This is a genomic window from Nocardioides sp. CF8, assembly GCF_000389985.1.
GTDB classification, from domain to species: domain Bacteria; phylum Actinomycetota; class Actinomycetes; order Propionibacteriales; family Nocardioidaceae; genus Nocardioides; species Nocardioides allogilvus.
Map to the genome: position 1 here is coordinate 2837106 of NZ_CM001852.1, position 54434 is coordinate 2891539.

The 54434-nt window shown below is 70.8% G+C and carries 60 protein-coding genes and 2 tRNA genes (1 of these 62 only partly in view); 27 read left to right on the forward strand and 35 right to left on the reverse strand.

Annotated elements, in window-relative coordinates:
• The 3 genes from CF8_RS13855 to CF8_RS13865 all read right to left on the reverse strand — a co-directional run.
• Nucleotides 1–410: DAK2 domain-containing protein (locus CF8_RS13855; protein WP_036491055.1), on the reverse strand; the 410-nt coding region annotated here is incomplete at its 3' end.
• 135 nt (nucleotides 411–545) lie between these two features.
• On the reverse strand, nucleotides 546–731 hold the full coding sequence (gene rpmB, locus CF8_RS13860; RefSeq protein WP_036491057.1) for a 50S ribosomal protein L28: 186 nt from the start codon (nucleotides 729–731) through the stop codon (nucleotides 546–548).
• 128 nt (nucleotides 732–859) lie between these two features.
• Nucleotides 860–1810 carry a thiamine-phosphate kinase gene (locus tag CF8_RS13865; protein ID WP_036493185.1) on the reverse strand — a complete coding sequence of 317 codons (951 nt, stop codon included), beginning with the start codon at nucleotides 1808–1810 and terminating at the stop codon, nucleotides 860–862.
• A 130-nt stretch (nucleotides 1811–1940) separates the two neighbouring features.
• Between CF8_RS13865 and CF8_RS13870 the strand changes: the two genes are divergently transcribed.
• Together CF8_RS13870 and CF8_RS21090 are read left to right on the forward strand one after the other, a co-directional pair.
• Nucleotides 1941–2177, forward strand: a complete 237-nt coding sequence (locus CF8_RS13870) for an Lrp/AsnC family transcriptional regulator (RefSeq protein ID WP_010833736.1) — start codon at nucleotides 1941–1943, stop codon at nucleotides 2175–2177.
• Nucleotides 2178–2197: 20 nt separating this feature from the next.
• The gene (locus CF8_RS21090) at nucleotides 2198–2641 is read left to right on the forward strand and encodes a DUF3515 domain-containing protein (RefSeq protein WP_198016851.1); all 444 of its coding nucleotides are present in this window, start codon (nucleotides 2198–2200) and stop codon (nucleotides 2639–2641) included.
• Nucleotides 2642–2645: 4 nt separating this feature from the next.
• On the opposite strand, the gene CF8_RS13880 is transcribed toward CF8_RS21090, so the two are convergent.
• Entirely contained in the window at nucleotides 2646–3761 is a 1116-nt protein-coding gene (locus CF8_RS13880; protein WP_010833738.1) for a D-alanine--D-alanine ligase family protein, read from the reverse strand.
• 32 nt (nucleotides 3762–3793) lie between these two features.
• Between CF8_RS13880 and CF8_RS13885 the strand changes: the two genes are divergently transcribed.
• The 3 genes from CF8_RS13885 to CF8_RS21095 are packed head-to-tail and all read left to right on the forward strand — an operon-like array spanning nucleotide 3794 to nucleotide 6073.
• A complete protein-coding gene (locus CF8_RS13885) occupies nucleotides 3794–4867 on the forward strand; it encodes a trans-sulfuration enzyme family protein (protein ID WP_010833739.1) in 1074 nt (357 codons plus the stop codon).
• Nucleotides 4868–4910: 43 nt separating this feature from the next.
• A complete protein-coding gene (locus CF8_RS13890) occupies nucleotides 4911–5465 on the forward strand; it encodes an RNA polymerase sigma factor (protein ID WP_010833740.1) in 555 nt (184 codons plus the stop codon).
• Nucleotides 5462–6073, forward strand: coding sequence for a hypothetical protein (locus tag CF8_RS21095; RefSeq protein ID WP_010833741.1), 612 nt, complete (start codon nucleotides 5462–5464; stop codon nucleotides 6071–6073). The genes CF8_RS13890 and CF8_RS21095 overlap by 4 nt, the downstream gene beginning before the upstream one ends.
• An 11-nt stretch (nucleotides 6074–6084) precedes the next feature.
• Here CF8_RS21095 and CF8_RS13900 read toward each other — a convergent pair whose 3' ends face one another.
• On the reverse strand, nucleotides 6085–7086 hold the full coding sequence (locus CF8_RS13900) for an NAD(P)H-dependent glycerol-3-phosphate dehydrogenase (protein ID WP_010833742.1): 1002 nt from the start codon (nucleotides 7084–7086) through the stop codon (nucleotides 6085–6087).
• Nucleotides 7083–7847 carry a lysophospholipid acyltransferase family protein gene (locus tag CF8_RS13905; protein WP_036491062.1) on the reverse strand — a complete coding sequence of 255 codons (765 nt, stop codon included), beginning with the start codon at nucleotides 7845–7847 and terminating at the stop codon, nucleotides 7083–7085. The genes CF8_RS13900 and CF8_RS13905 overlap by 4 nt, the downstream gene beginning before the upstream one ends.
• 62 nt (nucleotides 7848–7909) lie before the next feature.
• Between CF8_RS13905 and cofC the strand changes: the two genes are divergently transcribed.
• Nucleotides 7910–8545: a 2-phospho-L-lactate guanylyltransferase gene (gene cofC / locus CF8_RS13910; RefSeq protein WP_010833744.1), complete on the forward strand. Its 636-nt coding sequence runs from the start codon at nucleotides 7910–7912 to the stop codon at nucleotides 8543–8545.
• A gap of 42 nt (nucleotides 8546–8587) precedes the next feature.
• On the opposite strand, the gene CF8_RS13915 is transcribed toward cofC, so the two are convergent.
• From CF8_RS13915 to leuC, 3 genes are all read right to left on the reverse strand, one after another.
• Nucleotides 8588–9292 (reverse strand): HU family DNA-binding protein, encoded by a 705-nt coding sequence (locus CF8_RS13915; RefSeq protein ID WP_010833745.1) that lies wholly within the window; start codon nucleotides 9290–9292, stop codon nucleotides 8588–8590.
• A gap of 144 nt (nucleotides 9293–9436) precedes the next feature.
• Nucleotides 9437–10042: a 3-isopropylmalate dehydratase small subunit gene (leuD, locus tag CF8_RS13920; protein ID WP_010833746.1), complete on the reverse strand. Its 606-nt coding sequence runs from the start codon at nucleotides 10040–10042 to the stop codon at nucleotides 9437–9439.
• Nucleotides 10043–10045: 3 nt separating this feature from the next.
• A complete protein-coding gene (leuC, locus tag CF8_RS13925) occupies nucleotides 10046–11458 on the reverse strand; it encodes a 3-isopropylmalate dehydratase large subunit (protein ID WP_010833747.1) in 1413 nt (470 codons plus the stop codon).
• Nucleotides 11459–11592: 134 nt separating this feature from the next.
• On the opposite strand from leuC, the gene CF8_RS13930 reads away from it, so the two are divergent.
• From CF8_RS13930 to CF8_RS13940, 3 genes are read left to right on the forward strand one after another with little or no spacing between them, the layout of a single operon-like run.
• Entirely contained in the window at nucleotides 11593–12315 is a 723-nt protein-coding gene (locus tag CF8_RS13930; protein ID WP_036491064.1) for an IclR family transcriptional regulator, read from the forward strand.
• A 28-nt stretch (nucleotides 12316–12343) separates the two neighbouring features.
• Nucleotides 12344–12547, forward strand: coding sequence for a hypothetical protein (locus CF8_RS13935; protein WP_036491066.1), 204 nt, complete (start codon nucleotides 12344–12346; stop codon nucleotides 12545–12547).
• A 48-nt stretch (nucleotides 12548–12595) separates the two neighbouring features.
• The gene (locus CF8_RS13940; protein WP_010833749.1) at nucleotides 12596–13009 is read left to right on the forward strand and encodes a hypothetical protein; all 414 of its coding nucleotides are present in this window, start codon (nucleotides 12596–12598) and stop codon (nucleotides 13007–13009) included.
• Nucleotide 13010: 1 nt separating this feature from the next.
• Here CF8_RS13940 and CF8_RS13945 read toward each other — a convergent pair whose 3' ends face one another.
• From CF8_RS13945 to CF8_RS13985, 9 genes are all read right to left on the reverse strand, one after another.
• Nucleotides 13011–13493 carry a methylated-DNA--[protein]-cysteine S-methyltransferase gene (locus CF8_RS13945; protein ID WP_010833750.1) on the reverse strand — a complete coding sequence of 161 codons (483 nt, stop codon included), beginning with the start codon at nucleotides 13491–13493 and terminating at the stop codon, nucleotides 13011–13013.
• A 1-nt stretch (nucleotide 13494) separates the two neighbouring features.
• A complete protein-coding gene (locus CF8_RS13950; protein WP_010833751.1) occupies nucleotides 13495–14967 on the reverse strand; it encodes a DNA-3-methyladenine glycosylase 2 in 1473 nt (490 codons plus the stop codon).
• Between the two features lie 160 nt (nucleotides 14968–15127).
• A tRNA-Glu gene (locus CF8_RS13955) sits at nucleotides 15128–15200 on the reverse strand.
• A gap of 79 nt (nucleotides 15201–15279) precedes the next feature.
• Nucleotides 15280–15351 (reverse strand) — tRNA-Gln (locus CF8_RS13960).
• Nucleotides 15352–15452: 101 nt separating this feature from the next.
• Complete coding sequence (locus CF8_RS13965) at nucleotides 15453–17243, reverse strand: acyl-CoA dehydrogenase (protein ID WP_010833752.1); 1791 nt, start codon at nucleotides 17241–17243, stop codon at nucleotides 15453–15455.
• Nucleotides 17244–17254: 11 nt separating this feature from the next.
• Nucleotides 17255–18166 carry a CPBP family intramembrane glutamic endopeptidase gene (locus CF8_RS13970; RefSeq protein WP_036491069.1) on the reverse strand — a complete coding sequence of 304 codons (912 nt, stop codon included), beginning with the start codon at nucleotides 18164–18166 and terminating at the stop codon, nucleotides 17255–17257.
• Nucleotides 18167–18182: 16 nt separating this feature from the next.
• Nucleotides 18183–19634, reverse strand: coding sequence for a glutamate--tRNA ligase (gene gltX, locus CF8_RS13975; RefSeq protein ID WP_010833754.1), 1452 nt, complete (start codon nucleotides 19632–19634; stop codon nucleotides 18183–18185).
• The gene (locus CF8_RS13980; protein ID WP_036491071.1) at nucleotides 19631–20440 is read right to left on the reverse strand and encodes a fumarylacetoacetate hydrolase family protein; all 810 of its coding nucleotides are present in this window, start codon (nucleotides 20438–20440) and stop codon (nucleotides 19631–19633) included. Before CF8_RS13980 ends, gltX begins: the two co-directional genes overlap by 4 nt.
• Before the next feature lie 53 nt (nucleotides 20441–20493).
• The gene (locus CF8_RS13985; protein WP_010833756.1) at nucleotides 20494–20898 is read right to left on the reverse strand and encodes a VOC family protein; all 405 of its coding nucleotides are present in this window, start codon (nucleotides 20896–20898) and stop codon (nucleotides 20494–20496) included.
• A gap of 20 nt (nucleotides 20899–20918) precedes the next feature.
• Here CF8_RS13985 and CF8_RS13990 point away from each other — a divergent pair, with 20 nt between their 5' ends.
• A complete protein-coding gene (locus CF8_RS13990) occupies nucleotides 20919–21767 on the forward strand; it encodes a hypothetical protein (RefSeq protein WP_010833757.1) in 849 nt (282 codons plus the stop codon).
• A 9-nt stretch (nucleotides 21768–21776) separates the two neighbouring features.
• Nucleotides 21777–22352 (forward strand): 2'-5' RNA ligase family protein, encoded by a 576-nt coding sequence (locus tag CF8_RS13995; protein ID WP_010833758.1) that lies wholly within the window; start codon nucleotides 21777–21779, stop codon nucleotides 22350–22352.
• Here CF8_RS13995 and CF8_RS14000 read toward each other — a convergent pair.
• Nucleotides 22340–22981: a sulfotransferase family 2 domain-containing protein gene (locus CF8_RS14000; RefSeq protein WP_010833759.1), complete on the reverse strand. Its 642-nt coding sequence runs from the start codon at nucleotides 22979–22981 to the stop codon at nucleotides 22340–22342. The two genes, CF8_RS13995 and CF8_RS14000, sit on opposite strands and share 13 nt — an antisense overlap.
• Nucleotides 22982–23036: 55 nt before the next feature.
• On the opposite strand from CF8_RS14000, the gene CF8_RS14005 reads away from it, so the two are divergent.
• A complete protein-coding gene (locus CF8_RS14005) occupies nucleotides 23037–23651 on the forward strand; it encodes a pentapeptide repeat-containing protein (RefSeq protein ID WP_232211514.1) in 615 nt (204 codons plus the stop codon).
• Here CF8_RS14005 and CF8_RS14010 read toward each other — a convergent pair.
• Nucleotides 23641–24213 (reverse strand): TetR/AcrR family transcriptional regulator, encoded by a 573-nt coding sequence (locus CF8_RS14010; protein WP_010833761.1) that lies wholly within the window; start codon nucleotides 24211–24213, stop codon nucleotides 23641–23643. The two genes, CF8_RS14005 and CF8_RS14010, sit on opposite strands and share 11 nt — an antisense overlap.
• A gap of 106 nt (nucleotides 24214–24319) precedes the next feature.
• Between CF8_RS14010 and CF8_RS14015 the strand changes: the two genes are divergently transcribed.
• The 8 genes from CF8_RS14015 (at nucleotide 24320) to CF8_RS14050 (ending at nucleotide 30799) form a co-directional block, all read left to right on the forward strand.
• Nucleotides 24320–24928, forward strand: a complete 609-nt coding sequence (locus tag CF8_RS14015) for a biotin transporter BioY (RefSeq protein ID WP_010833762.1) — start codon at nucleotides 24320–24322, stop codon at nucleotides 24926–24928.
• Nucleotides 24925–25614 carry an energy-coupling factor ABC transporter ATP-binding protein gene (locus CF8_RS14020; protein WP_010833763.1) on the forward strand — a complete coding sequence of 230 codons (690 nt, stop codon included), beginning with the start codon at nucleotides 24925–24927 and terminating at the stop codon, nucleotides 25612–25614. Before CF8_RS14015 ends, CF8_RS14020 begins: the two co-directional genes overlap by 4 nt.
• Nucleotides 25611–26219 (forward strand): energy-coupling factor transporter transmembrane component T family protein, encoded by a 609-nt coding sequence (locus tag CF8_RS14025; RefSeq protein ID WP_010833764.1) that lies wholly within the window; start codon nucleotides 25611–25613, stop codon nucleotides 26217–26219. The genes CF8_RS14020 and CF8_RS14025 overlap by 4 nt, the downstream gene beginning before the upstream one ends.
• Nucleotides 26220–26243: 24 nt before the next feature.
• The gene (bioB, locus tag CF8_RS14030; RefSeq protein WP_010833765.1) at nucleotides 26244–27314 is read left to right on the forward strand and encodes a biotin synthase BioB; all 1071 of its coding nucleotides are present in this window, start codon (nucleotides 26244–26246) and stop codon (nucleotides 27312–27314) included.
• On the forward strand, nucleotides 27311–28552 hold the full coding sequence (locus CF8_RS14035; RefSeq protein ID WP_084622885.1) for an adenosylmethionine--8-amino-7-oxononanoate transaminase: 1242 nt from the start codon (nucleotides 27311–27313) through the stop codon (nucleotides 28550–28552). The genes bioB and CF8_RS14035 overlap by 4 nt, the downstream gene beginning before the upstream one ends.
• Nucleotides 28552–29682 carry an 8-amino-7-oxononanoate synthase gene (locus CF8_RS14040; protein ID WP_010833767.1) on the forward strand — a complete coding sequence of 377 codons (1131 nt, stop codon included), beginning with the start codon at nucleotides 28552–28554 and terminating at the stop codon, nucleotides 29680–29682. Before CF8_RS14035 ends, CF8_RS14040 begins: the two co-directional genes overlap by 1 nt.
• On the forward strand, nucleotides 29679–30344 hold the full coding sequence (gene bioD / locus CF8_RS14045) for a dethiobiotin synthase (RefSeq protein ID WP_010833768.1): 666 nt from the start codon (nucleotides 29679–29681) through the stop codon (nucleotides 30342–30344). The genes CF8_RS14040 and bioD overlap by 4 nt, the downstream gene beginning before the upstream one ends.
• Nucleotides 30345–30418: 74 nt before the next feature.
• Complete coding sequence (locus CF8_RS14050; RefSeq protein ID WP_010833769.1) at nucleotides 30419–30799, forward strand: VOC family protein; 381 nt, start codon at nucleotides 30419–30421, stop codon at nucleotides 30797–30799.
• 6 nt (nucleotides 30800–30805) lie between these two features.
• Here CF8_RS14050 and CF8_RS14055 read toward each other — a convergent pair whose 3' ends face one another.
• On the reverse strand, nucleotides 30806–32203 hold the full coding sequence (locus CF8_RS14055) for an amidase (protein ID WP_010833770.1): 1398 nt from the start codon (nucleotides 32201–32203) through the stop codon (nucleotides 30806–30808).
• Nucleotides 32204–32242: 39 nt separating this feature from the next.
• Nucleotides 32243–32797: an NAD(P)H-dependent oxidoreductase gene (locus CF8_RS14060; RefSeq protein WP_010833771.1), complete on the reverse strand. Its 555-nt coding sequence runs from the start codon at nucleotides 32795–32797 to the stop codon at nucleotides 32243–32245.
• Between the two features lie 95 nt (nucleotides 32798–32892).
• Between CF8_RS14060 and CF8_RS14065 the strand changes: the two genes are divergently transcribed.
• Complete coding sequence (locus CF8_RS14065; RefSeq protein WP_232211515.1) at nucleotides 32893–33483, forward strand: TetR/AcrR family transcriptional regulator; 591 nt, start codon at nucleotides 32893–32895, stop codon at nucleotides 33481–33483.
• Nucleotides 33484–33486: 3 nt separating this feature from the next.
• On the opposite strand, the gene cimA is transcribed toward CF8_RS14065, so the two are convergent.
• The 5 genes from cimA to CF8_RS22060 all read right to left on the reverse strand — a co-directional run bounded on the left by cimA (nucleotide 33487) and on the right by CF8_RS22060 (nucleotide 39311).
• Nucleotides 33487–35079, reverse strand: a complete 1593-nt coding sequence (gene cimA, locus CF8_RS14070; protein ID WP_010833773.1) for a citramalate synthase — start codon at nucleotides 35077–35079, stop codon at nucleotides 33487–33489.
• Between the two features lie 204 nt (nucleotides 35080–35283).
• On the reverse strand, nucleotides 35284–36942 hold the full coding sequence (locus CF8_RS14075) for a serine/threonine-protein kinase (RefSeq protein ID WP_010833774.1): 1659 nt from the start codon (nucleotides 36940–36942) through the stop codon (nucleotides 35284–35286).
• Between the two features lie 43 nt (nucleotides 36943–36985).
• Nucleotides 36986–38065, reverse strand: coding sequence for a branched-chain amino acid aminotransferase (locus CF8_RS14080; RefSeq protein WP_010833775.1), 1080 nt, complete (start codon nucleotides 38063–38065; stop codon nucleotides 36986–36988).
• Nucleotides 38066–38081: 16 nt separating this feature from the next.
• The gene (locus CF8_RS14085) at nucleotides 38082–39164 is read right to left on the reverse strand and encodes a 3-isopropylmalate dehydrogenase (RefSeq protein ID WP_010833776.1); all 1083 of its coding nucleotides are present in this window, start codon (nucleotides 39162–39164) and stop codon (nucleotides 38082–38084) included.
• Nucleotides 39165–39173: 9 nt separating this feature from the next.
• Complete coding sequence (locus CF8_RS22060) at nucleotides 39174–39311, reverse strand: hypothetical protein (RefSeq protein WP_156887230.1); 138 nt, start codon at nucleotides 39309–39311, stop codon at nucleotides 39174–39176.
• Nucleotides 39312–39710: 399 nt separating this feature from the next.
• On the opposite strand from CF8_RS22060, the gene CF8_RS14090 reads away from it, so the two are divergent.
• The 3 genes from CF8_RS14090 to CF8_RS14100 all read left to right on the forward strand — a co-directional run bounded on the left by CF8_RS14090 (nucleotide 39711) and on the right by CF8_RS14100 (nucleotide 42497).
• Complete coding sequence (locus CF8_RS14090; RefSeq protein WP_036491076.1) at nucleotides 39711–40277, forward strand: O-methyltransferase; 567 nt, start codon at nucleotides 39711–39713, stop codon at nucleotides 40275–40277.
• 170 nt (nucleotides 40278–40447) lie between these two features.
• The gene (locus CF8_RS14095; protein ID WP_010833778.1) at nucleotides 40448–41053 is read left to right on the forward strand and encodes a hypothetical protein; all 606 of its coding nucleotides are present in this window, start codon (nucleotides 40448–40450) and stop codon (nucleotides 41051–41053) included.
• Between the two features lie 25 nt (nucleotides 41054–41078).
• Nucleotides 41079–42497, forward strand: a complete 1419-nt coding sequence (locus CF8_RS14100) for a LamG-like jellyroll fold domain-containing protein (protein WP_010833779.1) — start codon at nucleotides 41079–41081, stop codon at nucleotides 42495–42497.
• Here CF8_RS14100 and yczE read toward each other — a convergent pair.
• Nucleotides 42459–43178, reverse strand: a complete 720-nt coding sequence (yczE, locus tag CF8_RS14105) for a membrane protein YczE (protein ID WP_036491079.1) — start codon at nucleotides 43176–43178, stop codon at nucleotides 42459–42461. The two genes, CF8_RS14100 and yczE, sit on opposite strands and share 39 nt — an antisense overlap.
• Nucleotides 43179–43239: 61 nt before the next feature.
• On the opposite strand from yczE, the gene yczR reads away from it, so the two are divergent.
• On the forward strand, nucleotides 43240–44691 hold the full coding sequence (yczR, locus tag CF8_RS14110; RefSeq protein WP_084623111.1) for a MocR-like transcription factor YczR: 1452 nt from the start codon (nucleotides 43240–43242) through the stop codon (nucleotides 44689–44691).
• 24 nt (nucleotides 44692–44715) lie between these two features.
• Here the strand turns inward: yczR and serA are convergent, their stop codons facing one another.
• The 4 genes from serA to CF8_RS14130 form a co-directional block, all read right to left on the reverse strand.
• The gene (serA, locus tag CF8_RS14115; protein WP_010833782.1) at nucleotides 44716–46305 is read right to left on the reverse strand and encodes a phosphoglycerate dehydrogenase; all 1590 of its coding nucleotides are present in this window, start codon (nucleotides 46303–46305) and stop codon (nucleotides 44716–44718) included.
• Between the two features lie 76 nt (nucleotides 46306–46381).
• Nucleotides 46382–47086 (reverse strand): DsbA family oxidoreductase, encoded by a 705-nt coding sequence (locus tag CF8_RS14120; protein WP_010833783.1) that lies wholly within the window; start codon nucleotides 47084–47086, stop codon nucleotides 46382–46384.
• A gap of 17 nt (nucleotides 47087–47103) precedes the next feature.
• Complete coding sequence (locus tag CF8_RS14125) at nucleotides 47104–47766, reverse strand: SDR family oxidoreductase (RefSeq protein WP_010833784.1); 663 nt, start codon at nucleotides 47764–47766, stop codon at nucleotides 47104–47106.
• Nucleotides 47767–47791: 25 nt separating this feature from the next.
• On the reverse strand, nucleotides 47792–49279 hold the full coding sequence (locus tag CF8_RS14130) for a purine-cytosine permease family protein (RefSeq protein ID WP_010833785.1): 1488 nt from the start codon (nucleotides 49277–49279) through the stop codon (nucleotides 47792–47794).
• Nucleotides 49280–49422: 143 nt separating this feature from the next.
• On the opposite strand from CF8_RS14130, the gene CF8_RS14135 reads away from it, so the two are divergent.
• The gene (locus CF8_RS14135) at nucleotides 49423–50322 is read left to right on the forward strand and encodes an ABC transporter ATP-binding protein (protein WP_010833786.1); all 900 of its coding nucleotides are present in this window, start codon (nucleotides 49423–49425) and stop codon (nucleotides 50320–50322) included.
• Nucleotides 50319–51143, forward strand: a complete 825-nt coding sequence (locus CF8_RS14140) for an ABC transporter permease subunit (RefSeq protein ID WP_010833787.1) — start codon at nucleotides 50319–50321, stop codon at nucleotides 51141–51143. Before CF8_RS14135 ends, CF8_RS14140 begins: the two co-directional genes overlap by 4 nt.
• A 94-nt stretch (nucleotides 51144–51237) precedes the next feature.
• Here CF8_RS14140 and ilvC read toward each other — a convergent pair whose 3' ends face one another.
• The 3 genes from ilvC to CF8_RS14155 all read right to left on the reverse strand — a co-directional run.
• Nucleotides 51238–52263 carry a ketol-acid reductoisomerase gene (ilvC, locus tag CF8_RS14145; RefSeq protein ID WP_036491084.1) on the reverse strand — a complete coding sequence of 342 codons (1026 nt, stop codon included), beginning with the start codon at nucleotides 52261–52263 and terminating at the stop codon, nucleotides 51238–51240.
• Nucleotides 52264–52337: 74 nt separating this feature from the next.
• Nucleotides 52338–52880, reverse strand: a complete 543-nt coding sequence (ilvN, locus tag CF8_RS14150; RefSeq protein ID WP_010833789.1) for an acetolactate synthase small subunit — start codon at nucleotides 52878–52880, stop codon at nucleotides 52338–52340.
• On the reverse strand, nucleotides 52880–54434 hold the 3' portion of the coding sequence (locus CF8_RS14155) for an acetolactate synthase large subunit (protein WP_269634817.1). The gene runs 287 nt beyond the window's last position; only the last 1555 of its 1842 coding nucleotides appear in the window; its start codon lies off the right edge, out of view; its stop codon occupies nucleotides 52880–52882. Before CF8_RS14155 ends, ilvN begins: the two co-directional genes overlap by 1 nt.

The window sequence follows — 54434 nt, forward strand, 5'->3', positions numbered from 1 at the left end:
ACGGGCACCCCGACGGCGGCGTAGGACGCGTCGGTCGCCCGCTGCATCGCCTCGGCGGCCACCAGGGCGTTGCGCGACTCGCCGGTCTCCTCGGCCAGCCGCGAGACATAGGCCCCGAGCATCTGGCTCAGGATGACGCCGGAGTTGCCGCGGGCCCCCAGGAGCGCGCCCCGAGCCAGGATCCGCATCGCCTCGAGGCGGTCGAGCTCGGGGTCCTGGGCCACGGCCTGCACGATCGCGTCGCGGGCGGCGGAGATGGTGAGGAACATGTTGGTGCCGGTGTCGCCGTCGGGCACGGGATAGACGTTGAGCGCGTCGATCTCCTCGCGCGCACCGGAGAGGGCGTCGGTGGCGATCTCCACGAAACGGGCCAGGGCAGCCGTCGAGATGCCGCTCGGCACGGTCTCCATCAAGCACCTCTCGCGGTCGTGTTCGTCGAAGGGCACAGGCTAGCGGTGGCCCCCGACATCGAACAGCCGGAGCGGTTCCAACGCGACAGGCCCCGAGAGCAGAGCTCTCGGGGCCTGTCGGGAAAACGCGTCAGGTCAGCGGCTGACCTTGCCGGCCTTGATGCAGCCGGTGCAGACGTTCAGTCGCTTGGGTGCACCGTTGACGGTCGCACGCACGCGCTGGATGTTCGGGTCGAAGCGACGCTTCGTAATCTTGCGCGACCAGGGTCGGTTGTTGCCGAAGCCGGGCTTCTTGGCGCAGATGTCACAGACGGCAGCCACCGTGTACTCCTGAAGATTCGTTGGTGATTCGAGAACGTTCGGGCCCGCCTGGGACCGAGACCGGCCAGCGAGCAACCGAACAAGAGTATCCGAACCGCGGGGCTGGATGAAATCGAGCGAGGAATGGCTCAGAAGTGGGTCCAGCCGGTAGGGCCCTCGTAGTCCCCGCCGTCGACGGTCACACCCTCTCCGTCCTGCACCGAGCCGATGACCTGCCAGCCCTCGGGCACGGCCCCGGCGCTGGGGAAGGTCGCGAGCAGCGCGTGGTCGTCGCCGCCGCCCAGCACGAACTGCAGCGGCTCCACACCGAGCGCGGCCCCCACTGCGACGAGCGGCTCCGCGAGGTCGAACGCCGTGCGGCGTACGTCGATCGCGACACCGCTCTCGTCGGCCAGGTGGCGCGCCTCGGCGAGCAGGCCGTCGGAGATGTCGATCATGGACGTCGCGCCCGCCTCGGCGGCGATCCGGCCGGCGGCGTACGGCGGCTGCGGGCGGCGGTAGGCCTCCACCAGCACACGCGGCGAGCGGAAGCCGCGGCCGAGCACGGCCAGCCCGCCGGCCGCCCAGCCCTGCCGTCCCATGATGGCGAGGACGTCGCCGGCCGCCGCACCGGAGCGCACCACGGGCGCCTGGGTGCACGCGCCGATGACGGTCACCGCGATCACGATCTCGTCCGCGCGCGTCAGGTCTCCCCCGACGACGCTCGCGCCGACGGTGGCGCACTCGGCGGCGAACCCGCGGGCGAAGTCGAGCGCCCACTGCGCCGGCAGGTCGGGCGGCGCCGCCAGCCCGATCGTCAGCGAGTGCGCGCTGCCGCCCATGGCGTTGATGTCGGAGAGGTTCTGCGCAGCGGCGCGGTGCCCGACGTCCTCGGCGCTCGCCCAGTCGCGACGGAAGTGGCGCCCCTCCACCATCAGGTCGGTGGAGACGACGACGTGGCCGTTGCGGATCCGCAGCACGGCGGCGTCGTCGCCGGGGCCGATGAGCACGTGCTCGCCCTGCTCGAAGAGTGCGGTGAAGGCCTCGATCAGGCCGAATTCGCCGGCGTCGGCCAGGGTCGCTCCTGCGGGAAATGCCATGCGGCCCATCAGACCAGATGGGTGTGCCGGACGCCGGTGACGGGCAGCTATCGAGAAGTGGCTGCTGTCGCGGTAGGTTGGCGCTCGCACGCGAACCTGTTCCACTCAGCTCGACACCGAGGAGTCCACGATGGTCGTCCAGGCCTACATCCTGATCCAGACCGACGTCGGCAAGGCCGCCGAGGTCGCCAAGGCCATTGCCCAGGTCAAGGGCGTCACGCTCGCCGAGGACGTCACCGGTCCGTACGACGTGATCGTCCGCGCCGAGGCGCGCAACGTCGACGAGCTCGGCAAGCTGGTCGTCTCCAAGGTGCAGAACCTCGACGGCATCACGCGCACGCTGACGTGCCCCGTCGTCCACATCTGAGCCTGGCTCACCGACGCCCCGTGTCCCTCCGGACGCGGGGCGTTGCTGTGCTCGGCCTCCTGCTGCTCGCGGGCTGCTCCCCCGACCTGCCGGCGATCTCCGACGCCGAGGCCGATGCCTGCGCCGACCTGACGGCCGCGCTGCCGGACCGGGTCGCCGACGAGGACCTCTCCGACGACAGCGACCGCACCGCTGCGTGGGCCGGGATCGAGCTCACCTGCGGGGTCGGGCTGCCGGCGGCGTACAACGACTATTCCTCCTGCTCCGTCGTCGGCGGCGTGGGCTGGTTCCTGCCGCCCGCGGACCTCAAGGAGCCGTCGGTCGACATCGTCGCCACGGCCCTGACCCACTCGCCGCGCGTCAGCGTCGTGATCCCCGCCGAGCACCGTGGCAGCGACGCGGTGCTGGTCGAGATCGCGCCGGCGATCGAGGAGACGCTCGCCGAGGGCGAGCCCTGCCTCTGACCGGTCAGCGCAGGCCGGTGTCGCGCTCGAGCGCGAGCGTGATCAGCCGGTCGACGAGGTCGGGATAGCTCACGCCCGACTCGGCCCACATCTGCGGGAACATCGAGGTGGGCGTGAAGCCCGGCATCGTGTTCAGCTCGTTGATGATGAGCGACCCGTCGGGCAGGACGAAGAAGTCGACGCGCGCCAGCCCCTCGCACGACAGGGCCTCGAACGCACGCACGGCCAGTCGTCGCAGCTCCTGCTCGACCTCGGGCGGCAGGTCGGCGGGCAGGTCGATCTCGGTGTCCTGGCCGGAGAGGTACTTCGCCTCGAAGTCGTAGAACTCGTGGTCGCCGCCGGTGCGGACCTCGGCCGGGCGGGACGTCTCCGGGTCGCCGTCGGTCGTGGCGAGCACTCCGCACTCGACCTCGCGTCCGCCCACGACGGCCACCTCGACGAGCACCTTGGCGTCGTACTCCAGCGCCAGGTCGATGGCCTCGACGATCTCGCTGCGGTCGTGGATCTTGCTGATGCCGATGCTCGAGCCGCCGCGTGCGGGCTTGGCGAAGGAGGGGTAGGCCAGGGCCTCGATGCGCTCGGTCGTGGCGAGCTGGTCGGTCTGCCACTCACGACGGGTGATCGTGATGCCGGGCGTGACGGGCAGGCCCGCCGCCTCCAGCACGACCTTCATGTAGGCCTTGTCCATGCCGACGGCCGACGCGAGGACGCCGGATCCGACGTAGCGGACGCCGGCCATCTCGAGCATCCCCTGGAGGGTGCCGTCCTCGCCCCAGGGGCCGTGCAGGAGCGGGAAGACGACGTCGACCGAGCCGAGGGTCTGCGGCACCTGCGCGGCCTCTGTCACGACCAGGTCGGTCGAGCCGGCAGCGCCGAGCAGGGCGACCATCGAGCGCGTCGCGTCGACCTCGGGCAGGCTCGATCCGTCGATGGCCAGTCGGGAGGCGTCGTCGGCCTCCAGCACCCAGCGACCGTCCGTGGCGATGCCGACCGGGACGACGTCGTACTTCTCCCGGTCGATCGCGGCCAGGACGCTGCCGGCCGTGACGCAGGAGATTCCGTGTTCGCTGGACCGACCACCGAAGACGACGGCGACGCGAGGCTTTCGGGGCTCGTTCATTGCGAAGACCCTATCGGCCTAGGCTGGCGGACATGGCTCCAGACCCGTCACTCTCCCCCGCCACGCTGGCCGTCACCGCCGGGCGCCCCGACCCGCTCCCCGACGCGCCGCTCAACGCCCCGATCACGATGGCCTCGACGTACGTCGCGGGCGGGGACCTCGAGTACGGCCGCTACGCCAACCCGACGTGGACCGCGCTGGAGGACACCCTGGGCGCCCTCGAGGGCGGTCGGTGCCTGACCTTCGCCTCCGGCATGGCGGCCGTGACGACGGTGCTCGACCTCGTCGGCAACGGCGCCAAGGTGGTCGCCCCTCGTCACTCCTACAGCGGCACGATCCTGCAGCTCGCCGACCTCGAGGCACGCGGTCGCATCACCGCGGAGCTGGTGGACATCACCGACACCGACGCCGTCGTCAAGGCCTGCGAGGACGCCGCGCTGGTCTGGCTCGAGTCGCCGACCAACCCCGCCCTCGAGCTGGCCGACATCGAGACGATCACCGCCGCCGCCCACGACGCCGGGGCCTACGTCGCCGTCGACAACACCTTCGCCACTCCCCTGCTGCAGACGCCGCTCGCGATGGGCGTCGACCTCGTCGTGCACTCCGCGACGAAGTATCTCGCCGGGCACAGCGACGTCCTGCTGGGAGCGATCTGCACGAGCGACGACGAGCTCTACAGCGTGCTCAAGAACCGTCGCGACCTGATGGGCGCCATCCCGGGAGCCTTCGAGGCCTGGCTGGTCCTGCGGGGCATGCGTACCCTGCACGTGCGCGTCGAGCGCGCCCAGGCCAACGCCCAGGAGCTCGTACGCCGCCTGCCCGACCACCCGGCGATCGCCGAGGTCCGCTATCCCGGCTTCGGCGGCATCGTCTCGATCGTGCTCGCGCAGGGCGCCATGGCCGCCGACCTGCTGACCCACAAGACGAAGCTGTGGGTGCACGCCACCTCGCTCGGCGGCGTCGAGTCGACCCTCGAGCGCCGCCGTCGCTGGAAGGCCGAGGCGCCGACCATCCCCGAAGGACTGGTCCGGCTCTCCGTCGGCATCGAGGACGTCGAGGACCTCTGGAACGACCTGCGCACCGCGCTCGACGGCTGCGTGGGCTAGTCGCGCGATGTAACGCCCCACCACAGAGCGGCAATGAACAGGTATGGACCCCACACCCGTCTCCGCGATCCTGCATGATCGCGAGTCGCTCGAGGCCTTCTACCTCGAGCACCTTCCGTGGGTACGGCGATTCGTGGCCCGACGAGTGGACGACGCCGACACCGCAGCCGACCTGACCGCCGACGTCTTCATCGCCGCGATCGGAGCGGCGGATCGCTACCAGGACACCGGTGCTGCTCCCCGCGCTTGGCTGGCCGGCATCGCCCGCAACGTGGTCGCGATGCACCACCGACGCCGATCACGAGAGCACACGGCCAACGGTCGGATCGAGGGCCGGGCTCTCCTCGACGAATCCTCCACCGACCACATCGTCACCCGCATCGACGGTGAGCGAGCAGCCCGGCTGGTCCTGGCCCGGGTGGCCGAGCTCCCGGCCACCCAGCGCGCCGTGGTCGAGCTGGTCGCGGTGGACGGCCTCAGCCTGACCGAGGCCGCAGCCGCGCTCGGCATCACTGCCACGAACGCCCGGGTGCGCTACCACCGCGGCCGCACCCGACTCCGGCTCGACCTTCCCGATCCCTTTGAGGTGATGACATGAGCACGCAGCTCGACTCCTTCGAGACCCGACTGCTCGACGAGCTCGACGCCTTCCGCGAGCAGGTCGTCGGCGCGTCCGGGCGTCGCCGTACGACCCGACGTCGAATCGTGGCCGGGGCAGGTGTGGCTGCCGCGGCCGTCGCCGGGGTCCTGGTGATCCCGGGCCTCGGACCCACCGCCGCCTACTCGGTCTCCGAGGGCAACTCCGGGCAGATCACCGTGGAGGTGCGTCGGCTCGAGGACGCGGCCGGACTGGAGGAGGCACTGGCCGAGCACGGCGTCGCTGCCGACATCCGCTACCTGCCGTACGGCCAGGCGTGCGCGGCGGGACGCTACGTCGCGGTCGAGCGCCGGCTGACCGGCATGCGCGCCGCGCTCGGCTCGAGCATCCTGCAGATCGTGCTGCCGCCCGGTGCGGTCCGCGACGGGGAGACCTTCGTGATGTGGGTGTCCGGTCGCGAGATGACCGCGGACGAGATGGCCGAGCTCGAGGTCGAGGAAGGCACGACCGTCACGCAGGGCTTCCACAGCCGCGTCGACTTCGACGTCGCGGCAGGCCCCGTCAAGCCCTGTGACGTCGTGCCAGCCGCTAGGTCCGAGGCGCCGTAGCGCCGAGTCGATCAGTCCGTCTCGGCCTTGGTGTCGCGCGCGATGAAGCTGTTCATCATCTCCAGCGCGGTCATCCGTCCGTCGACGACCGCGTCGACGTGCTCGGCGATGGGCGCGTCCACGCCATAGCTCTTCGCCAGCGCCAGCAGCGACTTGCACGATTTGGCACCCTCGGCGACCTGGTTGGTCGAGGCGTAGATCTCCTCGGTGGTCATGCCCTGGCCGAGCTTCTCGCCGAACGAGCGGTTGCGCGAGAGCGGCGAGGAACAGGTGGCGACGAGGTCGCCGAGCCCGGCCAGGCCCATCAGGGTCAGCGGGTTGGCGCCCTGGGCCATCGCCATCCGGGCCGTCTCCGCCAGCCCGCGGGTGATCAGGGACGCGGTCGTGTTGTCGCCGAAGCCGAGGCCCACGGCCATGCCGACGGCCAGGCCGACGACGTTCTTGTAGGCACCGCCGATCTCGCAGCCGAGCACGTCGACCGAGGTGTAGGGCCGGAAGGCCGGCGAGTGGCACAGGCCCTGGATCCGGCGGGCGACCGCCTCGTCCTCACAGGCCACGACGGAGGCGGCCGGCTCGCGGCGCGCGATCTCGGGCGACAGGTTGGGCCCGCTGACGACGGCGATCCGCTCGGGGCCCGCACCGGTCACCTGGGCGATCACCTCGCTCATGCGGTTGAGGGTGCCGAGCTCGACGCCCTTCATCAGCGAGACCAGGACGGCGTCCTTCTCGATGTGGGGGGCCCACTCGGTGAGGTTGGCCCGCAGCGACTGCGAGGGCGTCGCCAGCACGACCACCTCGGCGCCGTGCAGCGCCTTGTCGACCTCGTGGCTGGCCGAGACCCCGGCCGGCAGGTCGATGCCCGGCTGGTAGTCGGGGTTCTGGTGGGTGGTGTTGATGGCGTCGGCGAGCTCGGGACGACGGGCCCACATCGTCACCTCGTTCCCGGCGTCGGCGAGCACGATGGAGAACGCGGTCCCCCACGATCCGGCACTGAACACGGCGATCTTGGTCATGGGCGGTCCTTCTTCTTCTTGGTCGGGTTGCCGATCTGCTGCACACCGGCCTTGCGGGGGTCGAAACGTTCCGTGGGTGCCTGCTCGCCGCGCAGGTCGGCGACGATCTCGGTGACGGCCGCCATGATGCGACCGGTGGCCTGGGCAACCACCTTGGCACTGAGCGGCTGGGCGCGCAGGTCGTCGAGCGGGACGGGGTCGCCCGCCTTCATCGTGACGTGCTTGCGCGGGAACAGGCGAGGGCGGGAGGAGTAGGGATAGAGGATCTCCTGCACTCCCCAGTGACCGACCGGGATGACGGGTGCACCCGTCGCGAGCGCGATCCGGGCCGCGCCCGACTTGCCGGTCATGGGCCACAGGTCGGGATCGCGCGTGAGCGTGCCCTCGGGATAGACCACGACGCACTCACCGTCGTCGACGGCCTGCACCGCGGCATCGAAGGCACCGACGGCGTCCTTGGTGAGGCGCTCGACCGGGATCTGCTTGGCCGACGTCAGCACCGTGCCGACGAACTTCGTGCGGAACAGCACCGACTTCGCGAGGTAGCGCGGGATCCGGCCGTGGTCGTGGACGAAGTAGGCCGTCAGCAGCGGGTCGAGGTGGGAGATGTGGTTGGGCACGACGAGGCAGCCCCCGGTGGCCGGGATCTTGTCACCGTCGATCCAGGTGTGCGACGACGTCGCCAGCATGGCCGGCTTGATCGTGACGACCGCGAAGTTCACCGCCCAGCCACTCTTGTCCCGAACTCTGCGAACTGACACGCACCATCCTCCTGATCGTCGGTGAGCAGGCTACTCGCAAGGATGCGAGGATCGGACGCGATATGACTCCACCGTCGCCTGCCGGTTCCTTCGTGGTGATCGTGCCGGCCAAGCCACCGGCGCGCGCCAAGTCGCGCCTCGACGTGCTGCCGGCCGCCCGCCGCCGCGACCTCGCCGCGGCGTTCGCCCGGGACACGGTCGCCGCCGCGCGCCGTACTCCCGGCGTCGCGGCCGTCCTCGTCGTCACCGACGACTTCCGGTTCGCGGCCGACCTGCGGACCGACGGCTGCGAGGTCATCCCCGACGGGGTCTCCGAGGACCTCAACGCGACCCTGCGCCAAGCGGCAGCCGAGGCCGCGCGGCGCTGGCCCGACGCCGTGCCGGTCGCGCTGTGTGCCGACCTGCCCTGCCTGGTGAGCGACGACCTCGCTGCCGCCCTCGCCGAGGTGGACGGGCCGAGTTTCGTGCGCGACGCCGCCGGTTCCGGCACCACGATGTACGCCGCTGCGCACACCGCCTTCGACCCGGCGTTCGGCCACGAGTCGGCCGCCCTGCACCTCACCCACGGCGCCCGCGAGATCGTCGTGGCCGCCTCGACCCTGCGCCTGGACGTCGACGAGCCCGCCGACCTGGCCCGAGCCCTCGAGCTCGGGGTCGGCGCGCACACCGCCCGGGTGTGGGAGGCCCAGACGCAGTGATGGCGGGCCACCCGAGGGTGACCCGCCATCAACGCTGATCGATCAGGACTTCTTGGCCGCCGTCTTGGCCGCCGTCTTGGTGGCGGTCTTCTTGGCCGGAGCCTTCTTGGCTGGGGCCTTCTTCGCCGTGGTGGTCTTGGCAGTCGTGGTCTTGGCCGCGGTCGACTTCGCCGGAGCGGCCTTCTTGGTCGTCGCCTTCTTGGCGGCGGGTGCCTTCGTGGCGGGTGCCTTCTTGGCGGCGGGTGCCTTCTTCGCGGGCGTCGCCTTCTTTGCGGGCGCGGCCTTCTTCGCGGGCGTTGCCTTCTTGGTCGCAGCAGCCTTGGCCGGTGCTGCCTTCTTCGCGGGCGCCGACTTCTTGGCCGGGGTCGCCTTCTTGGCCGCAGCCCTGGCCGGAGCCGAGGCCGCGGAGGCCACGCTGCGCACCGACGGCGGCTTCGGCATGTTCGCCGCCGACAGCTTCGGGAGCTTCTTGGCGCCGGCGATGATGTTCTTCAACTCTTGGCCGGCCGTGAACTTGGGCACCGACTTCTTCTTCGACTTCATCCGCTCGCCGGTCTGCGGGTTGCGCACCCACCGGGCATTGCGGACGGACTTCTCGAACGAGCCGAATCCGGTGATCGCGACCTTCTCGCCGCGAGCGACCTCACGCGTGATGGTGTCGAGCACCGACTCGAGCGCGTGGGCAGCCTGCTTGCGGTTGCCCTCGTAACGCGCAGCAAGTGCGTCGATGAGCTGTGTCTTGTTCACTAGCTTCCCTTCCAATGAACCAATGGCACCGAGCCCGTGCCCGGCGTTGTGCTTGGCACGCTAGGCACTCGTGGCATGGGTCACAATCACCACGGGGTGTTTTAGGCCGCTTTTCTTGCGGCCGAGGCTCGGCGCCTCAGGGGTTCAGGCCTTCTGGGTTGCGGGTTTCCAGCTCGGTCGCGCGTTCTCGTACGCCGCGATGACGTCGTCGTGACCCAACGTGATGCCGACGTCGTCGAGCCCCTCGAGCAGGCGCCAGCGCGTGTAGTCGTCGATGTCGAACGAGTCGACGATCGCGTCAGGACCCTCGCCGGCCGTGACGGTCCGGCTCTCCAGGTCGACGGTCACGGTCGCGCCGGGGAACTCGTCGAGGTAGTCCCAGATGCGCTGGACGACCTTCTCGTCGACCTGCGCGGCGACGAGGCCGGCCTTGCCGGAGTTGCCGCGGAAGATGTCGGCGAAGCGCGACGAGATGACAGCCTTGAAGCCGTAGTTCTGCAACGCCCACACCGCGTGCTCACGCGACGAGCCGGTGCCGAAGTCGGGCCCGGCGACGAGCACGGTCGCCCCGGAGTACTCCGGCTTGTTGAGCACGAAGTCGGGGTCGTTGCGCCAGGCGGCGAACAGGCCGTCCTCGAACCCGTCACGGGTGACGCGCTTGAGGTAGACCGCCGGGATGATCTGGTCGGTGTCGACGTTGCTGCGCTTGAGCGGCATCGCGACACCGGTGTGCGTGCTGAACTTCTCCATGACTCAGACCTCCACGCTGACGAGGTCAGCAGGTGACGAGAGCGTGCCGCGCACAGCGGTGGCGGCAGCTACGGGGATGGACACGAGGTGGGTGCGACCACCCTTGCCCTGACGACCTTCGAAGTTGCGGTTGGAGGTGGAGGCGCTGCGCTCACCGACGGCCAGCTGGTCGGGGTTCATGCCCAGGCACATCGAGCAGCCCGCACCACGCCATTCGGCGCCGGCCTCGATGAAGACCTTGTCCAGGCCCTCCTCCATCGCCTGCAGGCGCACCCGCACCGAGCCGGGCACGACGAGCAGGCGGGTGCCGTCGGCGACCTTGTGGCCCTTGATGATCTCGGCCGCGAGGCGCAGGTCCTCGATGCGGCCGTTGGTGCAGGAGCCGACGAACACCGTGTCGACGTGGACGTCGCGCATCGGCGTACCGGCCTCGAGGCCCATGTACTTCAGGGCGTTCTCGGCCGCGATCCGGTCGGACTCCTCCTCGAAGTCGGAGGGAGTCGGCACGAGGCCGCCGAGCGGCACGCCCTGGCCGGGGTTGGTGCCCCAGGTGACGAACGGGGTCATGGTCGAGGCGTCGAGGACGATCTCCGCGTCGAAGACCGCGTCGTCGTCGGTGACCAGCGTCTTCCAGTGCTCCACCGCGGCGTCCCAGTCGGCACCCTTCGGCGCCTCCGGCTTGCCCTCGATGTAGTCGAAGGTGGTCTGGTCGGGAGCGATGAGGCCGGCCTTCGCGCCCCACTCGATGCTCATGTTGCAGACCGTCATCCGGCCCTCCATCGAGAGCTCCTCGATGGCCTGGCCGCGGTACTCGACGATGTAGCCCTGGCCGCCACCGGTGCCGGTGTGGGTGATCAGGGTCAGCACCATGTCCTTGGCGGTGACGCCGGGCGGCAGCGAGCCGTTGATGGTCACGGCCATCGTCTTCGGCTTGGCCTGCATGAGGGTCTGGGTCGCGAGGACGTGCTCGACCTCGGAGGTGCCGATGCCGAAGGCGATCGCGCCGAAGGCGCCGTGGGTCGAGGTGTGGCTGTCGCCGCACACGATCGTCATGCCCGGCTGGGTCAGGCCGAGCTGCGGGCCGACGACGTGCACGATCCCCTGCTCGACGTCACCGAGCGGGTGCAGGCGCACCCCGAACTCGGCGGCGTTGCGACGCAGGGTGTCGACCTGGGTCTTGGAGACCGGGTCGGCGATCGGCTTGTCCCAGTCGATCGTCGGGACGTTGTGGTCCTCGGTCGCGAGCGTCAGGTCGGGGCGGCGGACCTGACGGCCCGCCAGGCGCAGGCCGTCGAAGGCCTGCGGCGAGGTCACCTCGTGGATGAGGTGGAGATCGATGTAGAGAAGGTCGGGCTCCCCTGGGGCACTACGGACGACGTGTTCGTCCCACACCTTCTCGGCCAGGGTCTTGCCCATTGTCTTGCTCCTTCTCGCATGAGAGTTGGTCGTACGGCGCAGCGCCGGTCACATCTGTTCGATCGCCGACGCCTTCGTGGTGGTCTCCGACACTACCGCTTGCATCCCATGATCTGAGACGGCAGTATTGCCATATGGACAACTCTAGCGGAGTCGGCGTGCTCGACAAGGCCGCCCTCGTGCTCTCTGCCCTCGAAGCCGGACCTGCCACGCTGGCCGGTCTCGTCGCCGGCACCGGGCTCGCCCGTCCGACCGCCCACCGTCTCGCCGTCGCGCTGGAGCACCACCGGCTCGTGGCCCGCGACATGCAGGGCCGCTTCGTGCTCGGGCCGCGGCTGGCCGAGCTGTCCGCCGCCGCCGGCGAGGACCGCCTGCTGGCTGCCGCCGGCCCCGTCCTGGCCCGCCTGCGCGACATCACCGGCGAGTCCGCCCAGCTGTGGCGCCGCCAGGGCGACCACCGCGTCTGCGTCGCCGCCGCAGAGCGTCCCTCCGGCCTGCGCGACACGATCCCGATCGGTTCCCAGCTGACGATGCGCGCCGGTTCGGCCGCCCAGGTGCTGCTCGCCTGGGAGGACCCGGAACGCATGCACCGCGGCCTGCTCAACGCCGCCTTCTCCGCCACCGCCCTGTCCGGCATCCGCCGTCGGGGCTGGGCCCAGTCCATCGGTGAGCGCGAGCAGGGTGTCGCCTCGGTGTCGGCCCCCGTCCGCTCCCCCGGCGGCAAGATCATCGCCGCCGTCTCGGTCTCGGGTCCGCTCGAGCGCCTCTCGCGCCAGCCCGGTCGCATGCACGCGCCCGCCGTACTCGCTGCTGCCGACCGGCTGTCCGAGTCGCTGCGCCGCGCGGCCGCCGACTAGGACGGCCCTGATCGGGTACGGCCCGGTCATGACCAACACTCCTGACGAACGTCCCGACGAGCAGGGCCAGGTGTCCGAGGTGTCGCGCCTGAGCGGCGAGCCTGAGCCCATCGACCCCTCCGACGCCACGGCCGGCGCCCCCGAGGGAGAGTCCGGCGAGCCCGACGAGGGTGAGGCCGGTCCGAACGCCCGACCCGCGGAGAACATCCGCGAGAGCCATCTCGACCACTGAGTATCCGTCCGGTGGTGCCGGCGCCCGGAGGGGCGATTCACTGGTGACATGAGCCTCGCCGTCGCAGCCCTGGCCCGCGTCGTCGCCATGGGGGCCGCCCTCGCCGCCTACTACGCGGCGATCCCCCTCCTCTTCCCCGATGACGGGGGTGGGGCGAACATCGGCGCCGGGCTGATCGTGTTCGGTGCGCTGGTGCTGATCAGCTTCGGCTGGGCCTTCGTCGATGGCGCCGCTCGGGACCTCTCCGGCGCGATCATCATCTGGGCGATCGTGGCCGCCGCCTTCTCCGTCGGCTGGCTCCTCGTGCGCGCGGTGATCGAGGCCGACGCGAGCACGAGTGCGTCGGAGCTCATCCGCCACGACCTCGGCGGCGTGCCGTTCACCCTGGGGCTGGTGCTCGTCCCGGCGGTCGTGGGAGCGGTCGTGGGCGGCGCGTTGCGACCGGCTGGGAGCAGTCACTGAGTCAGAAGAGCGCGTCCTGCTCCAGCTCGAGCAGCGTCTGCTTGCGCTCGATGCCGCCGGCATAGCCGGTCAGCGTCCCGTTGGCGCCGATCACCCGGTGGCACGCGATGACGATCGGGATCGGGTTGCGGCCGTTGGCCAGCCCGACTGCGCGGCTCGCCGCGTTGGTCATGCCGAGGCGTCCGGCGATCTCTCCGTAGGACGCGGTTTCGCCGTACGGGATGAGGCGCAGCTGTTCCCAGACGCGCTGCTGGAACGCCGTGCCGTGAGGCGCGAGCGGCAGGTCGAACTCCTTGAGGTCGCGCTCGAAGTAGGCCGTGAGCTGACGCACGGCCTCGGCCAGGAGCGGGTGGTCGTCGCTGCGGTCGCCGAGCGGGCGTCCGTCCGCGGGCTGCCGGAACGGGAAGAACTCGATGGCACTGATCATGCCGTCGCGCTCGATGATCCGCAGGTCGCCAATGGGTGAGGGCAACACGGTCCACATGTCAGTTGTCTCCTTGGGGTTGCGAGAGAGAGTGCCAGAGATAGGTCTGTGCGTAGGAGCGCCAGGGACGCCAGGCCTGGCTGTCCAGGTCGGGTGGAGCACCGAGCCGGCGGAGCGCGTCGCGGGTGCCGAGGTCGGTGGCGAGGAAGACGTCGGGGTGGCCGAGGGCGCGCATCGCGATGTAGTCGGCCGTCCATGGTCCGATCCCGGGCAGGTCGAGGAGTCCGGCGCGTACGGCGTCGCGGTCATCACCCCGGTCGAGCACCACGACCTTCTCGGCCAGCGCCCGGCACAGGCCGGTCAGGGCACGGCCCCGGGAGCGCGGCATCGGCAGGTCTTCGGGGTCGATCCCGGCGATCGACTCCATGCTCGGGAAGAGGTGGGTCAGACCGGGGACGGTGGTCTGGATCTCGGTGCCGTGCTGCTGCGTCAAGCGGGCGGCGACGGTGCGCGCGCCGGCCACGCTGACCTGCTGCCCCAGCACGGCGCGTACGGCGATCTCGTTGCCGTCGACGTGGCCCGGGACGCGCAGGCCGGGGGTCCGCCTGACCAGCCGCCCCAGGACCTTGTCGCCCGCGAAGGCGTCGGCCACGGCCACCGGGTCGCAGTCCGCGTCGAGGAGGCGGCGAGCCCGCTCGACTGCCGCGGAGGTGTCACGCAGGTCCGTGAGGGCGAGCTCGGCACGGACGAACTCGGTCGTGCCGCCGACCGGCACGTCGGGCAGCGTGAGCCGGATGGTCCCGGGGCCGTGGGGCAGCGCGAGGGTCCGGGCGTAGGTGTCGCCGTCGACGACCTCCACTCCCGGGACCGCCCGCAGCGCGAGGAAGTCGAGCAGGTCGCGACCGGCATAGGGCGTGCGCACGGGCAGCCGCATCACCACGCTGCCGTCGGCGATCGTGGGCCGGCGCCGACGCCCGCGCAGCTCGGTCGGCGACACGGCATAGACCTCGCGCACCGTCTCGTTGAACTGGCGGACGCTGCTGAAGCCGGCGGCGAAGGCGACGTCGGCGAAGCTCATGTCGGTGGTCTCGATCAGGATGCGAGCCGTCTGGGCACGTCGGGCCCGCGCGAGGGCGAGCGGGCCGGCGCCGAGCTCGTGGGTGAGGAGGCGTCCGAGGTGCCGGGGCGTGTAGCCGACGCGGGCGGCCAGGCCCTCGACTCCCTCCCGGTCGACCAGGCCGTCGGCGATCAGCCGCATCGTGCGACCGGCGACGTCGGCGGCCACGTCCCAGTCGGGGCTGCCCGGCGTCGCGTCGGGCAGGCACCGCTTGCAGGCCCGGAAGCCCGCTGCCTGACAGGCCGCCGCCGTCGGCCGGAAGGTGACGTTGGCGAAGCCGGGCGTGCGAGCAGGACAGCTCGGGCGGCAGTAGATCCCCGTCGTCGCGACGCAGGTGTAGAACACGCCGTCGAAGCGGCGGTCCCTGCTCTTCACGGCCCGGTAGCAGGACTCGGGGTCGAGGTCGGTGCGCTGCATGCTGACGAGTCTGACGCAGTCCCGGCGACGGCTCTAGCGGGAATCGGACACGACGGCCGACCGGTCACGAAGTGCCCGTCCGCGCGGGGGCGGCGCACCTTTGTGCCCGGTCGGGAAATGCAAGAAGGCCAGTCCTGACGGACTGGCCTTCTCAGTGTTGTACCCCCGACCGGATTCGAACCGGCGCTACCGCCGTGAGAGGGCGGCGTGCTAGGCCGCTACACAACGGGGGCAAGCACTGCTTTGACGCGGAGGGAACTATAGCCAAGGCCGTAGTTACGCTCCAAATCCCCGCTGTTGGGCGGAGATTCGCTGGGATACTAGGACTCGAACCTAGAATAACTGGACCAGAACCAGTCGTGTTGCCAATTACACCATATCCCACTGACTTACTGGTTTTCGGTCCTTCTGACGCGTCTTCAGGACCGAGAGGAAACCCTACACGTGACCGCGCGGCCCTTCCAAAATGGCCCGGTCCATCACCGTCAGAACCACGCGTCGCGCATGCTCAGCGCGGTGTCGTCACCGGAGGCCAGCAGGTCGAACTGCACGCGGGTGCGCGGCAGCTCCCAGCGGAAGAAGTAGGCCGCAGCCTGGCGCTTGCCGTCGTAGAAGTCGCCGGCCTTGTCAGCGCACGCGACGAGCTGCTCGAGCCAGATCCAGGCCACCACGACGTGGCCGACCGCTTCGACGAATGCCGTCGAGTTGGCCATCATCCGGTCGAGGTCACCGAGGTCGGCAAGTGCCCCGATGGTGCTCGCCAGCTGGTCCAACGACTCCTGGAGACGTCCCGCGAAGTCCGCGGTGTCTCCCCCGAGGTCGGTGGCGCGTTCGATCGTCACGGCCATCCGCGCACCCAGCACCTGCAGCCGGGCGCCACCGTCAGCCAGCACCTTGCGCCCGAGGAGATCGAGACCCTGGATGCCGTGGGTCCCTTCGTGGATCTGGTTGAGACGATTGTCGCGGTAGTGCTGCTCGACGTCGTGGTCGCGGGTGTAGCCCGCACCACCGAGCACCTGGATGGCGAGGCTGTTCGCCTCCAGGCACCAGACAGAGGGCCAGTCCTTGACGATCGGCGTGAGCACCTCGAGGACCTGGGAGGCCTCATTGCGTTCGGCCTCCGTCGGGGCGGTGAGCAGATCGTCATGGACCCTCGCGGCATAGAGCACCAGCGCGAGCGCACCTTCGACATAGGCCTTCTGCGCCAGCAGCATGCGGCGTACGTCTGCGTGCTCCACCAAGGGGACCTGGGGGTCCTCCGGGCCGGCCGCCATGGGGCGACCCTGTGGCCGAGAGCGGGCGTAGGCGAGGGACTTCAGGTAGCCGGTGTAGCCGAGTGCAGCACCGGCCAGCCCGACCCCGATCCGAGCCTCGTTCATCATCGTGAACATGCACGACAGCCCACGGTGCGGCTCTCCGACGAGGTAGCCCACTGCGCCCGGCTGGCCGCCTGGCGTGAACGCGCCGGAACCGAAGCTCGGCGCAGTGTTGACCGTGCCGCGCCAGCCCATCTTGTGGTTGATGCCGGTCAGCGTCACGTCGTTGCGCTCGCCGAGCGAGCCGTCGTCGTCCACGAGGACCTTCGGCACCAGGAACAACGAGATGCCACGCGTGCCCGACGGACCACCCGGGATCTTGGCAAGCACGAGGTGCACGATGTTGTCAGCGAGCTCGTGGTCGCCTGCGGAGATCCACATCTTCTGGCCGAAGAGCCGGTAGGTCCCGTCGTCCTGCGGGACCGCGCGCGTCGTGATGTCGGCCAGGTTCGATCCCGACTCCGGCTCCGAGAGCGCCATCGTGCCGAGGAAGCGGCCCTCGAGCAGCGCCGGCACGAACTTCTCGACCAGGTCGGGCGGCGCGTGGTGGACCAGCAGGTTGGCGTTGCCGGCCGTGAGGGACAGATAGCCCGTGGTGCCGATGTTCGCGGCGGCGAACCAGGCTCCGGATGCCACGCTCACCACGGTGGGGAGCTGCAGTCCGTCGTGCTCGGCGTCGAAGCCCAGGCGCAGCAGGTCGGAGGCGGCGTACGCCTCGACAGCCTTCTTGACCTCGGGCAGCAGGTGCACGGACTCGCCGTCCCAGGTGGGCTCTGCCAGGTCGGCTGCGCGGTTGTGCGGGGCGAACAGGTCGGTGGCGAGGCGCTCACTCAGACCGAGGACACCGTCGAAGGTCTCACGCGAGTGCTCGGCATACCTCTCCCGAGCCGTGAGGGACTCGACATCGAGCCACTCGTGCAGCAGGAACTCCAGGTCTCGCCTAGACAGGATCTCCGACATGGCGGTGCCTCTCAGGTTGGCGCGTGGGTCGTCGCGAGGCCCCAGCGCCGGGCCAGGCGCGTCGCCAGGACGAGGTAGACCAACGACTGGGTGAGTGTCCCCGGGAGGCTCCACCACGTGCCACCAGTGGGGTTCAGGGCGCTGCTCATGTCGGTGAACGCGAGCGCGAGGCCGAAGGCGAGGAAGTTGTTCAGGACGTGCATCGCGATGCCCGCCTCGAGCCCACCGGTGAGGATCACCAGGGTGCCGGCCACCAGCCCGAACGCGAAGCGGTCGACGAAGATCGGCAGGTCCTGGCCGATGCCGTGGGCCAGGGCGAAGAGCAGTGACGAGAGCAGCACCGCGACGACGCGGTTGCCGAACACGCCACCGAACGCTTGCATGAGGTAGCCGCGGAACGCGAACTCCTCCCCCGCAGCCTGCAGCGGCGTGAGCAGGAGCACCACGAGCAGGAAGTCGCGGGTGGTCGAGGTGAAGGCGTTGGGCTCGCTCGCCAGCTCGGTGCCGCCGCCCTGGGGCACCACCGTGGACACCAGCACGGTCGCGACCAGAGCCACGACGGACAGGCCCAGGCAGGCCAGGAAGAACCGCCAGCGGATCCTGCGGGCGACCGACATCAACCACCCGGGCCCGAGCCCGTGCAGGGCGAGGTTGACCAGGATCGCGACCGGGATGGCCGAGGCGAGCACGAGGTTGACGTAGGCCAGGCCGAGCGGCGTCACGTCGTCGAGGTCGAGCACGGACTCCACGCCGGCACCGACCGGCTCGCCGGTGGCCAGCAGCCAGGCGACGACCGGGAAGAGTGCTCCGATCGGCGCCAGGACGAAGACCCCGAGCACCACGAGCAGCACGCCGACGACCGGTCGCCACCTGCCCGGCCGGCCGAGGCGTTGCAGCCGGTGGTACTCCAGGCCCGCGCCCATCGTCACTCGGGCCGACTCACTCGGACATCGCGTCGCGCAGGCGCGCGATGGAGCGCTCACGACCGAGCAGCTCGAGGGACTCGAACAGCGGCGGACTGATCTTGCGGCCCGAGATCGCGATCCGGACCGGCCCGAACGCGTTGCGCGGCTTGAGCCCCAGCTCGTCGACCAGCTTGGCGCGGAGAGCCTCGTCGATGGCGGCGGTGCTCCACACGTCGATGGCCGAGAGGGCGTCGTACGCCGCCTGCACGACCTCGCGCCCGGCATCGTCGAGCTCGTCGTGGCGCACGAAGTCGGCGTCGGCGACGAACAGGAAGTCGAGCATCGGCGCGGCCTCGGTGAGCTTGTTGATGCGTTCACCGACGAGCGGCATCGCCAGCTCGAGCAGCTGCGCGTCCGCATCGGAGACAGGATCGCCCAGCACTCCGGCCGTCTTGAGGAAGGGCAGTGCCCGGTGGGTGATGTCGTCGAGCGAGAGCAGTCGCATGTGCGAGGCGTTGATCGCGTCGGCCTTCTTGATGTCGAAGCGCGCCGGGTTGGGGTTGACGTCGCCGATGTCGAACGCCTCGACCATCTCCTCCATGGAGAAGATGTCGCGGTCGCCGGAGATCGCCCAACCCAGCAGGGCCAGGTAGTTGAGCAGGCCCTCAGGCAGGAAGCCCTGGTCGCGGTAGGCCAGCGCGTGCGCCTCGGGGTCCCGCTTGGAGAGCTTCTTGTTGCCCTGCCCCATGACGTAGGGCAGGTGCCCGTAGCTCGGGGTCGCCGTCGCGATCCCGACCTCCTTCAGGGCCTCGAAGAGGGCCAGCTGCCGAGGGGTGCTCGAGAGCAGGTCCTCGCCGCGCAGCACGTGGGTGATCTCCATCAGGGCGTCGTCGACGGGGTTGACCAGCGTGTAGAGCGGGTCGCCGTTGGCGCGGCACAGCGCGAAGTCGGGGACGTTCGCGGTCTCGAACGTGATGTCGCCGCGGACCAGGTCGGTCCAGGTGATCGACCCGTCGGGCATCCGGAACCGGACGATGGGCTTGCGACCATCTGCCTCGAACGCGGCCCGCTGCTCGGCGGTGAGCTCACGGCAGAAGCCGTCGTAGCCCATCACCTTGGAGCCGCTCGCCTTGCGCCGTACGTCGACCTCGTCGTTGGTGCAGAAGCACTCATAGGTGTAGGACGAGTCGCGCAGCCGCGCGAGGGCGTCGGCGTAGATCTCGCCGCGCTCGCTCTGCTTGTACGGGCCGTGCGGGCCACCGACCTCGATGCCCTCGTCCCAGGTGAGCCCGAGCCAGCGCCACAGGTCCAGGATCCCGTCATAGGACTCCTGGGTGCTGCGCTCCTTGTCGGTGTCCTCCATCCGGAAGACGATCGTGCCGCCGTGGTGGCGCGCGAACGCCCAGTTGAACAGCGCCGTGCGGGCGAGGCCGACGTGCGGGGAGCCCGTCGGGGACGGGCAGAAACGGACGCGGACGTTGCTCATCGTGCTGCCACCTTGTTCGTGAGGGTGCCGAGACCGGCGATGGAGATCTCCACTTCGTCGCCGACCTGCATCGGGCCGACGCCCGCGGGCGTGCCGGTGAGGATGACGTCGCCGGGCAGCAGCGTCATCACGCTGGAGACGTGGGCGATCAGGGTCGGGATGTCGAAGATCAGGTCGCTGGTCGAGCCGTCCTGCTTCAGGTCGCCGTTGAGGTGGGTCTGGATGCGTACGCCGTCGGCGAAGTGCTGCGGGTCGAGGTCGGTCTCGATCCACGGACCCAGCGGGCAGAACGAGTCGAAGCCCTTCGCCCGGGTGAACTGCACGTCGCTCTTCTGCAGGTCTCGAGCGGTGACGTCGTTGGCGATCGTGTAGCCGTGGATGACGTCGGTCGCCTGCTCGACGGGCACGTCGCGGCAGATGCGGCCGATGACGACGGCGAGCTCGCCCTCGAACTGCACGTCGCTGGACTGGGCCGGGTAGAAGATCGGGTCACCGGGCCCGACGACGCTGGTGTTGGGCTTGATGAACATCAGCGGCTCGGACGGCACGTCGTTGCCCAGCTCGGCGGCGTGGGCGGCGTAGTTGCGGCCGATCCCGATCACCTTGCTGCGCGGCAGCACCGGCGCCAGCAGCCGGACGTCGGCCAGCTTGAACTGCTGGTCGACGACCTTGACGCCGACATAGAGCGGGTCGCCCGCCAGGGCAACGATCACCGTGTCCTCGGAGGGTTGGCCGAACTCGTCCACCTCGCCCGTGACCACGCCGTACATGGGCTCGTCCCCGGCAGTAAATCTCGCTATACGCACGTGCCTGACCCTATCCGGCGCTCGGGTGGGTCGAGCGCGCGGCCGACGGCGGATCAGCCGAGCCGGAACACCCCGCGCTGCGGGCCGCCCTTCTCCACCGTGCTGCGCTCGATGCAGAACTCGTTGCCCTCCGGGTCGGTCATCGTGACCCAGCCGGTGCCGTCCTCGTTGCGGTGGTCCTCGTGGATCGCGGCGCCGAGGACGATGGCCTGCTCGACCTGCTCGTCACGGGTGCAGTCGGTCGGCGCGACGTCGAGGTGCAGCCGGTTCTTGACCTTCTTGCCCTCGGGGACCGGGATGAAGAGCAGTCCCAGCCCGCGCGTCGGGAAGCTGGGTGCGACGACCACCTCGGGATCGTCGTCGTGGAAGACGCTCCACCCCAGCAGGGCCGCCCAGAAGTCCGCGAGCTTGCGGGCGTCGGCGCAGTCGAAGGTGACGTTGTGCATCTCGACGGTCATGGCGCCTAGCCTTGCACGCCATGGAGGTGCTGGCACGCGAGAAATGGCAGGCCCGTGCGGCCGCCCACGCGGCCCGGGTCGACGCCTTCATCGAGCCCCACCTCGCTCGCCGCGGATCGTCGGTCAAGCACCCCGTGCACGACTTCCTCTTCACCTACTACGCGCAGCGCCCTGCCCAGCTGCGCCGCTGGCACCCGGGGTACGGCGCCGCGCTGGCCGACGCCCGGGAGTTCGACGGGCTCCGCGGCTACCGCGACGGCGCGGTCACGGCCGAGCACGTCGCGTCGCAGGCGCAGCTCGTCCGCGGGCTCCTCAACCTGCTGCGCGCCACCGAGGCCCGGCCGGCGCACACCGGCTGCTTCGGGCTGCACGAGTGGGCGATGGTCTACCGCCAGTCCCCCGACGAGCTGCGGCACAACGACTGGCCGCTGCGGCTCGGGTCGTCCGGCACCGACGAGGTTGTCGAGGCGCACCAGGTCAAGTGCTCCCACTTCGACGCCTTCCGCTTCTTCACCTCACCCGCGCGCGGGCTCAACGTCCTGCAGCCTGCGAGCGACGACCGCGCGGCGTACGAGCAACCGGGCTGCCTGCACGCGGGGATGGACCTCTACAAGCACGCGTTCCGCCTGACCCCGATGATCTGCAGCGACCTGGTCGCCGACTGCTTCGAGCTGGCGCGCGAGATCCGTGTCCTCGACATGCGCGCGGCGCCGTACGACCTGCTGGACCTCGGTTTCGACCCGATCCCGATCGAGACGCCGGAGGGGAAGGCAACCTATGTCCGCGCGCAGCGGGCGTTCGCGGAGCGGGGCGCGCCGCTGCGGCGCAGACTGATCGAGGAGTGCGAGCGACTGCTCGCCACTCGGTAGCCTGCCCCCGTGGCTGACTTCGCCCTCGAGCTGAGCTTCGACGACGCGAGCGAGGCGGCCGTTGTCAGGCAGTGGGAGGCGCTCCGGGCGGCGGGACTGCCGTCCCAGGCCGATCACAGGTCCATGACGAACGCCCCGCACCTCACGCTCGTCGCTGCCCAGACGCTCGACCCGGCGCTGACGGCTGTCGCGACCGCGACGATCGCGTTGCCGGCCACCCTCGTCGTGCGCGGCGTCGTGCTCCTCGGAGTGGGCGCGCGAGTCACGGTCGCCCTCCTCGTCGAGCCGGACCACACGCTGGCCGCCGCCGCTGCCCGCGTGCGCGACCGCGTGCCGGACCTGCGACACCCGGTCTGGACCCCGCACGTCACGCTCGCGCGCCGAGTGCCGCGGACCCGGCTGGCCGAGCTGCTGGAGGTCCTGGACGCGCACCCTGCCCCGGCCACACTGACCTGCACCCGGCTGCGCTGGTGGGACCCGGTCACGGGCGAGATCGAGGAGCTCGCGCGGAGCCAGGCGAGCGGCCGTGTGGATCTGGAGTCACCCGCAGGCCCCGAAGCCACACGGTCGGGTCAGAACTCGTAGTCGAACGCCTCGATGGCGTCGGCGAACACGTCGGCGACGCGGGCCCGGGAGGCGTCGGTGTACAGCTCGCGGTAGTGACCGGCGGGGCGGGCGTTGGCCTTGGCGCGCGGAAGGTCGGGCGAGCCGGGGAGACCGAGGTGGTCCCACACCTCGTCGAGCTCGTCGGCGAGGCGCTCGTAGCGCAGGACGCGATCGACGGCGAGACGGCCGCGGATGCGATACATCCGGCGGTTGTTGGCGAGCTGCTCGATCCACTCCTCGCTGACGTACTTCTCGAAGTCGGGCAGGTCGGGCAGGTCCTTGTACTTCCAGTAGTACAGCGAGACGACGGCGTCCCACGGGTTCCGCTCGATCGCGAACTTGTAGTAGTCGCGCCAGGCGGGGACGCCGACGACGTCGCGCGTGAGCCGCGCGCTCATGTGGTTGAAGGCCCGTCGCGGCAGGGGCGGCGACTCGAAGTTCTGGGGCGGGAGGCCACCGGCGTTGCGGCGCAGCTCCTCGTCCTCAGGGCTGATCAACGTGATGACGTCGTCGGGGCCGCACACCTTCGACAGCGCGATCTCGACGCTCGTGCCCGCCGTCTTGCGAGTCTTGAGGAAGATGAAGCGGTGGGCATGGGACGCGATCACGCGCCCGACCCTACCGGCGGCTGCGCCCGGGCTCGGCCCGGTTAGCGTGAGCGGCGTGACCGACGAGCCGCCGACCCCCATGCAGGCCGACGGCCGCCAGTACAAGAACGACGACTGGTACGCCGAGGACCTCGGCGCCGCGAGCTTCGTTGACTGCACCTTCAGCGGCGTCGACTTCAGCGAGGCGACGACGTCCGGGGCGACGTTCGAGCGCTGCACGTTCCACAACTGCTCCTTCGGCTCGAGCGTGCACACGTCGACGGCGTTCGTCGCCTGCGACTTCCGGCGCTGCAAGTTCTTCGACGCGACCTTCGACGGCTGCAAGCTGGTCGGCAGCGTCTTCTCCGAGTGCACGATGCGACCGCTGACCCTGCGCGGCGGGCAGTGGCAGTCGGTCACCATCCGCGGAGCCAACCTGAGCAGGATCGACTTCACCGGGGTCGACCTGCGCGAGGCCGACCTGTCCATGAGCGACCTGTCGTTCGCCGTACTCACCAAGGCGCAGCTCGACCGGGCCACGCTGCGGGAGACGAAGCTCGACGACGCCGACCTGCGCGGGGCCTCGCTCGACGGCGTCGACCTGTCGGTGGCCCAGCTGCGGCGCACCAAGCTCGACCTCATGGGTGCCGTGCTGCTCGCTGAGCTGTACGGCGCCGACGTCACGCCCTGACGGCAGCCTCGACGCGCGAGCGGAGACCGTCGACGACGACCTCCAGGCCGGTCCAGAAGTCGGGCAGCGAGTCGAGCTCGCGCTCCACAGCACCGGCGCTGATCGCCTGGATCGCGGTCTGCTCCTCGAAGGCGTGACCGAAGATGTAGTGGAGCAGCGTCCGGCTCCCGACGAGCGCGAGCTGGTCGTCCAGCCCGGCCTCGCGCAGGATCGCCTCGAGCTCGAGCGGCGGGCCCTGGACCCCCATGCCGAAGGCCCACACCGTGGCGACCACGTCGGCGCCGTCGGTGCAGGCGAGCATCGCGTCGCGCAGCTCGGCGCAGACCTCGTGCACCCGGCCGGTCCAGTCGGCGTCGTCGGCCGTGCGGGGGCGCTGGCCGCGGCGGAGGATCTCCTCGGCGACCGCAGCGAGCAGCGTCTGCTTGTTGGCGAAGTGGTGGTAGATCGCACTGGGCTGCACGCCCAGCTCGGCGCCGAGCCGGCGCATCGTCAGCGCGCCGAGACCGTAGGTCGCGACCAGCTGGTGTGCGTGCGCGAGCACGTCATCGCGGTGGTAACGCATCTCACTCCCCGCCGTCCGTTGACCGACACGTCCCCCGCAGCCTAACCTGAACGCCGTTCAACTGACCACTGTTCAGGTCAGTCCCCCTGATCCGAGAGCAGTCGTCATGAGCATCGCACCCAGCCGCAGCACGGGCACCGACATCGCCCTGATCGCCGGCTTCGCCGCGTTGATCGCCGTCTGCGCGATCTCCCCGGCCATCGGCATCGGCGGACCGGTGCCGATCACGCTGCAGACCTTCGGCGTGCTGCTCAGCGGCGCCGTCCTAGGCGCTCGTCGCGGCTTCCTGGCCGCCCTGCTCTACGTCGTCGCCGGCGCGGCCGGGCTGCCCATCTTCACCAGCGGCGCTGCCGGGCTCGGGGTCCTGACAGGTCCGTCGGCGGGCTACCTCGTCGGCTTCCCGCTGGCCGCGGGCCTGTGCGGCTTCATCGTCGAGCGGCTCCCCCGCCGCGCGATCCAGACCAGCCTGCCGCTGATCTTCGCCGCCGGGCTGGTCAGCAGCGCCGTCTTCATCCACACCCTCGGCATGGCCGGCCTGGTGCTGCGAGTCCCGATGACCTGGGCCGGCGCCTTCGACTTCGACAAGTTCTTCTGGCCCGGCGACGTGCTCAAGAACATCGCCGTCGCGATCGTCGCGACCGCGGTCCACCGCGCCTTCCCGGACCTGCTCGGCGCCCGGCGCACCGAGCAGCCCGAGGACGCGCTCGCGGCGTGAGCCGCATCGAGCTCGACCGCGTCACCGTCCGCTTCCCCGTGGCGGACGGTGACGTCGTCGTGCTCGAGGAGACCTCGCTGTCCCTCACCGAGCCGAGCATCGCGCTGATCGGTCCCAACGGGTCGGGCAAGTCCACCCTCGCCCGCCTCCTCAACGGTCTCGTGACCGCCTCGACCGGCCGCGTGCGCGTCGACGGCCTCGACGTCGCACGCGAGGGCCGCGCCGTACGCCGCAAGGTCGGGTTCGTCTTCACCGACCCGGCTGCCCAGCTGGTGATGCCGACGGCCGTCGAGGACATCGCGCTCTCGCTGCGCCGCCACCACCGGGACAAGCACCTGCGGCGCGCGGCGGCAGAGACGCTGCTGGCGGACTACGGCCTCGAGGGCCTCGGCGACCGCAGCGTCCACTCGCTCTCCGGCGGCCAGCGCCAGCTGCTCGCGCTCGCCGGAGTCCTGGCGATCGAGCCCGACGTCGTCGTCGCCGACGAGCCGACCACGCTGCTCGACCTCGCCAACGCCCGCCGGATCGGCGACCTGCTGCTCTCGCTCCCCCAGCAGCTCGTGCTGGTCACCCACGACCTCGACCTGGCCGCCCGCTGCGAGCGCGGGATCGTGATGGCGGACGGTCGCGTCGCGTTCGACGGGCCCGCAGCCGCAGCCGTCGCCCACTACCGGGTGACGGCATGAGCGGCGACCTGCTGGGGCTCCACCAGCCCGGCACGACGTGGCTGCACCGGCTCCCCGCCGGGGCCAAGCTGCTGGGCCTGCTGGCCGCGAGCATCGTCGTCGTCGCCCTGCACGGCCCGGCCACCGTGGTCGCCGAGCTCGCCGTGACGCTGGCCGTCGTCGCCTCCTCCCGGATGGGCTGGCGCTCCCTGCTCCGCTCGCTGCGCGGCCTGCTGCTCGTCGTCGCGATGCTGGCGGCCTACCTGTGGTGGCAGCAGGGCTGGATGCGCGCGGTCGAGTCCGTCGGCGACCTGGTCACCCTCGTGCTGCTCGCGACGGTCCTCACGGTCACCACGCCGGTCGACGAGATGCTCGACACCATCACGCGCGGACTGCGCCCGCTGCGCCGCATCGGCGTCGACCCCGACGGCGTCGCGCTCGCCTTCTCCCTGCTGCTGCGCGGCATCCCCACCACCCTCAAGCTCGCCGACGAGACCCGCGACGCCGCTGTGGCGCGCGGCCTCGAACGCGATCCCCGGGCCCGGCTGACGCCCCTCGTCATCCGGGTCGTCGCCCACGCCCGTGCCACCGGCGACGCCCTGCACGCCCGCGGCATCCACGACTGATCACCCACCCCACCAGGAGAAACCATGACGACGACCTTCGCCCAGATCGCCGACCGCATCCTCGCCGGTGGCGCCGCCACCCCCGACGACGCGCTCGCGGTGCTCCGCGCGAGCGACGCGGAGCTGCTCGACGTGGTCGCGGCGGCCGGACGGCTGCGCCGGGCCCACTTCGGGAACACGGTCAAGGTCAACTACCTCGTCAACCTCAAGTCCGGCCTGTGCCAGGAGAACTGCAACTACTGCTCGCAGGCGCTCGGCTCGACGGCGCCGATCCTGAAGTACTCCTGGCTCAAGACCGACGAGGCGCTCGAGCAGGCCGCGGCCGGGCTCAAGGGCGGCGCCACCCGCGTCTGCATGGTCTCCAGCGGTCGCGGTCCGAGTGACCGCGACATCGACAAGGTCACCGAGATGGTCGGCGCCATCAAGGGCGAGAACCCCGGCGTCGAGGTCTGCGCCTGTCTCGGCCTGCTCAAGGAGGGCCAGGCCGAGCGGCTCAAGGACGCCGGCGTCGACGCCTACAACCACAACATCAACACCGCCGAGTCCCACCACGACACGATCGTGCAGACCCACACCTATGCCGACCGCGTCGACACGGTGACCAAGGCCAAGACCGCCGGGCTCTCCCCCTGCTCCGGCCTGATCGCCGGCCTGGGCGAGACCGACGAGCAGCTGGTCGAGGCCCTCTTCGCCCTGCGCGAGCTGGAGTCCGACTCGATCCCGGTCAACTTCCTGATGCCCTTCGACGGCACGCCGTACGAGAACACGTGGGAGCTCGACCCCACCCGCTGCGTGAAGATCCTGGCGATGGCGCGCTTCGTGTGCCCCGACCGCGAGGTCCGGATCGCCGGCGGTCGCGAGATGCACCTGCGCTCGCTGCAGGGCCTCGCACTCCACGTCGCCAACTCGATCTTCCTCGGCGACTACCTCACCTCCGAGGGCCAGGCGGCCGAGACCGACCTCGAGCTGATCCGCGACAACGGCTTCGTGGTGCTCGGCTCGGACGAGCATGACGCCCAGGTCGCCGCCGGTCAGTCGCACGACCCGGCCATCCGTCGACGCGGGGCGGGGACGACCGTCGCCGCCAACGCCTGATGCCCGACCTGCTCGACTGGGACCGCGCGCACCTCTGGCACCCCTACACCTCCCTCACGACGCCGGCACCGACGCGCCTGGTCACGGCCGCGTCAGGTGCTCGGCTCGAGATCGACGGTCGCGTGGCCATCGACGCGATGTCGTCGTGGTGGGCGACGATCCACGGCTACCGGCACCCGGTCCTGGACGATGCCGTACGCCGACAGCTCGCCGACTTCTCACACGTGATGTTCGGCGGGCTGACCCACGAGCCCGCGGTCCGGCTCGGCCAGCAGCTGGTCGAGCTGACCGGTCTGCCGCACGTCTTCTTCGCCGACAGCGGCTCGGTCAGCGTCGAGGTCGCGATGAAGATGGCGATGCAGGCACGACCGGGGCGCCGGCGCTTCCTGACCGTGCGTGGCGGCTACCACGGCGACACCTTCGACGCGATGAGCGTGTGCGACCCCGAGGGCGGCATGCACACGCTGTGGTCGGGCGTCCTCCCCGATCAGGTCTTCGGGCCCCGACCTCCCGCGGTCGGTGAGCCGATCGAGGAGTGGGCGTCCGCGTTGCGAGCCCTCGCCGCCGAGCACGCGTCCGGCATCGCCGGCCTGATCGTGGAGCCGCTCCTCCAGGGCGCCGGCGGCATGCACCCCTACCCGGCCGAGTGCCTGACCGTCTTTCGCGAGATCGCCGACGAGCACGACCTGGTGCTGGTCTTCGACGAGATCGCGACCGGCTTCGGCCGCACCGGCCACCTCTTCGCCATGGACGCGGCCGAGGTGAAGCCGGACATCCTCTGCCTGGGCAAGGCGCTGACCGGCGGCTACATGTCGCTCGCGGCAGTGCTGTGCACCAGCGAGGTCGCGGACCGGATCGAGCCGGGCGGCGTGCTGATGCACGGCCCCACCTTCATGGCCAACCCGCTAGCGTGCGCCGTCGCCTCGGCCAGCATCGACCTCCTGCTCAGCAACGACTGGCAGGCGACGATCACCCGCATCAACGAGCGCCTGACCCCCGGGCTCGCCGTAGCGGCCGCGCGACCCGGCGTGCTCGGCGTACGCACCATCGGCGCCGTCGGCGTGATCCAGCTCGACCACGCGGTCGACGTGGCCGTCGCGACGGACGCCGCCCTGGCAGCCGGGGTGTGGCTGCGACCGTTCCGCGACCTGATCTACACGATGCCGCCCTACATCTGCACCGACGACGAGATCGACACGATCTGCGCGGCGATGCTCGCGGCCGCGGAGGTGGCGTGATGGGCGCCTGGGAGACGTGGCTGACCGACGAGGCCGTCCGCCGTGACGCCGCCGGGCTGACCCGCAGGCTGCGGCCGCGCGGCTCCGACGACGACGTCATCGACCTCGCCGGCAACGACTACCTCGGGCTCTCGCGCGACCCCGTCGTCGTCGCCGCGGCCGCGGACGCCGCCCGCACGTGGGGCGCCGGCGCCGGGGCGTCCCGGCTGGTCACCGGCACCCTGAGCCTGCACGCGACGCTCGAGCAGGAGCTGGCCGTCTTCCTGGGACAGCCCGCCGCGCTCGTCATGTCGACCGGCTACCACGCCAACCTCGCGGTCGTCACCGCACTGGCCGACCGCGACACCTTGATCGTCTCCGACGCCCACATCCACGCGTCCCTGATCGACGCCGCCCGCCTGTCGCGCGCCGAGATCGCGGTCACCCCGCACGGCGACGTGGCCGCTGTCGACCAGGCCCTCGCGGGTGCAGGGAGTCGGCGCGCGATCGTGCTGGCCGAGTCGATCTACTCCGTGCTCGGCGACGCCGCTCCCCTGACGGACCTGGCGTCCGTCTGCGCCCGCCACGACGCACTGCTGGTCGTCGACGAGGCCCACGGGCTCGGTGTGGCGGGCACTGCCGGCGAAGGACTGGTCAAGGCGCTCGGCCTCGCCTCCGCGCCCCACGTCGTCGTCACGGCCACGCTGTCCAAGTCGCTCGGCGCCCAGGGCGGCGCCGTCCTCGGCTCCCCCGCCCTGGTCCACCACCTCGTCAACCGGGCGCGACCGTTCATCTTCGACACCGCGCTCAACCCGGCCGCGACCGGTGGCGCCCTCGCCGCCCTGCGGGTGCTGCGCTCGCGACCGGACCTGCCGGGCGTGGTCCGCGCCCGCGTCGAGTCCCTCGCCGCGCGGCTCGGCGTGGACGTCCCGGCGGGCGCCGTACTCTCCGTGCCGATGACCTCGCCGCACGTCGCGATCGCTGCCCAGGCCGAGTGCCTGGAGCACGGCGTGCGCGTCGGCTGCTTCCGGCCGCCGTCGGTGCCGGACGGCATCTCGCGCCTGCGCATCACCACCAACGCGGGCGTGCCCGACGACGCGTGGGCGAAGGCGGGCGACCTGCTGGCCAAGGTCGTCGAGGCGCACCGATGATCCTCGTCGTCACCGGCACGGGCACCGGCGTGGGCAAGACCGTCGCGACCGCGGCCCTGGCCGCACGCGCCGCCGGGTCGGTCGTCGTGGTCAAGCCGGTGCAGACGGGCGTCCTGCCCGGCGAGGTCGGTGACGTCGACGACGTACGCCGCCTCGCGGGCTGCGAGGTCACCGAGCTGGTCCGCCTGCCCGATCCGCTCGCGCCCGACACCGCCGCCCGGCTGGTCGGGGTCACGCTGCCGAGCGTGGCGGAGCACGCCGCCCGGGTCCGTGGGCTCGCGGACGACTTCGACACGGTGATCGTCGAGGGTGCGGGCGGACTGCTCGTGCGCCTCGACTCCGAGGGCGGAACGCTGCTCGACCTCGCCGCCGCGCTGGACGCCTCCGTCGTGGTCGTCGTCGCTGCCGGGCTGGGCACGCTCAACCACACCGAGCTCACCGTCGACGCGTTGCGCACGCGTGGCCTCGAGCCGGAGGGGCTGGTCATCGGGTCCTGGCCGGCCTCGCCCGACCTCGCCGAGCGCTGCAACCTCGACGACCTGCCGCGCGTGACGGGACTGCCCGTGCTCGCGGTGATCCCGGCCGACGTCGGGTCGCTGGAGCAGTCGGCATTCCTCGCAGCCGCTCCTGGGTGGTTCACGCAGGAGGCAGGGCGTAGTTAAGTGAGAACTTGTCGGATCTCGACGAGATCACGACAAACCCTCACTCAACTACCCGGCCCGCTCGGAGGTTCACCATGAATGCATCCGACCAGTACGCCAGCGTGCGCTACCTCGTCGACGACGTCGACGCAGCCGTCGAGTTCTACACCACGCACCTCGGGTTCGAGCTGCTCTCGCACCCGGCGCCACCCTTCGCCGACGTCGTGCGCGGGCCCCTGCGGCTCCTGCTCTCCGGCACCGCCAGCTCCGGCGCCCGCGCGACTCCCGACGGTTCCATGTCGGCCGGCCGCAACCGCATCCACCTTGTCGTGGACGACTTCGACGCGCTCGTGGCCCGGCTCCGGGAGGCCGGACTGCCCTTCGCCAGCGACGTCGTCTCCGGGCCGGGCGGTCGCCAGGTCCTGCTCACCGACCCCGCCGGAAACCTCGTCGAGCTGTTCGAGCCGGCGACCTGACGCGGCTCACCACCCCGGTGGCTGCCGACCGGCCCACGGAGCGGCGGCCTCGACCTGCGCCGAGACCGAGAGCAGCAGCTCCTCCTCGGCCGGCCGCGCGGCCAGCATCACGCCGACGGGGAGACCGTCCGGCGTCCAGTGGAGAGGCAGCGAGACCGCCGGCATCCCGGTCACGTTCCACGCGCTCGTCCATGGCGTGAACCGCTTCTGCGCCTCGAAGTCGGCCGCCGGGTCCTCGTCGTCGCGCAGGTCGCCGACCAAGGGAGGAAGGGTCGCGACGGTCGGCGTGAGCACGAGGTCGTACGGCGCCAGGCTGGCCAGCGCGTCCGCGGCATACCTCCGGAGCTGGCCGATCGCGAGGCCGAACTCGGGAGCGCTGACGGCCCGCCCCTTCTCGCTCAGCCACCGCGTAAGCGGTCGGATCTCGTGCTCGCGCCCCTCCGGGACCTCGGCCATCGCCGTGAGGACCGCCCAGCAGACCTCGAAGGTCGCCACCGCCTCGCGGGGCAGCGGCACGTCGATGTCCACCACGTCGTGACCGAGGCCGGCGAGCATGGCGGACGCCTCGTCCCACGCCGTGCGCACGACAGGCTCGACCTCACTGTCGGTGATGACTGGTGTGATGAAGCGAGCGACCCGGAGACGTCCGGGGTCGCGGTCACAGGCAGTCAGGAACGAGTCGAGAGGGGGTGGCGCCCAGGAGGGATCACCCACCCGCCGACCGGCGAGCACGTCGAGCAGGGCGGCGGCATCACGCACCGTGCGCGCCAGCGGACCGGGCGTGGCCAGGCCGACCGGATCGCCGTACCGCGGAGCGCCGCTGATCCGACCGCGCGTCGGCTTCAGCCCGACCAGCCCGCAGCACGACGCCGGGATGCGGATGGAGCCACCGCCGTCCGAGCCCGGCGCCACGGGGACGAGCCCGGCGGCCACCGCGGCCGCGGCACCACCGGAGGACCCGCCAGCCGTGCGGCGGGGATCCCACGGGGTGACTGCCGGCGGGGCGACGTCGGGCTCGGTGTAGCAGGGCGAGCCGAACTCCGGTGTGTTCGTCTTGCCCAGGCTGGGCATCCCCGCGGCCTCGACGGTGAGGACGAGGTCGTCCGACTCGTCGGGCACGAAGCCGTCGTAGGCCGCCGAGCCGAACGTCGTGCGCACGCCGGCCGTCGGGTGCAGGTCCTTGATCGCGGTGGGCACTCCCCACAACGGGCCGGCACCCTCGGGGCGACCGCCGTCCCGGAGCCTGCGTGCGTGCGCGCGCGCCTGCTCGGGCGTGGACGTGACGAACGCGCCGACGGTGTCGGCGCGTTCGAGGTAGTGCTCGACGAGGTCGAGCGGCGTGACGTCGCCGCGGCGCACGAGCTCACCCTGCTCGAGGGCGGTCAGGTCATGCAGTGGAGGCACGACCCGACGGTACTCGCGCGCCGCGGCGCACGCCGGGGATCAGGCCGCAGCGACGGTCTCGTGCGACACGAGGGCGGTCAGGGCACCCACGAGGCGCTCGACCGCTGCCTCGTCGGCGAGCAGGTCACCGTTGAGGGCCGACTCGCTCGCGACGATGCCCTCGACGACGGTCGCGCCGGCGATGGTCGCGGAGTGGCGCGCGTGCTCGTGCGACCACTTGCCGCCGTACGGCGTCGGGGTGGCGCCGACGGCCGCGAACGGCTTGCCCACGATGGCGCCGGCGCCGTACGGGCGCGAGAGCCAGTCGATGGCGTTGTTGAGGACGGCCGGCATGGTGCCGTTGTACTCCGGCGTCACGACGAGCAGGCGGTCGGCGGCGGCCACGGCGACACGCAGGGCGACGGCGCTCGCGGGGACGGTCTCGCCGTCGAGCTCCTCGTTGTAGAACGGGATCTGGTCGAGGCCCTCGACGATGTCGATGGTGACGCCCTCGGGGGCGTTGGCCGAGAGGTGCTCGGCGATGCGACGGTTGAGCGAGTCGGCACGCAGGGAGCCGACGAGGACAGCGACACGGGTCTGGTTCGAGGTAGTCATGCCGGTTCAAACGGACCACGGTCCGTTTACATTCCCGATCGCGGAGAATTTCCAGCACACGGCCGTCCGCCGGGCACGACAACTACCCTGACGACGTGCCGATCAGTCTCCCGATGGCCGACGAGCCGCCTCACGAGCGCGCCGACGCCGCCCGCAACCGCGACGCGATCCTGGCTGCCGCGTCCCGGCTCGTCGACGAGGTCGGCGTCGAGGGCCTCTCCATGGACTGCGTCGCGCACGCGGCGGGGGTCGGCAAGGGCACCCTGTTCCGGCGCTTCGAGAGCCGCGAGGGCCTGATGGCGGCCGTGCTCAACCGCTCGGAGACCGAGTGGCAGTCCGCCGTCTTGGCTGGCCCGCCACCGTTGGGTCCCGGCGCCGCGGCCCACGACCGGCTGCTCGCGATGGGACACTCCCGGCTGCGGCTCAACGTCACCCACGGCGCCCTGATCAAGGCCGCCACCGGCAGCAGCGGCGCCCGCTCGCGCGCGGCTGCGGCGTTCGCGATCATGCACGTGCGCTACCTGCTCGGCGAGCTGGGCGTCGACGGCGACCTGCCCCTGCTGGCGATCGCCATCCTGGCCCCGCTCGACATCACCATGATCGAGCAGCAGCAGGCCGACGACGTCACCCTGGAGCGGATCGAGGCCGCCTGGGACGACCTCGTACGTCGCGTGGTGGCCGGCTGAGCGTCAGCGGTGGTGCTTGCGCAGCCCGAAGGTCAGCCCGTCGACGAGCGCGCCCCACGACGCCTCGATCACGTTGTGACCGACCCCGACCGTGACCCATGACGACTCGCCGTCGGAGGTCTCGATCAGCACCCGGGTGATCGCGTCGGTGCCGTGGCCCTGGTCGAGGATCCGCACCTTGTAGTCGATCAGCTCGAACTTCGCGACCTCCGGGAAGGCTTGGCCGATGGCCGAGCGGAGCGCGGCGTCGAGGGCATTGACGGGGCCGTTGCCCTCGCCGGTCACGACGTAGCGCACCTCCTCGGAGCGCAGCTTGACCGTGGCCTCGGACACCGCCTCGCCGTCGGGCGTGGTCTCGGTGATGACGCGCCACGACTCGACGTCGAAGTAGGAGGGGCGGACGCCCTCGACCTCCTCGACGAGGAGCAGCTCGAAGGAGGCGTCGGCCGCCTCGAAGGTGTAGCCGGTCTGCTCCATCGCCTTGACCCGGTCGGTCACGCGAGTCACGAGCTCGCGGTCGCCGGAGAGGTCGAAGCCGAGCTCCTTGCCCTTGAGCTCGATCGAGGCACGACCGGCCATGTCGGAGACGAGCAGGCGCATGTCGTTGCCGACGCCGATAGGGTCCATGTGCTGGTAGAGGTTGGGGTCGACCTTGATCGCCGAGGCGTGCAGGCCGGCCTTGTGCGCGAAGGCGGACGTGCCGACGTAGGGCTGGCGCGACGCCGGCGGCACGTTGGTCACCTCGGCCACGGCGTGCGCGATCCGGGTGGCCTCGCGCAGCAGCCCGGCCGGCAGCACCGCCCGGTCGAGCTTGAGCTCGAGGTTGGCCACGACGGTGACCAGGTCGGCGTTGCCGGTGCGCTCGCCGTAGCCGTTGATGCAGCCCTGCACGTGGGTCGCGCCGGCAGCGACGGCGGCCAGCGAGTTGGCGACCGCGCAGCCGGAGTCGTTGTGGGCGTGGATGCCGACCCGGGCACCCGTCGAGGCGATCACGTCGGTGACCACGTCGGAGACCCAGTCGGGCAGCATGCCGCCGTTGGTGTCGCACAGGGCGACGACCTCGGCGCCGGCCTCCGTCGCCGTACGCAACACCTCGAGGGCGTAGTCACGGTTGTCTCGGTAGCCGTCGAAGAAGTGCTCGGCGTCGAGGAAGACCGTCTGGCCCTCGGCACGGAGGTGGGAGACGGTGTCGCGCACCATCGCGAGGTTCTCCTCGAGGGTGGTGCGCAGGGCCAGCTCGACGTGGCGGTCGTGCGACTTCGCGACCAGCGTCACCACCGAGGCGCCGCTGTCGCGGAGCGCGGCGACCTGCGGGTCGTCGGCCGCCCTGACCCCGGCCCGCCGGGTGGCCCCGAAGGCCGCGAGGCGCGCGTGGCGCAGGTCGAGCTCCTGGCTCGCGCGCCGGAAGAACTCGGTGTCCTTGGGGTTGGCGCCCGGCCAGCCGCCCTCGATGAAGCCGACCCCCAGCCCGTCGAGCTGGCGCGCGATCGTCAGCTTGTCGGCGACGGAGAGGTTGAGCCCCTCCTGCTGCGCGCCGTCACGCAGCGTCGTGTCGTAGACGTGGAAGGAGCCCTGCAGGTCGAGCGGCTGGGACATCGGATGAATCCTTCTCATCGGAGCAGATCGGGGCACAAAAAAACCTCCCGGGGTCAGGAGGTTGGCGCGGCGGGAGACCCGTCGCGCTAGGAAATGATGATGGTGCTGGTGGTGCGCATACCCCTACTGTGCCACGGACAGCAGGTCGAGGAGCGAGAACCGCGATCGGTCTCGGATCGCGGTCAGGGCCGCGCGGGGGCTGCGTCAGGGCTGGAGCCACGACGGCAGGCTCATGTCGGCGAACGGCCGCTCGGCCGCCGGCGCCCAGTCGGTCCCCTGCGCGAGAGCGGTGGCGGCGAGCCCACTGGCCACGGCGAGGGTCGCCACGGCGGCGAAGAACCACAGCAGCGGCCGGGCGCTGATCGGGTGGGACAGCCGGTGCACGGGGCCGCGCAGCCGACGGCTCCCCGGTCCCCACCACATCGCGCCGCCGAGCACGACGCCGATGATGGCGAGGCTCACCAGCATCGAGGCGCCGACCGCGAAGCACAGCAGCGCCGCGGCCAGGCCGAGCCCGATGCTCCACAGCACGAGCAGCAGCGCGCCCGGGATCGAGGCGACCGCGTGCCAGGGCGCCGCCAGCAGCACCTGCACGCCGTCGTACCACTTGGCACCACGCAGCTGTCGGCGGGCGCCAGCCGAGCTCGCCGCCATCGAACCGCTGCGCAGGATCCAGACGAGCAGGGTCAGGACAGCGATCGCGACGTACGGCGCCAGCGCCACCGCCGCACCGACGACCCCGATCCCCGCCAGCACGAGAATCCCCCGGCGCAGCTTCTCGAAGCCGCCGACGGGGCGCGCCGGCGGCGCGGGGGCTGCCTCGTCGCTCCCGATGGTCTGGGTGGATCCGTCCGGCAGCACCCGGGTCGACTGTCGCTGCGGTGCGGTCTCGCGCGCGGCCCAACCGGGGGGCTCGCTCGGACCTGAGTCTCGAGGAGACTCAGGTCGAAGGGCGGGCTCCGCGACCTCGGTCGGGGCGGTGGTCCCTGCCATCGCGGCGACCGCCATCGGCATGGTGAACGGGTCGTCGGCCGGCGCGGCAGCCGTGTGCGGGCCGCGGGTGGAGAGCCACTCGCGCAGCTCGTCGAGGGTCGGTCGGTTGCGCGGCTCGGGGTCGAGCGCGTCGGTCACGGCCCGCCGGATGCTCGGGTCGAGGTCGGACAGGTCGTGCTCCCCGCGGCGTACGCGGTCCATGATCGCCATGGAGGGACCGCGACCGAACGGCGCGCGACCGGTGCCGGCGAAGGCGACCGTCGCGGCCCAGGAGTGCACGTCGGAGGCCGTCGAGGCGTCCTCGCCGAAGAGGATCTCGGGGGCGAGGTAGCCGGGCGTGCCGAGCAGCCAGCCGGTGTGGGTGAGCTTGGGGTCGTCGGCCACCCGCGCCAGCCCGAAGTCGATCAGGATCGGGGTGCGGCCCTCCATCAAGATGTTGGAGGGCTTGATGTCGCGGTGCAGGACACCCACGCCGTGGACCGCGGCCAGCGCCTCGGCCAGGCAGGTCGCAAACCACACGAGGTCGTCGCCCTCGAGCGGTCCCTCCTCGTGGATGTGGTCGTGCAGGGAGAGACCGGGGACGTAGCGGGTCGCGACGAACGGGATCTCGCCCCACGGGTCGGCGTCGAGGATCTCGGCGACGCGGCGCGACTTCACCCGCGTCAGCGACGACACCTCGCGCGCCAGCCGGCGCCGCGCCTCGTCGTCGCCGACGATGTGCGGGCGCAGCACCTTGAGCGCGACCCGCTCGCCACCGGGCTTGCGGGCGAGGTGGACCACGCCCATGCCGCCCTCACCGAGGCGCGTCAGCAGCTCGTAGTCGCCGACGAAGAGACCCGGCGGTGCCTGCTCGGGACGGGAGGTGGTCACGCACGGAGATTACCGGGGCGGGCCCGGAGAACCCGTCAGGCGCTCAGTCGACCTGGTGCATCCAGCCGAACGTGTCGTCGGCGCGGCCAAACTGGACGTCGACCAGAGCCGAGCGGATCCGCATGGTGAGGTCGGTCGAGGGGGGCGCCGGCACCTCGCCGCCGTTCCACTTCAGCGACCCGACGGGGGTCACCACCGCGGCGGTGCCGCACGCGAAGATCTCGGTGATCGCGCCGCTCGTGACGCCCTCGCGCCACTCGTCGATGGAGAACTTGCGCTCCTCGACCTGGTGGCCGAGCTTGCCGGCGAGCTCGATGATCGAGGCGCGGGTGATGCCCTCGAGGATGGTGCCGGTCTGCGGGGTGACGATGCGACCGTCCTCGAAGACGTAGTACATGTTCATGCCGCCGAGCTCCTCGACGTACTTGCCCTCCTGGCCGTCGAGGAAGACGACCTGGTCGCAGCCGTGGGCCGTGGCCTCCTGCTGCGCGACGAGCGAGCTGGCGTAGTTGCCGCCGGTCTTCGCCGCGCCCATGCCGCCGCGGCCGGCGCGGGTGTAGTCCTCGGTCAGCCACAGCGTGACGGGCTTGATGCCGCCCTTGAAGTAGGCGCCGGCGGGCGAGGCGATGACCATGAACGTGACGTGCTGGGCCGGGCGGACCCCGAGGAAGACCTCGCTGGCGAACATGAACGGCCGCAGGTAGAGGCTCTTCTCGCCACCGTCGGTGTTCGTCGGCACCCACCGCTCGTCGATCTTCACCAGTGCCTCGACGGCAGCCACGAAGTCCGCGACCGGCAGCTCGGGGAAGGCCAGCCGCTGCGAGGAGCGCGCCATCCGCTTGGCGTTCTCCTCGGGCCGGAACAGGTGCACCGAGCCGTCCGCGTGCCGGTAGGCCTTCATCCCCTCGAACGTCTCCTGCGCGTAGTGCAGGACGGCGGTCGCCGGGTCGAGCGTGAGCGGGCCGTAGGGCGTCACGCGCGCGTCGTGCCAGCCACGGTCCGGGGTCCACTCGATCGTGACCATGTGGTCGGTGAAGTGGATGCCGAAACCGGGGTTGGCGAGGATCCCGGAGAGACGTGCGTCGTCGACCGGGGCGGGGTTGGCCGTGGTGCTGATGTCCATGGTCGCCAATCTAACGCTAGAGCCGGCCTGCGATCGCGTCGCCGACCTCGGACGTACGGCGCGTGGTGCCTGCCTGCCGCTCGGCCAGATCGGCGAGCACGGCCGCCTCGACGGCGGCCGACGCATCGGCGTACCCCAGGTGGTCGAGGAGCAGCGAGGTCGACAGGATCGCAGCGGTCGGGTCGGCCTTCTGCTGGCCCGCGATGTCGGGCGCGGAGCCGTGCACGGGCTCGAACATCGAGGGGGCGGTGCGGTCGGGGTTGATGTTGCCGCTGGCCGCGAGCCCGATGCCGCCCGTGATGGCGGCGGCGAGGTCGGTGATGATGTCGCCGAAGAGGTTGTCGGTGACGATCACGTCGAAGCGCGACGGGTTGACCGTCATGTGGATCATCGCCGCGTCGATGTGCATGTAGTCGGTGGTGACGTCCGGGTGCTCGGCTGCGACGGCCTCGAACAGCCGCCACCAGACCGAGCCGGCGTTGACCAGCACGTTGGTCTTGTGGACCAGGGTGAGGTGCTTGCGCGGACGGCGCTCGGCGCGGGCGAAGGCGTCACGGACGACGCGCTCGACGCCGAAGGCGGTGTTGACGGAGACCTCGGTGGCCACCTCGGCGGGCGTGCCGACGCGCAGGGCGCCGCCGTTGCCGGTGTAGGGACCCTCGGTGCCCTCGCGGACGACGACGAAGTCGATCTCGCCCTGGTCGAGCACGCTGTCGGCCAGCGGGGAGGGGGTGCCGGGGAAGAGCCGGCTCGGGCGCAGGTTGACGTAGTGGTCGAGCTCGAAGCGGAGCTTGAGCAGCAGACCGCGCTCGAGGATGCCGGGCGGCAGGTTGGGGTCGTTGGGCTTGCCACCGACCGCGCCGAGCAGGATCGCGTCGTGCTGCCGGATCTCGGCGAGCACGGAGGGCGGGAGCACGTCGCCGGTGGCGAGGTAGTTCTCCGCGCCGAGCGCGTAGTGGGTCTGCTCGAACTTCACCGGGACGTCGACCGCCTCGAGGACCTTGAGCGCCTCGGGGGTGACCTCCTGGCCGATGCCGTCGCCGGGGATGACGGCGAGCTGGACGGTGCCGGACTGGCTGGCGGTGGCCTCTGTAGTCATGTGCGAAATCTAGTTGTCGTCGGGGCGCTGGCCGCCGTTGTCTCGCAGGTCAAGCGACGCTTGCAGTGCTGCGTTGGTCGCTTCGATGCTGCGCGGGTTCTCGGGGTTGTGGCTGGCGGGGCCCCAGTCGGGGTACAGGTCGTACATCTCGTGCTCCTTCGGGATCGGTCGGGTGTTGCCCCCGTCCCGCGGCGGAGATCGTTCGACTGGTCCCACGGATCGCGTGAGGAGGGTCAGCCGACGGCCTGCGGATCGCGCGAAGTCACATCGGGAGCGAGATCCGCCGCGGGGCGTTGGTCGTGCCGGTCCAACCGGCACTGCAGGGTGTGAACCACCACTGCTGACAAGGCCCTACCGACGTCGTCGCACGTCGAACACCGCGACGAGTGGGCCCTGTCTCAGGCCTCGCCGCGGCGATCAATAAGTACGAGAACGCTCCGCATGGTGAGCCGACCGTACGCCCCCGACCCCGGGCAGCGCAGCCATCTGGCCGACCTTGCTCACGATGCGAGACAGTCGTCTTGTCATGAAAGACTCGACAACCTCATGAGTGCCCCTCCCGAACTACCCGACATCGTGTCCCGCGCCTTCGACGTCTCCCGCAAGGCGGGCTACGTCGCGTTCTGCCGCAACGAGACCGGTCGGCTGCTCGCTGCGCTGGCCGCCACGCGCGGCGGCACCATGGCCGAGTTCGGCACGGGCTGCGGGGTGGGCACTGCCTGGCTGCGCAGCGGCGTACGCAACGGGGCCCGCATCATCACCGCCGAGCTGAACCCCAAGCTCGCCACCGCAGCCGCCGAGATCTTCGAGGACGACGACCGCGTCGAGGTGCTGGAGGCCGACTGGTCGACCCTGCACGAGCGCGGTCCCTACTCGCTCGTCTTCCTCGACTCGGGCGACCCGGAGTCGGTGCGCGTCGACGCCGTCGTCGACCTGCTCGAGCCGGGCGGCATCGTGGTGCTCGACGACTTCACGCCGTGCGAGATGTGGCCGCCGATCTCCTACGGTCGCGTCGACACCCTGCGCGAGGAGTGGCTCACCGACGAGCGGTTCACCGCCGTCGAGGTGATGATCGCGCCCGACGCGTCGGCCCTCATCGCCACGCGTCGCTAGAAGGGTCTTCCCTGGCTGGCGCTCGCACCTGGTTCGGGCGTGCACCCCAATCAATACACAGTCGTGCCACTTTTCCCCCACACGGCGGACAGGCGAGTGGGTGCTACCTACCTTGGGGCGACCCCGCCGGACCGTCGTCGGTCCGGACCCTTTCTCGTTGGAGAACATTCATGAACAAGCCCTCTCGTCGCGCCCAGAAGCTCCTCGTCGGCGCGACCACTCCCGTCGCCGTCGTCTGCGCGGCGGCCATGGTCTACCAGGCGTCCTACGCAGCCTTCAGCGGCCAGACCCGCAACTCCGGCAACGACTGGTCCACCGGTTCGGTCAACCTGACCGACGACGACAACGGGTCCGCGCGGTTCCAGGTCGCCAACTTGCTGCCGGACCAGACCGACGACAAGTGCATCAAGGTCACGGCCAACGCTTCGGTGCCCAGCACGGTCAAGGGCTACGCAGTCAACCCGGTGCCCTCGAACACCGGCCTCGAGAACCGGATCAAGGTGACCATCGAGGACGGCACGGGCGGCACCTTCGCCGACTGCACCGGCTTCCAGCCCCAGACCGTGCTGGTCCCCGACTACACCTTGGCCCAGCTGGCCCAGGCCAACAACTGGGAGAGCGGTGTCGGCGGCTGGACCGTCCCGGCCGGAACCTCCTCCAAGACCTACCGGATCACCTGGCGATTCGACACCGCCGGCATGACCCAGGCCCAGGTGGACCAGCTCCAGAACTCGCGCACCGGCATCGACATCCAGTGGGAGATGCGGAGCAACTGAGGGCTCTCGGCGTCACACCACACGTATGCATCTCTCGCAGGACGGCGCAGCCGGGACCCCCTCGTGGTCCCGGCTGGTCGTCGTGCTGCTCGCGCGTGCCTACCGAGCCGTCTTCCTGACCCTGGCCGCGCTGGCGCTGGCCCCGATGCTCATCCACTGGGGCTCCTACGTCGTGGAGACGGGCTCGATGCGACCCTCGATCGCCGTCGGGGACGTGGTGCTCGCCCGGCCGGTGCAGGCGGCCGACACCGTCCACGTGGGCCGCGTCTACGTGTTCGACGACCCGAGCCGCTCCGACGACCGGCTGCTCGTGCACCGCGTGGTCGAGCGCCGCGACGACGGTGACTTCACCTCCGCGGGTGACGCGAACCAGTTCACCGACACCACGCCCGTGCGTGCCACGGACCTGACGGCGCAGGCGATCCTGCTGGTGCCGTTCGTGGGCCTCCCCGTCGTCTGGCTGGGATCCGGGCAGTGGCTGCCCCTCGCGGCGTGGTTGCTGCTGACCATGTCGGCCTTCGGCCTGGCGACGTTGCGCGCGGGCAGCGACCGGCCGCCACGGGACCGCCTGCGTCGCCGCACCAAGGGCGTGCGCCAGCCCGGCCCTGCGCCGAGCCCGGTCACGGTCGCGCGGACCGCGCTCGCTCCCACGGCCGTCGGGGTGGCGCTGCTCTTGCTCGGGGCGACGCCCATGACCGTCTCCGCGGGGTTCACGGCTCGCTCGGCCAACGGCTCCAACTCCTGGACGGTGGGCACCTGGGTCCAGGAGTACGTCGGCGCCGTGCTCACCGACCAGCCGTTCGGTTTCTGGCTGCTCGACGAGTCCAGCGGGTCGCCGTACGCCGCCGACCGGTCCGGGCACAACCGCACCGGCCAGTACTACGGCGCCCTCACCCTGGGCCGTCCGGGCGGCCTGCCCCGCAACCCCGGGACGGCGGTCGGTGTGGCGGGCGGCCGGGTCGTGCTCGGACCCACGTTCGTCGCCTCGCCTGCGACGTACTCCATCGAGCTGTGGATGCGCACGACCTCGACGGCCGGCGGCTATGTCGCAGGCTTCGAGGACGACCGTGACGACAACTGGCGCGGAGCCGACGCCGACCGGATCGTGTTCCTCCAGCCCTCCGGACAGCTGACCTTCGGCCTCTGGAGCAACCGCTCGACGAGCATCACCACTCCGCGCGCCTACAACGACGGCGTGTGGCACCACGTGGTCGTGACCAGCACGTCTGCGCGGTCATCGGTGGTGTACGTCGACGGCGTCGCCGTCACCAGCGGGACCACCTCGCCGGTGAACAGCTACCCGGGTTACTGGCGGATCGGCCAGGGCAGCACGGGCAACCAGAACGGGGTCAGCTCGTCGTTCCCCGGCGACCTCGACAACGTCGCGGTCTACCACTCGGTGCTGTCACCGACTCGCGTCGCCGCCCACTGGGCTGCCCGCTGACGTGAGGTCGACGGCACCGGGCAGGTCCACGGTGAACCACGGCAGCATCAGCTGGGTCAGCGGTCCGATGAGTACGGCGTAGAGCACCGTCCCGACGCCCAGCACACCGCCGAGCGCCAGGCCGAGCACCACGACCAGCACCTCGAGGCCGGTGCGCACCAGTCGCAGCGAGAGCCCGGTGCGGCGCGCGAGCCCGGTCATCAGGCCGTCGCGCGGCCCGCGGCCGAACTGCGCGCCGATGTAGAGCGCACTGGCCATGCCGCACAGGGCGACACCGCCCAGGGCCAGCGCGATCCGCGCGACCATCCCGTCGCCGGGGGCGAGCACGGCCAGCGTCGCGTCGGCGGACATGCCCACGATGAAGGCGTTCGCGATGGTGCCGATGCCGGGCTTCTCCTTGAGCGGGATCCAGAAGATCAGCACGATGAAGCTGAACAGCACCACGGCCTGGCCGATCGTCATCGGCACGTGTCGGATGAAGCCGGAGTGCAGCACGTCCCACGGCGCCAGGCCGAGCGCCCCGCGGAGCATCATGGCCAGCGAGACGCCGTACAGGACGAGGCCGATCAGCAGCTGCGGCACCCGGCGACCGAGGCGACCGGCGCGCAGCTGCGCGATCGGGCCGAGGTCGACGAGGGCGGTGGGGGGACGCACGCCAGCCGTGCCGGAGATGATGCTCATGGACTCATTCTCCGACAGATTGGCCTTCTCTTCGATAGCCAATCGTGGAAGAGTGGTCTGCATGACGCGCACCATCAGTGCTTCCCGAGTGGCCACTCTCGTGGGTCCGCTGTCCGGCGACGAGCGGCCCCTCTACCTCGAGCTGGCCGAGGGCCTGCGCCTGCTGATCGGCGAGGGACGCATCCCGGCGGCCACCCGCATGCCCAGCGAGCGCGAGCTCACCACCGCCCTCGGCGTCAGTCGGACCACGGTGACGCGGGCCTATGCCGAGCTACGGGACCGGGAGTACGCCGAGTCGCGCCGCGGCTCCGGCACCGTGACCCGGCTGCCGCTGCACGCGACGTCGGTGACCGACCGCATCTTCGCCCCGTGGTCGCAGGACCCCGACGTCGTCGACCTCAACTGTGCGGCGCCCAGCGCCCCGGCGGGCGTCGCGGCGGCCTACGAGGCAGCGGTGGCCGAGCTCCCGCCCTACCTGTCCAACCACGGCTACTACCCCGCCGGGCTGGCCCGGTTGCGCGAGGTGGTCGCCGAGACCTATGCCGAGCGGGGGCTCCCGACGTCCCCCGAGCAGATCATGATCACCAGCGGCGCGCTGGCCGGCGCCGCGGTGGTCGCGCAGGCCCTGACGTCGCCCGGCGACCGGGTGGTCGTCGAGGACCCGGTCTACCCCAACGCCACGCAGGCGCTCGGCCACCGCAGCGCCCGGCTGGTGCCGGCGCCCGTCGACCCCGACGGCTGGGACCTCGCCGCGACGGCGGCCATCGTGCGCCAGGCCGCTCCCCGGCTCGCCTACCTGATCCCGGACTTCCAGAACCCCACCGGACTCGTGATGAGTGACGATCAGCGCGCCGAGTACGCCGCCGCGCTGAAGCGCGCCCGGGTCACCCCGGTCGTCGACGAGGCGCACCAGGCGCTGGCCCTCGACGGACAGGCGATGCCGGCTCCCTTCGCCACCCACTCCCCCGGTGCGATCACCATCGGCAGCGCCAGCAAGCAGTTCTGGGGAGGCCTGCGACTCGGCTGGCTGCGCGTGCCCGAGCCGATGATGCCGGCGCTCCTGCAGGCGCGGATGAGCCTCGACCTGGGCGCGCCCCTGCTCGAGCAGCTCGCCCTGGTGCACCTGATCGAGAACAGGCACGCCGTTTGGGCGGCCAACCGCGAGCGGCTCGGCCGGCAACGCGACGTGCTGCTCGACGCGCTCGACACGCAGCTGCCCGACTGGACCTTCCACCGGCCCACAGGTGGGCTGGCGGTGTGGTGCCGGCTCCCCCGGCCCCGCGCGAGCGCGCTGGTCGCCGAGGCCGAGCGGCTGGGCGTGATCGCGGCGGCCGGCCGGGTGTTCGCCGTCGAGGGCGGGCTCGAGCACTTCGTCCGGCTCCCCTGGACGAGGCCGGCCGACGAGCTCGAGCTCGCCGTCACCCGGCTCGCCCAGGCGTGGGCGGTGTCGTCGTCGCGTGCACGCACAGGTGAGGCGGCCCGAGACGACTCGGACCGCCTCACCGTGGCGTAGCTCAGGCCCGCAGGCCCGTGGGTCTCAGACCAGGTCGGCAGCGCGGACGGACACCGCGTTGATCGCCGTCTCGATCTCGGCGAGCGTCTCGGCCGGGATCACGGAGTCGACCGACAGGGCGACCAGCGCCTCGCCGCCCTTGTCCGTGCGCGAGACCTGCATGCCGGCGATGTTGACACCGGAGGCGCCGAGGATGCCGCCGACGGTGCCGACCATGCCCGGCCGGTCGGCGTAGGTGAAGAACGCCAGGTGGTCGGTGGGCTCGATGTCGATGTCGAAGCCGTTGACCTCGACGAGGCGCTCCTTCTGGGAGATGCCGACGAGCGTGCCGCTGACCGAGATCTGCGAGCCGTCGGCCAGGGTGCCGCGGATCGTGATCAGGTTGCGGTGGTCGGGGCTCTCCGGGTCGGAGACGAGGCGTACGGCGGTTCCCCGCTCGGCCGCCAGCAGCGGCGCGTTCACGTAGGAGACCTGGTCCTCGACGATGTCGGTGAAGACACCCTTGAGGGCCGCGAGCTCGAGCACCTTGACGTCGAACTCGGTGATCTCGCCCCGGACCTCGACGTCGATCTGCTGGGCGACCTCGCCGGCCAGGGCGGTGAAGACCCGGCCGAGCTTCTCGGTGAGCGGGATGCCGGGACGGACGTCCTCGGCGATGACGCCGCCCTGGACGTTGACGGCGTCGGGAACGAGCTCACCCGACAGGGCCAGGCGCACGGACTTGGCGACGGCGATGCCGGCCTTCTCCTGGGCCTCGTCGGTCGACGCACCGAGGTGGGGCGTGGCGACGACGTTCTCCAGCTCGAAGAGCGGGCTGTCGGTGCAGGGCTCCTTGGCGAACACGTCCAGGCCGGCGGCAGCGATCTGGCCGGTCTTCAGCGCGTCGTAGAGGGCGGCCTCGTCGACGATGCCACCGCGGGCAGCGTTGACCAGCACCAGCGAGGTCTTGGCCTTCGCGAGCTGCTCGGCACCGATCAGGCCCACGGTCTCGGGGGTCTTGGGCAGGTGCACGCTCATGAAGTCGGCCTCGGCCAGGAGGGTGTCGAGGTCGACGAGACGCACGCCCATCTGCGCGGCGCGGCCGGCCTGGACGTAGGGGTCGTAGGCGATGACCTTCATGCCGAAGGCGCTCAGGCGCTGGGCGACGAGGACGCCGATGCGACCGAGACCGACGATGCCGACGGTCTTCTCGTAGAGCTCGATGCCGGTGTACTTCGAGCGCTTCCACTCGCCGTTCTTCAGCGCCGCGTGGGCCGGGCTGACGTGGCGGGCGGCGGCCAGCATCAGGGCGACGGCCAGCTCGGCGGCGGAGACGATGTTGGACGTCGGGGCGTTGACGACCATGACGCCCGCCTGGGTGGAGGCCTTGACGTCGACGTTGTCGAGACCGACGCCCGCACGGGCGACGACCTTGAGCTTCTTGGCGGCGGCGAGCGCCTCGGCGTCGACCTTGGTGGCCGAGCGCACGAGGATGGCGTCGACGTCGACGATGGCGGCGAGCAGCTCGGCGCGGTCGGCGCCGTTGCAGTTGCGGATCTCGAAGTCGGGACCGAGCGCCTCGACGGTGGCGGGGCTCAGTTCTTCGGCGATGAGTACGACAGGCTTTGAAGTCACAGCGGAGTTCCTCGATGTGGGTGATCGATGAGGGCCTGCACGACGCTGTGCACGGCCAGCCTACAAGGTGTGGGCGTCAGATGGCACAGCCGTCCGGTCCGCAGGCATCGCCGCTCGCGAGCATCTCCACGACCGGGTGCGACTCCGACCAGGCCCGCTCCAGCACCTGGGTGAACGCCTCGGCCGGCTGGGCTCCGGAGACGCCGAACTTGTTGTCCACCACGAAGAACGGGACCCCGGTCGCGCCGAACGCCTGAGCCTGCTCGATGTCGGCCCACACGTCGTCGGCGAACTCCGTGCTGCCCAGCACCCGGTCGACGGCCGCCTCGTCCAGACCGGCCTCGGTGACGATCGAGCGCAGCTCGCCGTGGTCGGCGACGTTGCGGGCGTCGATGAAGTACGCCGACAGCAGCGCCTCCTTCACCCGGCCCTGCAGCTCCGGCCCGCCGTCGTGGAGCGCGAGGTGGACGAGCCGGTGGGCGTCCATGGTGCCGACGCGCTTCGACTCGTGGTGGCGCCAGAGCATGCCCTCCTCGGCCGCGGCGGCCTCCACGCGGTCGATCATCGTGCGTCCGGCGTCCGGCCCACCGCCGTACTTGCGGCCCAGCGCCTCGGCGACGGTCTCCACCGGGGTCGTGGGAGCACCCGGGTCGAGCTGGTAGGAGTGCCACACCACCTCGACCTCGTCGGCGTGCTCGAAGGTGCTCAGGGCCGTCTCGAGGCGGCGCTTGCCGATGTAGCACCACGGGCAGACCACGTCGGACCAGATGTCGATGCGCATGTGGGCAGCAACCTCGCTCAGCGCGGGGATGTTCCCGCGACGGCGGCGGCGATCGGTGTGTCACCTGACACGAGGTTCCACTGGGCACCGACCCCGGCGTCGGAGTCGAGGACCTCGGCGAGGACCGCCGCCACGTCGGCGCGCGGGACCTCGGCCCGGGCGACGTCCTGACCGAGCTCGACCAGGCCCGTGGCGTCGCCGTCGGTGAGCATCCCGGGGCGGATGATCGTCCACTCGAGCCCGCTGTCGCGCAGGGCCGTGTCGGCGTCACGCTTCGCGTCGACGTACGCACGCCAGACCGGGTTGGCGTCTGCGGCGACCGGGTCGTCCACGTTGATCGCGGAGACCTGGACGAAGCGGCTGACGCCGGCCTGCCGAGCGCCCTCGATCGACTTGAGCGACCCCTCGAGGTCGACCGTCCGCTTGCGCTCGATGTTGCCGTCAGGGCCGCCGCCCGCGGCGAAGACGACTGCTCGGGCGCCCTCGAAGGCGGCGCCGAAGTCCTCCGCTGTGCTGTTCTCGATGTCGAGCAGGCGCACCTCGGCACCCGCTGCCTCGAGCCGTGGACGGTGCTCCTCGGAGCGCACCAACGCGACCGGGGTGTGGCCGCGCTCCACCAGCAGGGGGTGCAGCAGGCGGGCGATCTGGCCGTTTCCTCCGACGATGGCGATGCGAGTCATACCGGCCACAGTGCCACGACGCCGGTCAGACGTTTTCCTGGCGAGCGACGGTGGCGCGACGGGCGACCAGGGTGACGGCGAACGAGAGGCCGAGGGCGAGCAGCACGCCCAGGTTGGCGTAGGCCCAGGGGCCGTCCCAGTAGGGCCCGGCCGGGTCGTCGACGTAGGTCCCCAGGCCCAGCGGGCGCAGCAGGAAGCCCTGCCAGTTGTTCCAGGACGCGTCGGTCGCGAACGAGTTGACGACCAGGCCCCAGCCGAGCACGGATGCCCCGATCATCGTGCCGATCGAGGTCCAGTCGAAGGCGCCGTAGCGGCCGGTCGCGTCGAACAGCGCCTCGTCGTCGTAGTCGCGCCGGCGCAGGAGGATGTCGGCGATCATGATGCCGGCCCAGGAGGCGAGCGGGACTCCCAGCGTGATCAGGAAGCTCTGGAACGGCCCGAGGAAGTCGGCGGCGAAGAAGACGACGTAGATCGTGCCGAGGGTGAGGAGCACACCGTCGACGCCGGCCGCCTGCGGGCGCGTGAGCTTCACTCCGAGCGACAGCAGGGTCAGGCCCGAGGAGTAGATGCCGAGCACTGCCCCGCTCACGAGCGCCAGGATCGCGGCCAGCAGGAAGGGCACGAGGAACCACGTCGGCAGCGCCCTGCCCAGGGTGCCGATCGGGTCGGCGACGATGCCGGCCGCCAGGTCCGGCGACGAGCCGGCGAGCAGGAGTCCGAAGAGCACCAGCAGGACCGGCGCGATCGCACCGCCGAGCGTGTTCCAGCCAACGATCGCGGCACCGCTGGCCGAGCGCCGCTGGTAGCGCGACCAGTCGGCCGCGATGTTGATCCAGCCCAGGCCGAAGCCGGTCATCACCATCACGAGCGCTCCGACCATCTGCTGGACGCTGCCGTCGGGGATGGCGGTCACCTCGGACCAGCGCACCTCGTCCAGGGTCAGCGCGAGGTAGATGATCGTGGCGATGCCCGTGATCCAGGTCAGCCACGACTGCATCTTCATGATCACGTGGTAGCCCGCCACGCTGGCGGAGACGATGAGCGCCGCGACCACGACGGTGGCCACCACCTTCGTCATCGTCCCGGAGGCCCAGCCCAGCTGGTCGAAGATGGTCGCGGTCGCGAGCACGGCGAGGATCGCGAGGAAGGTCTCCCAGCCGATCGAGACCAGCCAGGACACCGCGCCGGGAAGCTTCTGCCCCGTCACGCCGAAGGCCGCCCGGCTCAGGATCATGGTGGGGGCGGATCCGCGCTTGCCGGCGATGGCGATGACGCCGCACAACGCGAACGAGATGACGACCCCGACCACCGTGACGACGGCCGCCTGCCAGAACGAGATGCCGAAGCCGAGCACGAACGACCCGTAGCTGATGCCGAAGACGCTGACGTTGGCCGCGAACCACGGCCAGAACAGGTCCCGCGGCCTGGCGGTCCGGTCGGCCTCGTCGATGATCTCGATGCCTGTCTGCTCGACGCCGAGTCGTCGGGTCGCTGCCAGAGTGCTGTCGCTCATGACCTCATGATGCACCCGCCCCGCCGCAGGCGTGCTCAGGGTGACCCCTGTCCCGACTCAGGGTCGGGCGGGGGTCGAGTGGGGGCAGGGCGGGGGTTGCCACCCGATGTGGCGGAAGGTGGCCGGCCAGCAGAGTGGCGACCATGATCACCGTTGACTCACTGACCCGGAGGTACGCCGGCTTCACCGCCGTCGACAACGTCTCCTTCACCGCCCAGCCCGGCCGCGTGACCGGCTTCCTCGGCCCGAACGGCGCTGGCAAGTCCACCACGATGCGGGTGATGGTCGGGCTCACCGTCCCCACGTCCGGTTCGGCCACCATCGACGGCATCAGGTTCGCCGACCTGCCCAATCCCGGCCTCGAGGTCGGCGTCCTGCTCGACGCCTCCGCCCAGCACGCCGGACGCACCGGGCGGGAGATCCTCACGGTGGCTGCCGACACGATGGGCCTGCCCCCCACGCGGGTCGACGAGATGCTCGAGCTCGTCAGCCTGACGCCCACCGAGGCCAAGCGGCGGGTGCGCAACTACTCGCTCGGCATGCGCCAGCGCCTCGGGATCGCCACCGCGTTGCTCGGCGACCCGCGCGTGCTCATCCTCGACGAGCCGGCCAACGGTCTCGACCCGGCCGGCATCCGCTGGATGCGCGACCTGCTGCGCAGCTATGCCGACAAGGGCGGCACGGTGCTGCTCTCCTCGCACCTGCTGCACGAGATCGAGGTCATCGCCGATGACCTGGTCGTGATCGGCAACGGCAAGATCGTCGCCTCCGGCACCAAGGAGGAGCTGCTCGCAGCAGCGGGCACCCTCGCCCGCTCGACGTCGCCGCGCGACCTCGCCCACGCCCTCGAGCAGGCCGGCATCGCCAGCACGCTCGCCGGCGACGGCTCGGTCCGCACCGACGCCGATCCTGCCCAGGTGGGCGCGGTGGCACTCGCCGCCGGCATCGCCCTCACCGAGCTCCGCTCCGCCGAGGGCGCGGGGCTCGAAGACATGTTCCTGTCGCTCACTGCCGACACCCAGCGCGAAGGAGTTGCGGCATGACCGCCACGACCGTCTCCCCCACGACCAGCACCGATGCGTCACGCTCGTTCCCGGTGCGCGAGCCCGCCCGCGCCATACCGATCACCCGTCTGGTCAAGGTCGAGCTGCGCAAGATGTTCAACACCCGCTCGGGCTTCTGGATGCTCGTCAGCATCGGCATCCTGTCGCTGCTGGCGACCGGCGCCGTGATCATCTTCGCGCCCGACAACGCCGTGACCTACGAGAACTTCGCGACGGCGATCGGGTTCCCGATGTCGGTGATCCTGCCGATGATCGCGATCCTCGGTGTGACCAGCGAGTGGAGCCAGCGCAGCGGGCTCACGACCTTCACCCTCGTGCCGAGCCGCGGCCGGGTGATCAGCGCCAAGGCGATCGCGACCTTCCTGGTCGGCCTCGTCTCCATGGCCGTCGCCTTCGCCGTCGGCGCGCTGGGCAACATCGTCGGCTCCGCCCTCGCGGGCGTCGACACGGTGTGGGACGTCTCGCTCGCGACGGCGCCGCAGATCGTGCTCGGCAACCTCGTCGGTATGGCGATCGGCTTCACGCTCGGTGTCGTGCTGCGCAGCTCCGCGGCGGCCATCGTCGGCTACTTCGTCGTCTCGCTGGTGCTGCCGGGGATCCTCGCCCTGCTCGCCCAGGTGCGGGACTGGTTCGCCGACCTGCAGCCCTGGATCGACTGGAACTACACCCAGGTCAACCTGTTCGAGGGAGCCACCGACACCGCCAAGGAGTGGGCCATGCTCGGCTCGACCACCGCGATCTGGATCGTGCTGCCGCTGATCGTCGGGCTGCTGTTCCTGCGCCGCTCCGAGGTGAAGTGACAGGTCACGAAGTCACCTGAAATACGCGCCGACCGGGCACAAAGTGTGAACTTTGTGCCCGGTCGGCGTTGTTCGTGCGTGACTCTGTGACGGGTCAGCGAGCCGCGGAGCCCTCGGTGTAGTCCGAGTCCTCCTGCTTCCACGCGAAGTGGGAGCGCAGCGTCTTGCCGGTGGCCTCGATCGAGTGCGCGGCTTCCTTCTCGCGCAGCTCGAGGAACTCCGTGCCGCCGTTGTCCTGGTCGTCGATGAAGCGCTTCGCGAAGGCACCGGACTGGATGTCGTCGAGGATCGACTTCATGCTGGCCTTCACCTCGGGGGTGACGACGCGCGGGCCGGAGACGTAGTCGCCGTACTCCGCCGTGTCGGAGACCGACCAGCGCTGCTTGGCGATGCCGCCCTCCCACATGAGGTCGACGATGAGCTTGAGCTCGTGGAGGACCTCGAAGTAGGCGATCTCGGGCTGGTAGCCGGCCTCGGTCAGGGTCTCGAAGCCCGCCTGGACGAGGTGGGACACGCCGCCGCAGAGGACAGCCTGCTCACCGAACAGGTCGGTCTCGGTCTCCTCGGTGAAGGTCGTCTTGATGACACCGGCGCGGGTGCCACCGATGGCCTTGGCGTAGGACTTCGCGAGGTCCCAGGCGGTGCCGGACGCGTCCTGCTCGACGGCGATGATGTCGGGAATGCCCCGCCCGGCGACGTACTCGCGACGCACCGTGTGACCCGGGGCCTTGGGCGCCACGAGGATCACGTCGACACCGGCCGGCGGCTGGATGTAGCCGAAGCGGATGTTGAAGCCGTGGCCGAAGACGAGGGTGTCGCCCTCGGTGATGTGCGGCTCGATCGACTCGGCGTAGATGTGGCGCTGGAACTGGTCGGGGGCGAGCACGACGATGACGTCGGCCTCCTGGACCGCCTCGGCGACGGAGAGCACGCGCAGCCCCTCGTCCTCAGCCTTGGCGCGGCTCGTGGAGCCTTCCTTCAGGCCGACCCGGACGTCGACGCCGGAGTCGCGCAGGTTGAGCGCGTGGGCGTGACCCTGGCTGCCGTAGCCGATGACGGCGACGTTCTTGGCCTGGATCAGGCTCAGGTCGGCGTCGTCGTCGTAGAACATCTCAGCCACTGGGGGCTCTCCTTCTGGTTGGTGTGTCTGGTTCGAGTGGATTGTGGTTTCGAGACGGTCGCGGAGCGACCTCCTCAACCGCCGAGGGCCGTGGGCGCGGACACCGGGACAGGGCGGATGCTGCGCTCGCTGATCGAGCGCGACCCCCGGCCGATCGCGACCATGCCGGACTGCACGAGCTCGCGGATCCCGAAGGGTTCGAGCACGCGCAGCACGTCGCTGAGCTTGTCGGCGTTGCCGGTCACCTGGATCGTGATGGCGTCGGGAGCGACGTCGACGACCTTGGCGCGGAACAGCTGGACGGCATCGAGCACGGCGCCGCGGGTCTGGGCATCGGCCTTGACCTTCACCAGCATCAGCTCGCGCGTGATCGAGGCAGACCCGTCGAGCTCGACGATCTTGATCACCTCGATCAGCTTGTTGAGCTGCTTGGTGACCTGCTCGAGCGGGGACTCGTCGACGTTGACCACGATCGTCATCCGCGAGACCTCGGAGTGCTCGGTCGGGCCGACGGCCAGGCTCTCGATGTTGAAGCCGCGGCGGCTGAACAGCCCCGCGATGCGGGCCAGGACGCCCGGCTTGTTCTCGACCAGGACGCTGAGCGTGTGGGTTGCCATCAGAGGTCATCCTCGTCGAACTGGGGCGCGAGGTCGCGCGCGTACTTGATCTCGTCGTTGCTGGTGCCGGAGGCCACCATGGGCCAGACCATGGCGTCGCGGTGCACGCGGAAGTCGACGACGACGGGCTGGTCGTTGATCGACATCGCCTTCTCGATCGTGGCGTCGACATCGGCCGGCGAGTCGCAGGCCAGGCCCACGCAGCCGTAGGCCTCGGCCAGCTTGACGAAGTCCGGGATGCGCTTGCTGTGCAGGTCGGTGTTGGAGTAGCGCTCGTTGTAGAAGAGCGTCTGCCACTGGCGCACCATGCCGAGCGACTCGTTGTTGATGATCGCGACCTTGATCGGGATGTCGTTGATCGCGCAGGTGGCGAGCTCCTGGTTGGTCATCTGGAAGCAGCCGTCACCGTCGATGGCCCACACTGTGGAGTCGGGCATGCCGACCTTCGCGCCCATCGCGGCCGGGACGGAGTAGCCCATGGTCCCGAGCCCACCGGAGTTGAGCCAGGTGTTGGGGCGCTCGTAGCGGACGAAGTGCGCGGCCCACATCTGGTGCTGTCCGACGCCCGAGGTGTAGATGGCCTCGGGGCCGGCAATGGCACCGAGCCGCTCGATGACGTACTGCGGAGCGAGCGAGCCGTCGGTCGGGGTGTCGTAACCGAGCGGGTAGTTGGCCTTCACGCCCGAGATGAACGCGACCCAGCCCTCGTAGTCGCCGGTGTTGCCGGCGTCGGCCTCGGTGGCGAGCAGCGCGATCAGCTCGGCGATCACCTCGGCGCAGTCCCCCACGATCGGGACGTCGGCGTGGCGGTTCTTGCCGATCTCGGCGGGGTCGATGTCTGCGTGGATGACCTTCGCGTTGGGCGCGAACGAGTCGAGATTGCCGGTGACCCGGTCGTCGAACCTGGCACCCAGGCTGATGATCAGGTCGCTCTTCTGCAGCCCGGCGACCGCGGCCACGGTGCCGTGCATGCCCGGCATGCCGAGGTGCTGCGGGTGGCTGTCGGGGAACGCACCACGCGCCATCAGGGTGGTGACGACCGGGATGCCGGTGGCCTCGGCGAGCTTGAGCAGGCCGGCCGAGGCGCGGGCGCGGATGACGCCGCCGCCGACGTAGAGCACCGGCTTGCGCGACTCCAGGATGAGCCGGACCGCCTCGCGGATCTGCTTGCTGTGCGGCTTCGTCACCGGGCGGTAGCCGGGCAGCTGCAGCTCGGTCGGCCACTGGAACGTGGTCATTGCCTGGAGCGCCGACTTGGCGACGTCGACCAGCACCGGACCGGGGCGACCCGTCGAGGCGATGTGAAACGCCTCGGCGACGATGCGCGGGATCTCGGCGGGGTCGGTGACGAGGAAGTTGTGCTTGGTGATCGGCATCGTGATGCCGCGGATGTCTGCCTCCTGGAAGGCGTCCGTGCCGATCATGGAGGCGCCGACCTGGCCGGTGATCGCGACCAGCGGGACCGAGTCCATGTGGGCGTCGGCCAATGGCGTGACGAGGTTGGTCGCGCCCGGACCGGACGTCGCCATGCAGACACCGACCCGGCCGGTGGCG

Bases quoted from the DNA above. Each gene is read 5' to 3' on its own strand.
- CF8_RS14135 (WP_010833786.1), top strand. From the start codon at position 49,423: ATGATCACCGTTGACTCACTGACCCGGAGGTACGCCGGCTTCACCGCC.
- cofC (WP_010833744.1), top strand. From the start codon at position 7,910: ATGACTCCACCGTCGCCTGCCGGTTCCTTCGTGGTGATCGTGCCGGCC.
- CF8_RS13970 (WP_036491069.1), bottom strand. From the start codon at position 18,166: ATGGGCGCGGGCCTGGAGTACCACCGGCTGCAACGCCTCGGCCGGCCG.
- yczR (WP_084623111.1), top strand. From the start codon at position 43,240: ATGACGCGCACCATCAGTGCTTCCCGAGTGGCCACTCTCGTGGGTCCG.
- CF8_RS14100 (WP_010833779.1), top strand. From the start codon at position 41,079: ATGCATCTCTCGCAGGACGGCGCAGCCGGGACCCCCTCGTGGTCCCGG.
- cimA (WP_010833773.1), bottom strand. From the start codon at position 35,079: ATGTCCCAGCCGCTCGACCTGCAGGGCTCCTTCCACGTCTACGACACG.
- CF8_RS13900 (WP_010833742.1), bottom strand. From the start codon at position 7,086: ATGACCAAGATCGCCGTGTTCAGTGCCGGATCGTGGGGGACCGCGTTC.
- CF8_RS14120 (WP_010833783.1), bottom strand. From the start codon at position 47,086: ATGCGCATCGACATCTGGTCCGACGTGGTCTGCCCGTGGTGCTACATC.
- CF8_RS13930 (WP_036491064.1), top strand. From the start codon at position 11,593: ATGGACAACTCTAGCGGAGTCGGCGTGCTCGACAAGGCCGCCCTCGTG.
- yczE (WP_036491079.1), bottom strand. From the start codon at position 43,178: ATGAGCATCATCTCCGGCACGGCTGGCGTGCGTCCCCCCACCGCCCTC.
- CF8_RS13880 (WP_010833738.1), bottom strand. From the start codon at position 3,761: ATGAACGAGCCCCGAAAGCCTCGCGTCGCCGTCGTCTTCGGTGGTCGG.
- CF8_RS13940 (WP_010833749.1), top strand. From the start codon at position 12,596: ATGAGCCTCGCCGTCGCAGCCCTGGCCCGCGTCGTCGCCATGGGGGCC.
- bioD (WP_010833768.1), top strand. From the start codon at position 29,679: ATGATCCTCGTCGTCACCGGCACGGGCACCGGCGTGGGCAAGACCGTC.
- CF8_RS14080 (WP_010833775.1), bottom strand. From the start codon at position 38,065: ATGGACATCAGCACCACGGCCAACCCCGCCCCGGTCGACGACGCACGT.
- CF8_RS13945 (WP_010833750.1), bottom strand. From the start codon at position 13,493: ATGTGGACCGTGTTGCCCTCACCCATTGGCGACCTGCGGATCATCGAG.
- CF8_RS13965 (WP_010833752.1), bottom strand. From the start codon at position 17,243: ATGTCGGAGATCCTGTCTAGGCGAGACCTGGAGTTCCTGCTGCACGAG.
- CF8_RS14015 (WP_010833762.1), top strand. From the start codon at position 24,320: ATGAGCATCGCACCCAGCCGCAGCACGGGCACCGACATCGCCCTGATC.
- CF8_RS21095 (WP_010833741.1), top strand. From the start codon at position 5,462: ATGAGCACGCAGCTCGACTCCTTCGAGACCCGACTGCTCGACGAGCTC.
- ilvN (WP_010833789.1), bottom strand. From the start codon at position 52,880: ATGGCAACCCACACGCTCAGCGTCCTGGTCGAGAACAAGCCGGGCGTC.
- CF8_RS13885 (WP_010833739.1), top strand. From the start codon at position 3,794: ATGGCTCCAGACCCGTCACTCTCCCCCGCCACGCTGGCCGTCACCGCC.
- CF8_RS14025 (WP_010833764.1), top strand. From the start codon at position 25,611: ATGAGCGGCGACCTGCTGGGGCTCCACCAGCCCGGCACGACGTGGCTG.
- CF8_RS13935 (WP_036491066.1), top strand. From the start codon at position 12,344: ATGACCAACACTCCTGACGAACGTCCCGACGAGCAGGGCCAGGTGTCC.
- CF8_RS14130 (WP_010833785.1), bottom strand. From the start codon at position 49,279: ATGAGCGACAGCACTCTGGCAGCGACCCGACGACTCGGCGTCGAGCAG.
- CF8_RS13870 (WP_010833736.1), top strand. From the start codon at position 1,941: ATGGTCGTCCAGGCCTACATCCTGATCCAGACCGACGTCGGCAAGGCC.
- CF8_RS14060 (WP_010833771.1), bottom strand. From the start codon at position 32,797: ATGACTACCTCGAACCAGACCCGTGTCGCTGTCCTCGTCGGCTCCCTG.
- CF8_RS14085 (WP_010833776.1), bottom strand. From the start codon at position 39,164: ATGACTACAGAGGCCACCGCCAGCCAGTCCGGCACCGTCCAGCTCGCC.
- CF8_RS14010 (WP_010833761.1), bottom strand. From the start codon at position 24,213: ATGCGTTACCACCGCGATGACGTGCTCGCGCACGCACACCAGCTGGTC.
- bioB (WP_010833765.1), top strand. From the start codon at position 26,244: ATGACGACGACCTTCGCCCAGATCGCCGACCGCATCCTCGCCGGTGGC.
- CF8_RS14095 (WP_010833778.1), top strand. From the start codon at position 40,448: ATGAACAAGCCCTCTCGTCGCGCCCAGAAGCTCCTCGTCGGCGCGACC.
- gltX (WP_010833754.1), bottom strand. From the start codon at position 19,634: ATGAGCAACGTCCGCGTCCGTTTCTGCCCGTCCCCGACGGGCTCCCCG.
- CF8_RS14090 (WP_036491076.1), top strand. From the start codon at position 39,711: ATGAGTGCCCCTCCCGAACTACCCGACATCGTGTCCCGCGCCTTCGAC.
- CF8_RS14040 (WP_010833767.1), top strand. From the start codon at position 28,552: ATGGGCGCCTGGGAGACGTGGCTGACCGACGAGGCCGTCCGCCGTGAC.
- CF8_RS13950 (WP_010833751.1), bottom strand. From the start codon at position 14,967: ATGCAGCGCACCGACCTCGACCCCGAGTCCTGCTACCGGGCCGTGAAG.
- CF8_RS13990 (WP_010833757.1), top strand. From the start codon at position 20,919: ATGGAGGTGCTGGCACGCGAGAAATGGCAGGCCCGTGCGGCCGCCCAC.
- CF8_RS14050 (WP_010833769.1), top strand. From the start codon at position 30,419: ATGAATGCATCCGACCAGTACGCCAGCGTGCGCTACCTCGTCGACGAC.
- leuD (WP_010833746.1), bottom strand. From the start codon at position 10,042: ATGGAGAAGTTCAGCACGCACACCGGTGTCGCGATGCCGCTCAAGCGC.
- CF8_RS14125 (WP_010833784.1), bottom strand. From the start codon at position 47,766: ATGACTCGCATCGCCATCGTCGGAGGAAACGGCCAGATCGCCCGCCTG.
- leuC (WP_010833747.1), bottom strand. From the start codon at position 11,458: ATGGGCAAGACCCTGGCCGAGAAGGTGTGGGACGAACACGTCGTCCGT.
- CF8_RS13865 (WP_036493185.1), bottom strand. From the start codon at position 1,810: ATGGCATTTCCCGCAGGAGCGACCCTGGCCGACGCCGGCGAATTCGGC.
- CF8_RS22060 (WP_156887230.1), bottom strand. From the start codon at position 39,311: ATGTACGACCTGTACCCCGACTGGGGCCCCGCCAGCCACAACCCCGAG.
- CF8_RS13985 (WP_010833756.1), bottom strand. From the start codon at position 20,898: ATGACCGTCGAGATGCACAACGTCACCTTCGACTGCGCCGACGCCCGC.
- CF8_RS13890 (WP_010833740.1), top strand. From the start codon at position 4,911: ATGGACCCCACACCCGTCTCCGCGATCCTGCATGATCGCGAGTCGCTC.
- CF8_RS14140 (WP_010833787.1), top strand. From the start codon at position 50,319: ATGACCGCCACGACCGTCTCCCCCACGACCAGCACCGATGCGTCACGC.